This is a genomic window from Trichococcus alkaliphilus (assembly GCF_003008695.1).
Classification (GTDB): Bacteria; Bacillota; Bacilli; order Lactobacillales; family Aerococcaceae; genus Trichococcus; species Trichococcus alkaliphilus.
The window spans coordinates 57,672-115,342 of the sequence record NZ_PXZT01000007.1 but is presented as its reverse complement, the minus strand read 5'-3'; the positions used below and the strand labels follow the sequence as shown (position 1 = coordinate 115,342).

At 46.9% G+C, this 57,671-nt stretch carries 54 protein-coding genes and 1 riboswitch (2 of these 55 cut by a window edge); of the genes, 45 read left to right on the top strand and 9 right to left on the bottom strand.

What is annotated here, in order from left to right:
• Both C7R73_RS07780 and C7R73_RS07775 read left to right on the top strand, forming a co-directional pair.
• Nucleotides 1-592 carry the 3' portion of an aminotransferase class I/II-fold pyridoxal phosphate-dependent enzyme gene (locus C7R73_RS07780; protein WP_161525901.1) on the top strand. 566 nt of this gene lie to the left of the window's left edge, so 592 of the gene's 1,158 nt are visible here — the last part of the coding sequence; its start codon lies off the left edge, out of view; the stop codon is at nucleotides 590-592.
• A 72-nt stretch (nucleotides 593-664) separates the two neighbouring features.
• Nucleotides 665-853 (top strand): 2-hydroxymuconate tautomerase, encoded by a 189-nt coding sequence (locus C7R73_RS07775; RefSeq protein WP_106449956.1) that lies wholly within the window; start codon nucleotides 665-667, stop codon nucleotides 851-853.
• 181 nt (nucleotides 854-1,034) lie between these two features.
• Here the strand turns inward: C7R73_RS07775 and C7R73_RS07770 are convergent, their stop codons facing one another.
• The 5 genes from C7R73_RS07770 to C7R73_RS07750 form a co-directional block, all read right to left on the bottom strand.
• Nucleotides 1,035-1,349 (bottom strand): hypothetical protein, encoded by a 315-nt coding sequence (locus tag C7R73_RS07770; RefSeq protein WP_106449955.1) that lies wholly within the window; start codon nucleotides 1,347-1,349, stop codon nucleotides 1,035-1,037.
• Nucleotides 1,350-1,525: 176 nt separating this feature from the next.
• On the bottom strand, nucleotides 1,526-2,404 hold the full coding sequence (locus tag C7R73_RS07765; protein ID WP_106449954.1) for a helix-turn-helix domain-containing protein: 879 nt from the start codon (nucleotides 2,402-2,404) through the stop codon (nucleotides 1,526-1,528).
• 93 nt (nucleotides 2,405-2,497) lie between these two features.
• Entirely contained in the window at nucleotides 2,498-3,310 is an 813-nt protein-coding gene (yidA, locus tag C7R73_RS07760; RefSeq protein ID WP_106449953.1) for a sugar-phosphatase, read from the bottom strand.
• A complete protein-coding gene (locus C7R73_RS07755) occupies nucleotides 3,307-4,692 on the bottom strand; it encodes an HD domain-containing protein (RefSeq protein ID WP_239992597.1) in 1,386 nt (461 codons plus the stop codon). The genes yidA and C7R73_RS07755 overlap by 4 nt, the downstream gene beginning before the upstream one ends.
• Before the next feature lie 28 nt (nucleotides 4,693-4,720).
• Nucleotides 4,721-5,563 (bottom strand): lipoate--protein ligase family protein, encoded by an 843-nt coding sequence (locus tag C7R73_RS07750; RefSeq protein WP_106449951.1) that lies wholly within the window; start codon nucleotides 5,561-5,563, stop codon nucleotides 4,721-4,723.
• Nucleotides 5,564-5,778: 215 nt separating this feature from the next.
• On the opposite strand from C7R73_RS07750, the gene C7R73_RS07745 reads away from it, so the two are divergent.
• From C7R73_RS07745 to C7R73_RS07700, 9 genes are all read left to right on the top strand, one after another.
• Nucleotides 5,779-6,204, top strand: coding sequence for a YwiB family protein (locus tag C7R73_RS07745; RefSeq protein WP_106449950.1), 426 nt, complete (start codon nucleotides 5,779-5,781; stop codon nucleotides 6,202-6,204).
• Between the two features lie 44 nt (nucleotides 6,205-6,248).
• Entirely contained in the window at nucleotides 6,249-6,857 is a 609-nt protein-coding gene (gene rpoE / locus C7R73_RS07740; protein ID WP_106449949.1) for a DNA-directed RNA polymerase subunit delta, read from the top strand.
• A 214-nt stretch (nucleotides 6,858-7,071) separates the two neighbouring features.
• Nucleotides 7,072-8,682 carry a CTP synthase gene (locus tag C7R73_RS07735; RefSeq protein ID WP_106449948.1) on the top strand — a complete coding sequence of 537 codons (1,611 nt, stop codon included), beginning with the start codon at nucleotides 7,072-7,074 and terminating at the stop codon, nucleotides 8,680-8,682.
• Between the two features lie 143 nt (nucleotides 8,683-8,825).
• Nucleotides 8,826-9,683, top strand: coding sequence for a class II fructose-1,6-bisphosphate aldolase (fba, locus tag C7R73_RS07730; protein WP_106449947.1), 858 nt, complete (start codon nucleotides 8,826-8,828; stop codon nucleotides 9,681-9,683).
• Nucleotides 9,684-10,113: 430 nt separating this feature from the next.
• A complete protein-coding gene (locus tag C7R73_RS07725; RefSeq protein WP_106449946.1) occupies nucleotides 10,114-11,385 on the top strand; it encodes a UDP-N-acetylglucosamine 1-carboxyvinyltransferase in 1,272 nt (423 codons plus the stop codon).
• A 135-nt stretch (nucleotides 11,386-11,520) separates the two neighbouring features.
• Nucleotides 11,521-12,780, top strand: a complete 1,260-nt coding sequence (gene rho / locus C7R73_RS07720) for a transcription termination factor Rho (RefSeq protein ID WP_106449945.1) — start codon at nucleotides 11,521-11,523, stop codon at nucleotides 12,778-12,780.
• 95 nt (nucleotides 12,781-12,875) lie between these two features.
• Complete coding sequence (locus C7R73_RS07715) at nucleotides 12,876-13,241, top strand: DUF6568 family protein (protein ID WP_106449944.1); 366 nt, start codon at nucleotides 12,876-12,878, stop codon at nucleotides 13,239-13,241.
• Between the two features lie 187 nt (nucleotides 13,242-13,428).
• The gene (locus tag C7R73_RS07710) at nucleotides 13,429-13,692 is read left to right on the top strand and encodes a type B 50S ribosomal protein L31 (RefSeq protein WP_086987004.1); all 264 of its coding nucleotides are present in this window, start codon (nucleotides 13,429-13,431) and stop codon (nucleotides 13,690-13,692) included.
• A gap of 310 nt (nucleotides 13,693-14,002) precedes the next feature.
• A complete protein-coding gene (locus C7R73_RS07700) occupies nucleotides 14,003-15,136 on the top strand; it encodes a YdeI/OmpD-associated family protein (protein WP_106449942.1) in 1,134 nt (377 codons plus the stop codon).
• 306 nt (nucleotides 15,137-15,442) lie between these two features.
• Here C7R73_RS07700 and C7R73_RS07695 read toward each other — a convergent pair whose 3' ends face one another.
• Nucleotides 15,443-16,222, bottom strand: a complete 780-nt coding sequence (locus C7R73_RS07695; protein ID WP_106449941.1) for an SMI1/KNR4 family protein — start codon at nucleotides 16,220-16,222, stop codon at nucleotides 15,443-15,445.
• A gap of 182 nt (nucleotides 16,223-16,404) precedes the next feature.
• Here C7R73_RS07695 and C7R73_RS07690 point away from each other — a divergent pair, with 182 nt between their 5' ends.
• From C7R73_RS07690 to C7R73_RS07645, 10 genes are all read left to right on the top strand, one after another.
• Nucleotides 16,405-16,962, top strand: coding sequence for a LemA family protein (locus C7R73_RS07690; protein ID WP_106449940.1), 558 nt, complete (start codon nucleotides 16,405-16,407; stop codon nucleotides 16,960-16,962).
• A gap of 36 nt (nucleotides 16,963-16,998) precedes the next feature.
• The gene (gene htpX / locus C7R73_RS07685; RefSeq protein ID WP_106449939.1) at nucleotides 16,999-17,907 is read left to right on the top strand and encodes a zinc metalloprotease HtpX; all 909 of its coding nucleotides are present in this window, start codon (nucleotides 16,999-17,001) and stop codon (nucleotides 17,905-17,907) included.
• A 228-nt stretch (nucleotides 17,908-18,135) separates the two neighbouring features.
• Nucleotides 18,136-18,885 carry a hypothetical protein gene (locus tag C7R73_RS07680; protein ID WP_106449938.1) on the top strand — a complete coding sequence of 250 codons (750 nt, stop codon included), beginning with the start codon at nucleotides 18,136-18,138 and terminating at the stop codon, nucleotides 18,883-18,885.
• A gap of 174 nt (nucleotides 18,886-19,059) precedes the next feature.
• Nucleotides 19,060-20,145, top strand: coding sequence for a D-alanine--D-alanine ligase (locus C7R73_RS07675; protein ID WP_106449937.1), 1,086 nt, complete (start codon nucleotides 19,060-19,062; stop codon nucleotides 20,143-20,145).
• Between the two features lie 139 nt (nucleotides 20,146-20,284).
• Complete coding sequence (locus C7R73_RS07670) at nucleotides 20,285-21,661, top strand: UDP-N-acetylmuramoyl-tripeptide--D-alanyl-D-alanine ligase (protein ID WP_106449978.1); 1,377 nt, start codon at nucleotides 20,285-20,287, stop codon at nucleotides 21,659-21,661.
• A 405-nt stretch (nucleotides 21,662-22,066) separates the two neighbouring features.
• A complete protein-coding gene (gene cshA, locus C7R73_RS07665; RefSeq protein WP_106449936.1) occupies nucleotides 22,067-23,641 on the top strand; it encodes a degradosome RNA helicase CshA in 1,575 nt (524 codons plus the stop codon).
• A 123-nt stretch (nucleotides 23,642-23,764) separates the two neighbouring features.
• The gene (acpS, locus tag C7R73_RS07660) at nucleotides 23,765-24,115 is read left to right on the top strand and encodes a holo-ACP synthase (protein ID WP_106449935.1); all 351 of its coding nucleotides are present in this window, start codon (nucleotides 23,765-23,767) and stop codon (nucleotides 24,113-24,115) included.
• Nucleotides 24,116-24,128: 13 nt separating this feature from the next.
• A complete protein-coding gene (gene alr / locus C7R73_RS07655) occupies nucleotides 24,129-25,250 on the top strand; it encodes an alanine racemase (RefSeq protein ID WP_106449934.1) in 1,122 nt (373 codons plus the stop codon).
• 137 nt (nucleotides 25,251-25,387) lie between these two features.
• Nucleotides 25,388-25,433: riboswitch (PreQ1 riboswitch) on the top strand.
• Nucleotides 25,434-25,439: 6 nt separating this feature from the next.
• Nucleotides 25,440-25,928: a QueT transporter family protein gene (locus C7R73_RS07650; RefSeq protein ID WP_239992596.1), complete on the top strand. Its 489-nt coding sequence runs from the start codon at nucleotides 25,440-25,442 to the stop codon at nucleotides 25,926-25,928.
• Between the two features lie 141 nt (nucleotides 25,929-26,069).
• Entirely contained in the window at nucleotides 26,070-26,717 is a 648-nt protein-coding gene (locus C7R73_RS07645) for an MBL fold metallo-hydrolase (protein WP_086628965.1), read from the top strand.
• A 155-nt stretch (nucleotides 26,718-26,872) separates the two neighbouring features.
• Here the strand turns inward: C7R73_RS07645 and cbpA are convergent, their stop codons facing one another.
• Entirely contained in the window at nucleotides 26,873-27,514 is a 642-nt protein-coding gene (gene cbpA / locus C7R73_RS07640; protein ID WP_086628963.1) for a cyclic di-AMP binding protein CbpA, read from the bottom strand.
• A 385-nt stretch (nucleotides 27,515-27,899) separates the two neighbouring features.
• On the opposite strand from cbpA, the gene C7R73_RS07635 reads away from it, so the two are divergent.
• The 11 genes from C7R73_RS07635 (at nucleotide 27,900) to C7R73_RS07585 (ending at nucleotide 42,934) form a co-directional block, all read left to right on the top strand.
• Nucleotides 27,900-29,234, top strand: coding sequence for a hemolysin family protein (locus C7R73_RS07635; RefSeq protein ID WP_106449933.1), 1,335 nt, complete (start codon nucleotides 27,900-27,902; stop codon nucleotides 29,232-29,234).
• 70 nt (nucleotides 29,235-29,304) lie between these two features.
• A complete protein-coding gene (locus C7R73_RS07630) occupies nucleotides 29,305-30,033 on the top strand; it encodes an O-methyltransferase (protein WP_106449932.1) in 729 nt (242 codons plus the stop codon).
• Between the two features lie 254 nt (nucleotides 30,034-30,287).
• Nucleotides 30,288-31,664, top strand: coding sequence for a L,D-transpeptidase family protein (locus C7R73_RS07625; RefSeq protein WP_106449931.1), 1,377 nt, complete (start codon nucleotides 30,288-30,290; stop codon nucleotides 31,662-31,664).
• Between the two features lie 210 nt (nucleotides 31,665-31,874).
• Nucleotides 31,875-32,582, top strand: a complete 708-nt coding sequence (gene yycF / locus C7R73_RS07620; RefSeq protein ID WP_106449930.1) for a response regulator YycF — start codon at nucleotides 31,875-31,877, stop codon at nucleotides 32,580-32,582.
• 6 nt (nucleotides 32,583-32,588) lie between these two features.
• On the top strand, nucleotides 32,589-34,436 hold the full coding sequence (gene walK / locus C7R73_RS07615) for a cell wall metabolism sensor histidine kinase WalK (protein WP_106449929.1): 1,848 nt from the start codon (nucleotides 32,589-32,591) through the stop codon (nucleotides 34,434-34,436).
• Nucleotides 34,433-35,749: a YycH family regulatory protein gene (locus tag C7R73_RS07610; RefSeq protein ID WP_106449928.1), complete on the top strand. Its 1,317-nt coding sequence runs from the start codon at nucleotides 34,433-34,435 to the stop codon at nucleotides 35,747-35,749. The genes walK and C7R73_RS07610 overlap by 4 nt, the downstream gene beginning before the upstream one ends.
• Nucleotides 35,739-36,650: a two-component system regulatory protein YycI gene (locus C7R73_RS07605; protein ID WP_161525900.1), complete on the top strand. Its 912-nt coding sequence runs from the start codon at nucleotides 35,739-35,741 to the stop codon at nucleotides 36,648-36,650. The genes C7R73_RS07610 and C7R73_RS07605 overlap by 11 nt, the downstream gene beginning before the upstream one ends.
• 145 nt (nucleotides 36,651-36,795) lie before the next feature.
• The gene (locus tag C7R73_RS07600; RefSeq protein ID WP_106449926.1) at nucleotides 36,796-38,661 is read left to right on the top strand and encodes a DUF2207 domain-containing protein; all 1,866 of its coding nucleotides are present in this window, start codon (nucleotides 36,796-36,798) and stop codon (nucleotides 38,659-38,661) included.
• A gap of 132 nt (nucleotides 38,662-38,793) precedes the next feature.
• Nucleotides 38,794-40,314 carry a pyruvate kinase gene (locus C7R73_RS07595; protein ID WP_161525899.1) on the top strand — a complete coding sequence of 507 codons (1,521 nt, stop codon included), beginning with the start codon at nucleotides 38,794-38,796 and terminating at the stop codon, nucleotides 40,312-40,314.
• A gap of 148 nt (nucleotides 40,315-40,462) precedes the next feature.
• Nucleotides 40,463-41,251 carry an MBL fold metallo-hydrolase gene (locus C7R73_RS07590; RefSeq protein ID WP_192875250.1) on the top strand — a complete coding sequence of 263 codons (789 nt, stop codon included), beginning with the start codon at nucleotides 40,463-40,465 and terminating at the stop codon, nucleotides 41,249-41,251.
• Nucleotides 41,252-41,656: 405 nt separating this feature from the next.
• The gene (locus tag C7R73_RS07585; protein ID WP_192875249.1) at nucleotides 41,657-42,934 is read left to right on the top strand and encodes a S1C family serine protease; all 1,278 of its coding nucleotides are present in this window, start codon (nucleotides 41,657-41,659) and stop codon (nucleotides 42,932-42,934) included.
• A 526-nt stretch (nucleotides 42,935-43,460) separates the two neighbouring features.
• On the opposite strand, the gene C7R73_RS07580 is transcribed toward C7R73_RS07585, so the two are convergent.
• Entirely contained in the window at nucleotides 43,461-44,129 is a 669-nt protein-coding gene (locus C7R73_RS07580) for a potassium channel family protein (protein WP_106449922.1), read from the bottom strand.
• A gap of 24 nt (nucleotides 44,130-44,153) precedes the next feature.
• Nucleotides 44,154-45,533 (bottom strand): TrkH family potassium uptake protein, encoded by a 1,380-nt coding sequence (locus C7R73_RS07575; RefSeq protein ID WP_106449921.1) that lies wholly within the window; start codon nucleotides 45,531-45,533, stop codon nucleotides 44,154-44,156.
• Nucleotides 45,534-45,858: 325 nt separating this feature from the next.
• Between C7R73_RS07575 and rlmH the strand changes: the two genes are divergently transcribed.
• The 13 genes from rlmH to C7R73_RS07515 all read left to right on the top strand — a co-directional run.
• A complete protein-coding gene (gene rlmH, locus C7R73_RS07570; protein WP_106449920.1) occupies nucleotides 45,859-46,338 on the top strand; it encodes a 23S rRNA (pseudouridine(1915)-N(3))-methyltransferase RlmH in 480 nt (159 codons plus the stop codon).
• Between the two features lie 418 nt (nucleotides 46,339-46,756).
• Complete coding sequence (locus C7R73_RS07565) at nucleotides 46,757-47,077, top strand: hypothetical protein (RefSeq protein ID WP_106449919.1); 321 nt, start codon at nucleotides 46,757-46,759, stop codon at nucleotides 47,075-47,077.
• On the top strand, nucleotides 47,074-47,244 hold the full coding sequence (locus C7R73_RS13725) for a hypothetical protein (protein WP_161525898.1): 171 nt from the start codon (nucleotides 47,074-47,076) through the stop codon (nucleotides 47,242-47,244). The genes C7R73_RS07565 and C7R73_RS13725 overlap by 4 nt, the downstream gene beginning before the upstream one ends.
• 147 nt (nucleotides 47,245-47,391) lie before the next feature.
• The gene (locus tag C7R73_RS07560) at nucleotides 47,392-47,697 is read left to right on the top strand and encodes a DUF960 family protein (protein WP_106449918.1); all 306 of its coding nucleotides are present in this window, start codon (nucleotides 47,392-47,394) and stop codon (nucleotides 47,695-47,697) included.
• A gap of 16 nt (nucleotides 47,698-47,713) precedes the next feature.
• A complete protein-coding gene (locus C7R73_RS07555; RefSeq protein ID WP_106449917.1) occupies nucleotides 47,714-48,214 on the top strand; it encodes a JAB domain-containing protein in 501 nt (166 codons plus the stop codon).
• Between the two features lie 111 nt (nucleotides 48,215-48,325).
• Nucleotides 48,326-48,613 (top strand): hypothetical protein, encoded by a 288-nt coding sequence (locus C7R73_RS07550; RefSeq protein WP_106449916.1) that lies wholly within the window; start codon nucleotides 48,326-48,328, stop codon nucleotides 48,611-48,613.
• Nucleotides 48,614-48,796: 183 nt separating this feature from the next.
• On the top strand, nucleotides 48,797-49,315 hold the full coding sequence (locus C7R73_RS07545; RefSeq protein WP_106449915.1) for a DUF1643 domain-containing protein: 519 nt from the start codon (nucleotides 48,797-48,799) through the stop codon (nucleotides 49,313-49,315).
• A 120-nt stretch (nucleotides 49,316-49,435) separates the two neighbouring features.
• A complete protein-coding gene (locus tag C7R73_RS07540) occupies nucleotides 49,436-50,479 on the top strand; it encodes a hypothetical protein (protein ID WP_106449914.1) in 1,044 nt (347 codons plus the stop codon).
• A 444-nt stretch (nucleotides 50,480-50,923) separates the two neighbouring features.
• Nucleotides 50,924-51,451: a hypothetical protein gene (locus tag C7R73_RS07535; protein ID WP_106449913.1), complete on the top strand. Its 528-nt coding sequence runs from the start codon at nucleotides 50,924-50,926 to the stop codon at nucleotides 51,449-51,451.
• Nucleotides 51,444-53,249, top strand: coding sequence for a DUF927 domain-containing protein (locus C7R73_RS07530; RefSeq protein ID WP_161525897.1), 1,806 nt, complete (start codon nucleotides 51,444-51,446; stop codon nucleotides 53,247-53,249). Before C7R73_RS07535 ends, C7R73_RS07530 begins: the two co-directional genes overlap by 8 nt.
• 195 nt (nucleotides 53,250-53,444) lie before the next feature.
• Nucleotides 53,445-54,857, top strand: coding sequence for a recombinase family protein (locus tag C7R73_RS07525; RefSeq protein ID WP_106449911.1), 1,413 nt, complete (start codon nucleotides 53,445-53,447; stop codon nucleotides 54,855-54,857).
• Nucleotides 54,858-54,874: 17 nt separating this feature from the next.
• Nucleotides 54,875-56,536, top strand: coding sequence for a recombinase family protein (locus tag C7R73_RS07520; RefSeq protein ID WP_161525896.1), 1,662 nt, complete (start codon nucleotides 54,875-54,877; stop codon nucleotides 56,534-56,536).
• Between the two features lie 602 nt (nucleotides 56,537-57,138).
• Nucleotides 57,139-57,671: the beginning of a type I restriction endonuclease subunit R gene (locus C7R73_RS07515; protein WP_106449909.1), read on the top strand. The gene runs 2,242 nt beyond the window's last position; the window shows 533 of its 2,775 coding nt (coding positions 1-533); its start codon is at nucleotides 57,139-57,141; the stop codon falls past the right edge of the window.

Here is a 57,671-nt window from a genome sequence, read left to right as displayed (position 1 = left end):
CGACGCAATCAAGCAGTACGACATCTTTGTGCTGAGCGATGAAATCTACAGCGAAATCACCTACGGAGAAAAGCATACGTCGATCGCGACCCTGCTGCGCGACCGCACGATTTTGTTCCAAGGGGCTTCGAAAGCCTTTGCGATGACAGGCTGGCGCGTCGGAGTGCTTGCAGCGGATGCGAAATGGATGAAGACCTTGTTCTTGGCCCATCAGCAGTTGGTGACGACAGGCGTAACGGTTTCCAACCGGGCTGCCGAGGAGGCGTTCCGCAACAGCGCGCCGGATGTCGAAAAGATGCGTTCAGAATATGAGAAAAGAAGAAACATCCTCGTTCCCGCTTTGCAGGAAGCCGGCTTTGAGGTTCCCGCACTGAAAGGTGCTTTCTATGCTTTTGCGAAGATTCCGTCGAAATTCGGTACGGACGATAAGGCTTTCTGTCGTGAAATCGGCATGAACGCCAAAGTGGGCATGCTGCCTGGATCGATCTTCGGACCCGGCGGAGAAGGCTATGTCCGCATGAGCTATGCGCTGAGCACGGACATGGTCGCTGAGGCGGCTGAACGTCTGAAGACTTATATCGCCTCCAAATAGAGATGCAATCCAATCCAAACATTGATAAAATGGACCTGAGTCGAAACCATAAAGCGAAAAGAGGGAATTGAAATGCCATATGTTCACATTGAATTGCTGGAAGGCAGAACCGACGAGCAGAAGCAAGGCTTGATGCGCGATGTCGTGGATGCTGTCGTAAAAAATGCCAACGTATCGAAGGAAAGCGTGCACGTGATCCTGAATGAAATTTCGAAACAACATTTGACCAAAAATGGCGAATTCATAGGCGAAGAAGCTTAAGGATTCCATCATGAAATAAGCCAAGGCCGGGATGAAAACCCCAGCCTTGGCTTATTTTTTTCGTAATCGATTTGCTATAGAAACCATATATCGCCGATGATCAGACGGATCCAATTCATAGGTGAGCCCCCTTTCTCGGAACAGGCAAGCTTGCGACCGGAAACAATGAATACAAGATCAGCTATTTTTCGTGAAAGGTGCTTTTGACATAGATGAGCAGCAGGATGGCCAAGAGCACAACGACATTCAAAGCCACCCCCAAACTTGGCGGAAGGACCTGGATAAGCAAGGCCAGCACGATCAGATTCAAGGCATCGATGCCAAGGAAGGTCCAATGCTGCGCGGATTCCATGCAGTTGCTGGAGATAAACAACAAACCGCTGCATATGCCGATTGTGAGCCACCAGGATTTTGAAACTTCCGGATACTGTACCATTCCGATCAGGCAGGCACAGCTCAGTATATAGGCGCAAAGGTTACATCGTTTTGGATTCATGGACTTTCCCTGCCTTCCTTTCATGAAATGGTCATTTCGGGAATTGTCAGGACAGTTTTCCCATGGTTGCTTTCATTTTATTACAGATTTTTCGCGTCACTACAAAATATTCCTATAAGCATAACAATTGCCACGCAAATCAAGGGTTGCCTGCAATCGGACGCAAAAAGACGGCGTCATTTAGAGGCCGCCACTTCCAGAAGATTGTATTCATTTTCAAGAGCTACTTTGAAAGCCGGGTCATCCGCCGCGTCGATCAATCGGAAAGCTTGGTCGATCATCTGCTTGCCAGCGGGCTTTCCCGACTTTGCCAAGGCGAAACCTTTTCTGAGGTAGCAGACGGACAAGTGTCTGTAGGAGCCGGCCTGCTTAGCAGCCGGGATAAGCTCATCGATGCAGGCAATCGTCTCTTCATAGCGTTTATTTTTCAACAGCAATAAGCACAAATTATAGCGCAGCGAGATTGCGATTTTGGTGGCCGAAGGATGGCCTGCATATTTTTTCGTTTGTGTGGAGGCGGTCTCCGAGATGAGGATGGCTTCGTCGATAGGAAACAGAAACAGCATGGCGTTGATCATCCCCAATTCCACCAAATACCAACCGTCAAGCTTTTCGAGCCTTTCCCATACCGGGATCGCTTCTTTCCGGGCGCTCAGAATATCTCCCGTTTCGGACAAAATGATCAGAGCATCCGTCAAATGGACGATGTCGGCGATGATGTAATCGGTGTGGACCCCCAAATAATTCAAGGCTTTCTCCCGGATTTCCTTCAAGAGGCGGACATCGTTGAAGGACAGGTTCAGGAAGGCGGCCACCAATTGCTCCTTTTCGGAATAATTGTATTCATGCATGATGTAATGGAACTCTTCATCGGTCATGTCCAGCCTGCTCAAAAGATGCCGATAGTTGCCTAGCGTCGGCTCGATCAGATCCCTTTCCATCTTGGAATAGGTGGATTGATGGATTTTGTTTTCCGCCATGTATTGTTGGGAATAGCGTTTGTTTTTCCTTATCCGTAAGAGGGTTTTTCCGAACCCCGCAGAATGATTGTCCATATCAGGCACCTGCTTCACACTTAATTAAAATAATGCCACATTTTGTCGAAGGACCCCCTTCAACAAAATGTAGCATCTCAGAAAAAATTCGGTTTATTTGTTAAGGTAGGTCCGGATTGCGTGCGCTACGCCGCTTTCAGCGTTGGATGTGGTGATGAAATCCGCAGCTTCCTTGACTTTGTCTACAGCATTGCCCATCGCGACGCCTACGCCTGCATATTCGATCATGCTTAGGTCGTTCTCGTTGTCGCCGATGGCCATGATGTTTTCCGCATCAATATTCAACAATGCGGCCAATTCGACCAAAGCGCTGGCTTTACCGGCATCTTTGTTCAGCACTTCCAGGAAATGCGGTTCGCTGCGGACAATCACATAGTCTTCATGGAACTGCGCTGGAATAGCTGGAATCAGGATATCCAACAGCTCAGGCTGGTCGATGAACATGATTTTCGTGAACAGTTTATCTTCCGGCAATTCAGCCAATGAGCGATAGCGGATCGGCATCGTCGTAATGAAAGACTCGCGTGTCGTGAAGATGCTGATGTCTTTGTTTGCAGTGTAGATGGCTTCGTTGTCGATCCCGTGCGTATGCACGTTGAACTTGTCAGCTAATTCGTTGATTCTGACGAAGTCGCTGTAATCCAACGTATGCGAAACGAGCACTTCATTTGTTGCGGTGGACAGCACCAAAGAGCCGTTGTAGGTGATGACGTAATCTTCGTCTTGATCCAATTCCAATTCTTTGATATAGCGTTTCACGCCTGGGAACGGTCTGCCGGTGCAGAGTACGATTTTGACGCCTTGTTCACGTGCTTCCGTAATGGCTGCTTTTACATCCGGGGTGATTTTGAACTCCGGGTCTACCAATGTGCCGTCGATGTCGATGGCGATTAATTTGATGTTCATAGTGTGCCTCCTGTTTGTTGGGTTGGTAAAATTTCATCGTTCTCGAAAAAGGTTGAAAATTCCTGCGACAGGGACTCGAACAGATTGATGCCCGCCTCCTCGTCGCTATGGGTGATTTCGCGCGGGAAGTAGAAACGTTCATCCCCGCGGACCTTGCCCGTCAAAGCCGATACGATCGAACTTGCTTGCGATAGCTCCAGGAAACTGCCGTTTTTCTGGACAAGCTCAATCTGGGTCCTGGTGGTGGCCTGGTACGGCCGGTACAGATCATAAGGCAGGTCATAACTGTTGTTGACAGCGGTGTAGTAGTCCTTGTTGAAGCCCATGCGCTCAATGAGTGCACTCATGCGTTCCAGTGTAGCATCATCGCGTCCTTTTGTGTAGCGGACTGATTTGAAAGGATGACGGTTGACGAAGCGATGGGCCAGATCGTTCAGAATCGGATCTTTTTCGTCTAGCCAATGGTTGAAGTAGGTCGTCAGGACCCCGTCATCCAAACGCAGGTAATCTTTCAGCGTCCAAGTCTGCTTGAAGAACGGCGTCAGGAATGTGGCGGTATGCCGGAATTCGGTTTTTTCATCCAAATAGACATCCTTCGCGCGCTTCAACAGATGGCTCAGAACGACCTCCATGCCGCGGGAAACCGGATGGAAATAGATCTGCATATACATTTGATAACGGCTGACGATATAATCCTCCACCGCATGCATGCCGGAAATGTCAAAGGCGATCCCGTTCTCGTAAGGCCTGATTACACGCAAAATCCTCGTCAGGTCGAAATTGCCGTAAGTGACGCCGGAATAATAGGCATCGCGCAGCAGGTAATCCATCCGATCCGCATCGATCTGGCTGGAGATCAGCTGCACCACTTGCGGATTATCGTAGGTTTTGGCGATGACAGCGGCCACTTGATTCGGAAAATCAGGACCGATCTGCTGCAGGATCCGATTGATTTCGGTATCCGGTGAGGTGATGATCTCGATTGTGATGGCTTCATGGTCCGTATCGAATATTTTTTCGAAGGTATGCGAGAACGGACCGTGGCCGATGTCGTGCAATAAAGCGGCGCAAAGCGTAACGAGCCGCTCCCCATCGTCCCAAAGGCCGTCCCCAGGCTCTTTGCTGGGGTAATTCCGGACAAATTTATCGCAGATCCGGCGGGCGATTTCGTAGACTCCCAAAGAATGATTGAAGCGGGAGTGTTCGGCGCCGTGGAAAGTATAGGAAGAAGTCCCTAATTGCTTGATCCGGCGCAAACGCTGGAATTCAGGTGCATTGATCAAGTCCATGATGATCCGGTACTGGATATGGATGTAGTCATGGACAGGGTCACGGAATACTTTTTCTTTCGGCAATAATTCCGCGGTATAGTGTGTACTCAAATCGCATCGCCTCTTTCTGTCATTCCGTTTAGGTCTGCTGTTCCTGATTGACTTGTTCATTGCGTTTCTTCATTTTCGCATAGGCTGTTTCATATTCCGACATCAGACGCTCCGTGTATTCCCCAGGCAGGAGCGTATTGCCGTTGTTGGTGAAAACGGACAGGATCCGTTCCTTAACAGCGGCTACTGTCAACGGTTTGTCCAACAATTCCGCCAAGTTCGCCATGGAAGCGGGGTCGACGGCCGGGAAATGCCAGCGGGTCTCCTCGCCTTGCAGGCTTTCTTCGTAGAAGCGGCGGATCATTTCCCCGCGTTGTTGCTGATTGCCGGTTACGCTCATATAGATCATGATGGCAACGCCGTTTTTGAAACGGCGTTGCGCGATGCCGGCGAATTTTTTGCCGTTGATGCTCAGGTCGAAGTCGCCCGGGCAATAAGAATCGCTGATTTCGAAAGCTTCGATCGTTTGTTCGGAATCGGAAAAAGTCTGCTCAACCAGTTCCTTCATGAGGACATAACCGTCATGGATCGTGAGTTTGGCATTCTCGGTTTCGGGAAGCACCAAGGAGAAATTCAGGATCCCTTCATCGGCAACGACGGCCAATCCGCCGGCGTTGCGGACGACGATACCGGTCGGGACGCTCCGTAAGTAACGCAGGCCGTCCTCCAGATGGGGCAGGCGCGTGTCCATCATGCCGAGGATGACCAGGTTTTCCATCGGCCAAAAATGCAGAGCTGCTGGAGCTTCAGCGTTCCCGACCAATCTGATCAAAGCATCGCCCATCGCGAAGTGCGAAAGGGCATCGGTGCCGAATGCTCCATGTGAAGTATCGTAGATATGATAAATGTTGTTTTTTAAATGGCTTGTCATATGCGTTTCCTTATCTTTGTGGCTGTTTCTGCTCCCATTATAGCAAAGTTCAGGAAAGATTTGAGGGTGAATTGCAGCGAAAGGCAGGATTTCTTCGCATTTTGGAAAATCAGCCCGCAAATGATTGACCAGCGCTCATTTTTACCGCTATACTGTATTTGAAAAACACGTGCGGCCGCTAGGCTTCAGCACGATGGTCAAAGAGGTGGAAAAGCTTGTCTTTAAAAGAAGGAATGCCCATCGAGTTCCAATTGGAAACGCTGGTGAAGCAAGAAGGGGAGCAGGAAAGCTTCCTATATGAAGGAATGGGTCAAATCGTGGAAATGGGCAATTGGCTCTATCTGCGCTATATCGAAGCCGAAACAGCTGTACCGGTCACTTTCAAACTGTCCCGTGAAGGGAAAGTGACGATCATCCGCAGAATGGAACAGACGAGCCGCATGACCTTCGATGCAGAAGGAAAAGGCATGGCCATGCTCCCGACGCCGGCCGGACTGATGGAAATCGAAACGATCACCCATGAAATGTTGCTGGAGTTCAAGGAAAAGCCGTTTGCCGGAAAAGTCACCTTGCATTACGAACTCCAAATGAACGAACAAAAATTTGGAGATTATCGAATTGAATTGCAATTTACCACCTGAGTATTGTATGATTAAGAGTAAACTTTTGAAAGGACGTGACACCATTGAAATTGAAGCAATTAGATGGTACTAGCAAAAACGAATTGTCAATGATAGAAGTTGCACACGCAATTTTCGAAGAAAACGGTGACGTACTGGACTTTAACCAATTATTGGTTCAGATACAGGACTATCTTGAAATGTCGGAAGAAGAATTGGAAGGCAAGATGACACGTTTCTACACTGACTTGAACATTGATGGCAGCTTTATTTCTTTAGGAGAAAATCGTTGGGGATTGCGTTCATGGTATCCAATTGATTCAATCGATGAAGAGATTCTTTCCAGTATCGATGAGGATGAAGTGAAAGTCCGCCGCAAGAAACGCAAAAAGCTGAATGCATTCGCTACATCAGAAGATGATGATGATGTAATCGATTATAATGATGACGATCCGGAAGATATCGACGTTGCTGATGAAGACGAAGAAATCGATGTGGATGAGGATGAAGTCGATGATGTCGACGCTGTGGATATCACGGATGACGATGATGACATCACGAGTGGCATCGAAGAAGATTTGACTTTGATCATCGAAGAGGAAGATCTTGAAGAGGAAGAAGAGTTCGAAGAGGAAGAAGAGTTCGTTGCGGAAGAAAAGGACGAAGAGGAGTAATCATTCCCCCGGTCTCCAATTCTTTCTTGACACCTTATGTAATTGGAGGTATCATCTTCATTGGGCTCCCAAAAAGTATTTCTTTTTGGAAAGTATACGTTGAATTTTTACGGCTCCCTGTTCTTAAGAACAGGGAGCTTTATTTTGTTTATTGCAGCGTTGGAGAATCCTTCGGACATAATTTTGCACATTTAAAAACAGGGGGAAGAAAAAAATGACTAAGTATATTTTTGTAACAGGCGGGGTAGTATCTTCAATCGGTAAAGGTATCGTTGCGGCGTCTTTGGGACGTTTGCTGAAAAACCGTGGATTAAAGATCACAATCCAAAAATTCGACCCTTACATCAATGTGGATCCAGGAACGATGAGTCCTTACCAACATGGGGAAGTGTTCGTCACTGATGACGGCACCGAAACCGATTTGGACTTAGGCCACTATGAACGTTTCATAGACATAAACCTGAATCAATATTCAAATGTGACGACCGGAAAGGTTTATTCCGAAGTCATCCGTAAAGAACGCAAAGGGGACTATCTAGGGGCTACTGTCCAAGTCATCCCGCACATCACGAATGAAATCAAAGAAAAAATTATGCGTGCCGGCGAAACGACAGATTCGGACATCGTCATCACTGAAGTAGGCGGAACCGTCGGGGATATCGAATCTTTGCCATTCCTGGAAGCTTTGCGTCAAATGCGTATGGAAGTAGGCGCTGAAAATGTGCTGTATATCCATACAACCTTGATCCCTTATTTGCGCGCAGCCGGCGAACTGAAGACAAAACCGACACAGCACAGCGTCAAGGAATTACGCAGCCTTGGTATCCAACCGAACATCTTGGTTGTGCGTACAGAAATGCCATTGCCGCAACACATCAAAAACAAATTGGCATCCTTCTGTGATGTGAAACCTGAAGCGGTCATCGAATCCCGTGACGTAGAGACGTTGTACGAAATTCCTTTGATGCTGCAGGAACAGAACATGGACCAGATCGTCTGCGATTATCTTGGCCTGTCCGATCTGCCGCCAGCCGACATGACGGATTGGAAAGCCTTGGTCGAAAAAGTCCAAAGCCTTGAAAAAACGACTAAAATCGCTCTTGTCGGAAAATATGTGGAACTGCAGGATGCTTACTTGTCTGTGGCTGAAGCATTGAAACATGCCGGTTATGCGCACAATACTGAAATCGACATCCAATGGATCAACGCGGAAGAAGTGACTACTGCGAATGCGCAGGAGCACTTGGCTACTGCAGACGGAATCCTTGTCCCTGGTGGCTTCGGAGACCGCGGCATCGAAGGCAAGATCGCTGCCATCCAATACGCACGCGAAAACAATGTGCCGTTCTTCGGTATCTGTCTGGGCATGCAATTGGCTTGTGTGGAGTTTGCCCGTAACGTTGTCGGTTTGGAAGACGCGGATTCAGCGGAAACCAATCCGGAATGCAAAAATAACATCATCGATCTGATGCCAGACCAAGAGAACATCGATGAAATGGGTGGCACATTGCGTTTGGGCCTGTATCCTTGCGAGTTGAAGGAAGGCACGTTGGCTAAGAAACTTTACCACAACGCCGATATGGTCCAAGAGCGTCATCGCCATCGTTATGAGTTCAACAATGCTTACCGTGAAATCCTGGCTGAAAAAGGAATGGTCTTCTCAGGCGTATCCCCTGATCAACGCTTGGTGGAAATTGTTGAATTGAAAAACCATCCGTTCTATATTGCTGCCCAGTTCCATCCTGAGTTCATCTCACGCCCGAACAGACCACAGCCGATCTTTGACGGCTTCATTGCGGCATCTTTGGAAAACGCAGGCAAATAAGCGGGACATTCCTCTCCCGATTTGACTGATATTGTATTTTAATGAGCAGGTTTGACTGAAAAGGTAGTAAATATTTTCATTTTCTGCTAAAATAGGTGTGTTGTAAGAAATATAGACCAATGGATTCCAAGGAGGCAACAAGAATGAGTCGTTTAGTAAGTATGACAGATATGTTAAACAAAGCGTTAGAAGGAAAGTATGCCGTAGGACAATTCAACATCAACAACCTTGAGTGGACGCAAGCTGTATTGCAAGCCGCACAAGAAGAAAAATCTCCAGTTATTTTGGGTGTTTCTGAAGGCGCAGCAAAATACATGGGCGGACATTTAGTTGTTGCAGCTATGACTAATGCTTTACTAGAAACTATGGACATCACTGTTCCTGTAGCATTGCATCTTGACCACGGTACAAGCTTTGAAAGCTGCAAATCCGCTATCGATGCTGGTTACTCGTCTGTAATGATCGACAAATCACATTACCCTATCGATGAAAACATTGCTCAAACTAAATTAGTAGTTGAGTACGCACATTCTAAAGGCGCTTCTGTAGAAGCTGAAATCGGAACTGTCGGCGGAACTGAAGATGGAATCACTGGCGGAATCCAATACGCTGATCCAGCTGAATGCTTACGTTTGACTACTGAAACAGACATCGATGCATTGGCTGCTGCATTAGGTTCTGTACACGGACCTTACTCTGGCGAACCTGTACTTGGTTTCGACGAAATGAAAGAAATTTCTGAATTGACTCACAAACCATTAGTATTGCACGGTGGTTCAGGAATTCCAGAACACCAAGTCAAAAAAGCTATCGAGTTCGGACATTCAAAAATCAACGTGAACACTGAATGCCAACAAGTCTTTACAGCTGCTGTAAGAGAAAAATTAGCTACAGACGCTAACGTTTACGATCCTCGTAAAGTTATCGGACCTGGTAAAGAAGCAATCGTTGCTGTCGTTAAAGAAAGAATGCAAGTTTTCGGTTCAAGCAACAAAGCTTAATTTAATCAAACGATCTTCGAGGAGGTCTGGGGCCTATGTTCCGGATCTCCTTTTTTGTTCTTATTTTTTCCCGAACGTTCTTGCATCGGCGCCTCATTTTCCATATATTTCTGAGTTTGTGTTAACATTACATCATAAGGTAGGGCAGTTGTCTTCAGTTGAAGCGTGATAGACACCTTTTTTACGCTGTTCGACCGTATCAAATTGAGAAATATAGCGGAAAGCAGACGATTGCATAAAAAAACTAGTAATGGACCCTGTATTTTTGTTAGAATTGTAAATGATCAACCAACAATCGAATAAAACTAAAAATAATGGTATTTCGGTATCGTTGCGCCGTTTTTCCCGTTACGGGCAATTCGTGCGAGCGATTCCATTTATTTCCGGACGATTTGTCGTTCGGCAACTACACATGAAGTGAGGCTTTTTTATGAAAAAATTAGTTATAGAGGGGAATAAACCGTTGAATGGTGAAATCACCATCAGCGGAGCGAAAAACAGTACGGTTGCGCTGATCCCGGCTGCCATTTTGGCGGACTCCCCAGTCATCTTGGAAGGCATCCCCAACATTCAGGATGTGCACTCCCTTATTGATATCCTTGAGGACTTCAACGTCGAAGTGTCTTTTGATGAGGATGAGGGCATCATCACGATCGATCCGACCAACATGATTTCCATTCCGATGCCTACCGGAAAAATCAAAAGCTTGCGTGCTTCGTATTATTTCATGGGAGCCATCCTTTCAAAATTTGGTGAAGGCGTCATCGGTATGCCTGGAGGCTGTTTCTTGGGCCCAAGACCGATCGATCAGCATATCAAAGGTTTCGAGGCGTTGGGCGCGACGGTGCGCAATGAAATGGGCGCCATCTATCTGACTACGCCGGAAGAAGGTTTGAAAGGCGATCGCATCTATCTTGATGTGGTTTCGATCGGAGCGACGATCAACATCATCTTGGCTGCGGTCAAAGCTAAAGGCAAAACAATCATCGAGAATGTGGCCAAAGAGCCGGAAATCATTGATGTCTGTATCTTATTGAACAACATGGGCGCGAAAATCCGCGGAGCCGGGACGGACATCATCCGGATCGAAGGCGTGGAAAGCTTACATGGCTGCAGACACACCGTAATACCTGACCGCATCGAAGCAGGGACATATCTGGCCGCTGCCGCAGCGATGGGGGAGCGTGTGTTGGTGAAAAATGTGATCGTCGAGCATATCGAAAGCCTAATCGCAAAAATGGAAGAAATGGGCGTAGAGATGGAAATCGGTGAGGACAGCATCCTGGTCAAAAAATCCGATAACCTGAAGATGGTCCACATCAAGACGTTGCCTTACCCTGGTTTTGCGACAGACTTGCAGCAACCACTGACTCCGCTCTTGTTGAAAGCGAGCGGTGAGGGCACCATCGTCGACACAATCTATCCGAAGCGCGTCAACCATATCCCGGAGCTCCGCAGGATGGGTGCGAAGGCCAAGGTTGAAAGTGACATGATCTTCATGCAAGGTCCCAACAAATTGACAGGTGCGGAAGTTACAGCCAGCGATCTGCGTGCTGGAGCGTGTCTGGTCATCGCCGGATTGATGGCGGAAGGCACAACCACAATTTCTGGAATCGAGAACATCCTGCGCGGGTATGATCATATCGTCGAAAAACTGACCGCTTTGGGCGCAGACATCAAAATGATTGAAGACGAAGAATAAACTTCTTCGCGCAACATGATAATAAGGAGCACCTTCAAAGCAGCAAACGACTTTGGAGGTGTTTTGAATATTTTGTATATTGCCTTTGCCAGAAACAAGCATCATAAGAATGATAAGAGAGGAAGGTGGAGCTGTTTGGAAGATATGCTTACCTTGCACGAGTTGGAAAGTAAGACGCTGAAAGAAATATACACTTATGCCAGAGAACTGAAGATCCCCTACTACAGCCAAATGAACAAAAAAGAGTTGTCCTTGGCGGTCATCCGTGCCCAAGAGGAGAAACAGGGATTCTTCATGACCGAGGGCATTTTAGATATCGTTGCTCAGGAAGGATTCGGTTTTTTAAGGCCAATCAACTATTCGCCGAGCCAAGAAGACATTTACATATCGACGTCGCAAATCAGACGCTTCGATCTCCGCAATGGGGACAAAGTAGCCGGAAAGGCCAGACCTCCGAAAGCGTCCGAACGTTATTACGGCCTGATGCAAGTCAGCACGGTGAACGGAAAACGGCCTGATCAAGCCAAAGAGCGCTCGCACTTCCCAGGATTGACGCCCATTTACCCAAACCATCAGATGAAGTTGGAAAACACACGGACAAACGTAACCGCTAGGATGGTCGATTTGTTCTCGCCCATCGGCTTCGGTCAACGTGGGATGATCGTTGCGCCTCCTAAAGCAGGGAAAACGACTTTGCTGAAAGAAATCGCGAACGGCATCACCACCAATCATCCCGATGTCGAATTGATCATGCTGCTCATCGATGAGCGTCCGGAAGAAGTGACGGATATCGAGCGCAGTGTCAAGGGCGATGTCGTCTCCTCGACTTTCGACCAGCAACCGGCAAATCATGTCCGGGTGGCGGAACTCGTCCTGGAAAGAGCCATGCGCCTTGTCGAAGACAAACGTGATGTGGTCATCTTGATGGATAGCCTGACGCGTTTGGCGCGTGCCTATAACTTGGTTATTCCGCCAAGCGGCCGTACGTTAAGCGGAGGGATCGATCCGGCAGCCTTTTATCGCCCGAAACGTTTCTTTGGTGCAGCCCGGAATATCGAGGATGGCGGCAGTCTGACGATCATCGCAACCGCGCTTGTCGACACCGGCAGCCGGATGGATGAAGTCATCTATGAAGAATTCAAAGGAACAGGGAACATGGAGCTTGTGCTTTCCCGTGAATTGGCGGAACGACGCATTTTCCCAGCCATCGATATCAAAAAATCGGGCACCCGCAGAGAAGACCTCCTGCTGGATGCGAAAACGATGGAGAGTATCTACAAAGTCCGCCGTGGTATGCGCGGAGATGCTTTGGAATACACCGAGAGCTTCCTGAAACAGATGAACACGACCGAAAACAATGAAGCTTTGCTGACCCGGATTGCATTGATGAAATAGAAAACGTGCCGGAAGGCGTGTGAGCAAATCATGAGCATTTTTTGCAGCTTACCGGTATAGTGGGACTATCAAAACGCAAAACTGGAGGTTTTCAAATGCTTTTCAATAAAGGAAATTACGAAGAAGACACAAAAGAATTCATAAAAATCACGGCTGAAGAGTTTGAAGAAAAATTGGCTGCCGGCGAAAAAGCGGTCGTTTATCTCGGGAAAGCCGTTTGCCCGTATTGCCGGAAATTTGTCCCTAAATTAGACAAAGTCCGCAAAGAAAAGAACCTGACGATCCATTATCTGGACAGCCTGAACACGCCGACAGACCCGGCGATCCAAAGTCTGCGCGACAGAATGGGCGTCCGTACGGTGCCTGCTCTTGTGAGGATCGATGGTCCGGGCCAATTCACGAACCTGAATGCCGACAGCAGCCTTTCCGAAGAAGAGATTGCAGCCATTCTCGACAAATAAAGCAAACACGTTTTCCTCACTGCTGCTTGGATGGGGAAAACGTGTTTTTTAAATTTGTCGTTGCATTCTTGCTGTTTGCGTGGTATCCTTTTAACGTTAAAAAGGATTACCCTGCGGTAGGCCTTTTATTACAAAAAGACAACTCTGGCTTAGTAAATAATCCAGGGCAAAAAGGAGCGAAAGAGACATGAAACAAGAAATCCATCCAAATTACCAAACAGTTGTGTTCATGGATACAACTACAGGATTCAAATTTTTATCAGGTTCAACAAAAGGTTCAAGCGAAAAAGTTGAATGGGAAGATGGCAACACTTACCCAATGATCCGTGTAGAAATTTCTTCAGATTCACACCCATTCTATACAGGACGTCAAAAATTCACGCAAGCCGATGGCCGTGTGGACCGCTTCAACAAAAAATATGGTTTCAAAAACAACGAAGAAGAAGCATAATCTTCGTGAGGGCTTTCCCGGTTTCGGGAGGGCTCTTTTTTTGTTTCTACCGGTATTTTCTGGGTACGTGCGTCAGCTCCGGGGAGGGCCCGCTCCCCGGAGTACGCCGGTAATTTGATGGGCGCAGCTCCGATGAGCACGGCCCCGTCGGAGGTAAAGGAGAAAATGTGGGACGAACTCCTGCGAAGCCTGTGTTCGCCGGAGAAGCGGTATATTTCCGGTGAACCGGCTGTCGTCGAGGCTTGGATTTTGCGGGTGGTCTATTGGTTTGCTATGATAGCTTTAAGAAGGAACGAGAGGAGAAGCGAAGATGGCATACGAACCTAAAACCAAGCCTACTGAAGTGTCTGTGCAGGAGTTCATCGAGGAAATCCAGCAGCCGCAAAAGAAAGAGGATGCTTACGCGCTGTTGTCGTTGTTTGCGGAAGTGACCGGAGAGGAAGCCAAAATGTGGGGGCCGAGCATCATCGGATTCGGGAAATATCATTACCGGTACGCGAGCGGCCATGAAGGCGATGCTCCGTTGGCTGCTTTTTCGCCCCGCAAAACGGCGCTGACGTTTTATTTTATGCTGCCGGATGGAAAACGGGAAGAACTGCTTGCGAAGCTCGGCAAACACAAAATCGGAAAGGGTTGCGTGTACGTCAATAAGCTTTCCGATATCGATACAGCTGTGCTGGAGGAGATGATCCGGGAAGACATCGCTCATGCGCACCAACTTTATGGGGAACAAGTCGCTGGAAAACCGCTCCCGTCTTCGACTTCCCTCACTAAGCGGCTGGGATTCGAAAAATTCCAAAAGCGTGCCGTTCTGAGGAAAGAGCGTGCCATGTCTGACGATTTTGCGGACTTGGATTCCTATGATACGGATTTGGATTCCGGGAAATACGATCTGATTTTTTCCTATGTCTTGACGCTGGAGGAACTGAATGAACGCGTCTGGGATACGATCAAAGCGGAGCGCCTGAATCCGGAAGGTTATCTTTACATCGCTTATCCAAAAATCGGGAACAAGACCTATGAAACATCGGTGCATCGCGATGCCATCTTTCCGAGTCTGGGCGTGGAAGACGGCAACGGCTATGTCGGCGACAGCACTCTGAAATTTGCGCGGATGGTCAAGTTGGATGACACATTCACGCTCGTCGGTCTGAAAAATGATGTCAAAGGAAAAGGAAAACCAACGAAAGCGAACAGCAGCAATGTGGCCGACTATGAAAAATTCATCCCGGATGTGAAGGGATATCTGGAGGCAGAGCATCCGGATGCCGCGAAGCTGTATGCGGAACTGACGCCGGGCTACCAGCGGGATTGGGCCCGCTACATCTACAGCGCCAAACAAGCCGCTACGCAAGCAAAACGCAGAACGGAGATGCTCGACATCCTCGGCAAAGGCCACAAGACGAAGAACCTGTACCAACAGTGGCTGAAGGAACAAGGGTAACGACAAAAGCAGAGGAGTGCCGCGTTGCGGCACTCCTCTGCTTTTAGCTGTTGTTATGAGGTTCCTGTCTCCGATGAATGACCGCTTCACCGGAGGTACACCGCTCCTCCGGTGAACAGAGGCTTCGCCGGAGTTCCGACTGATTTTTCGGGTCCTGCTCCGACGAGCCCTTCCCTGTCGGAAGTGACGGCATTTTCGCGGCACCTCCTCCGGCGAGCGATTCCTCATCGGAGCTGGCGCCGATTCTGCGAGCCCTTCTTCGGCGAGCGAAACGAGTGCGCACTGTCCGCGTACACTCGCACGCATTCACTCATCCACGAGTTCTTTTTCCAGCGTTCTGGCCAGCACTTGGATCGCAGGATCCGGATCAGCCAGAAAGTTCTCCAGCACATCCGTTACTGTATCCGGCAGTTCATTCCTGAAGTAGAGGATCTGCGTTTCCAGCGCTTCGCAGGCGATTTTTCGGCATTCCGCATCGGGATGGACGGAAAAATGAGCGATCCATTGGAGGTACCATTGTTTGTCAGGGTCATCCTCGAAGTGTAAAAACAGCCCCGGCAAACCCATGGAGTCGGCCAATAAAAAAGCGTGCGCACCTTCCGTGTGCGTGAGCCGGATTTCCTCTGGAACGGTCAGCGGTCCCGGTGTCAGGATGCGCAGGAATTGAGCGAAGTCCGCAGCGACAGTCTGCCAATTGTCCGTTTCAATATCGATGTGCCTGATACTCGGTTCGCCGGAGGGGGACAGTTTTGAATAATCGAAGGCGAAGAGCTGGTTGCCGTTGCTGCTGAAAATCACAAAATAATCCGGCAGCCCCGCCGTATAGGCAATGTCTTGTTGGGCATACAGGCTGTTCTTGGGATCGTCGTGAAGCCCGAGGATTGAATGGACAGCTGCATAATCGATGCCGTCGGAGGTCGGTTCTGTGGTCGGGATGCGGGAGCACAGCAGATAGCCGCCGTTCTGTTCCGCCAGCAGGTCAAGATAGGCCCTAGGCAGTTCGGCTGCGGTGATGTCTTTGTACAGTGGGTCGGTTTTGAATAGGATAGGCAGATTTATTTTGGTTTGTTGCGGGATGAAATACATACGGACACCTCATCTGATTTTCTTTCCTTCATGATATCACATACGCCAGCACTTTTCGGTGAGGAGATGGTTAGTCTATTTTTTTACAAAACGAAAATACTCTTCTATAATGAAAGGTGTAGACGGAAATTTGTCTAGGTCAGCCGTTAAGTCGGCAAGAGAGAAAAGGAGCTGTGAGCAAAATGGATTGGTTAATAGGAATCATTGTAGTGGCAGCGATCATCGGGGCAGTATGGATCTCGTTGTATAACAGTCTTGTGAAAAATAAATTGTGGGTAACCGAAGCATGGAGCCAGATCGATGTCCAGTTGAAACGCAGGAACGATCTGATCCCGAACATCGTTGAGACAGTCAAAGGCTATGCGAAACATGAGCAGGAAACTTTGACGAAGGTCATCAATTTGCGGAACATGATTTCGGATATGGGAACCGAGGATCCGGCCAAAAAGATGGAACTGTCCAATCAACTGTCGAGCCAATTGCGGACCGTTTTTGCTTTGGCTGAGGCGTATCCCGATCTGAAGGCGAACCAAAACTTCTTGGCATTACAGGAAGAATTGTCCGCAACGGAAAATAAGATTGCTTATGCGCGCCAATTGTACAATTCGAGCGTTACGCAATACAACATCAAATTAGGGACATTCCCGAGCAATATTGTGGCAAATGTCCATGGTTTCCGTCCGGAAGTCGTTTTGGCAACTCCGGAAGAAGAAAAAAATGTACCGAAAGTATCGTTCTGAGAAAATATGATTTTGATGGAAAGTTGGTGAGTACCTTTGCTCCATCAACAAATTGAGCAGAATAAACGGCGCACCGTGCTGATCGTATTCCTGTTTTTTCTCCTGTTTGCGGCATTGGGGGCTGCCATCGGCTATTTGAATTGGGATAACGCCTTGTCCGGTGTTGCGCTTGCTTTGATCATCGGATTGGCTTACGTCGTCATTATGGTGGCACAATCCACACAAGTGGTCATGAGCCTGAACAATGCCAAGGAAATAACGGATAAGGCGCAATACCCGATGCTCTGGAATATCGTCGAGGAAATGACGATCGTGACACGGTTGCCTTTTCCGAGAATCTTCATCATCGAGGATGAAAGCCCAAATGCGTTTGCGGCAGGAAATTCGCCGGAAAAGGCATCCGTCGCCGTGACGACGGGATTGCTTAAGAAACTGAACCGGGAAGAACTGACGGGTGTCTTGGCGCATGAATTTGCGCATATCCGAAACTATGACATCCGCTTATCCACTGTCGCTTTGGCGATCGCGGGGTTGATTGCGTTTTTGGCCCAGTTCAGCACCCGGATGATGTTTTGGGGTGGCGGCGGCCGCCGACGCAGAAGCGATAACAGCGGAGGGGCGGGTATCATATTGCTGATCCTTTCCTTGCTGATCCTGGTTCTTTCACCCTTTGTGGCCACCATCATCCGCTTGGCACTCTCCCGCAACCGGGAGTATCTGGCTGATGCGAGTGCAATTGAGTTCACACGCAACCCGGAAGGACTGAAATCCGCTTTAAGCAAAATAGCGACAAGCGATCCGATGGAAGCAGCAAATGCTGCCAGCGCATCGCTCTATATTGTGAATCCTTTCAAACGGATGAAGGAGGGCGAAACAGAAAGCGATGGCTTGTTTTCGACCCACCCTTCAACGGCAAACCGAATCAAACGATTAGAAGCTATGTAAATAGCTTCTTTTTTTCGGACGTTTTATCTAAATTACACAAATAAAGTTCGGTTTTTGGAGTGTAAACCCTTTCAATTTGTTGCTGTGAAAAAAAATAGGAGAAAAAGGCAAATTATCTTTGTAAAAGATACGGATTTGTAATAATATTAACATGGTACTGATACCTTAATCGGTTTTGCACGTAGTAGAATGATAATAAGGGATATTTCGGAAAGGGGGGGATCATTCATGAGCGAAGATATGTTATATGTTCACTATGAAACAGTCAGCAATTATGTTTTGAGCAAAGGGATAGCGGTGAAGGATTACACAAAGTTAGCCCGGAAGCTTCCGGAAAACTTATTGCTGGTGGACGGAAGAAAAAGCATCGGAACATATGATAATCATACCGGTTTTCAGGTTATCAAAGGCCAAGAAAACGTAAAAGCGTTCTTCCAAAAAGGGACGGACAATCAAACCGCTATGGGAAAATGGATTGATTTTGTGAATGTGGATATGTTGCATCTCCTCACCCCAATCGAAATATCCGAGATCCTGTATATCGCCCATGCGCATACGCACTTGCACTCACCGTTCTATTACAAATTACAAAACAACTACATATACCTCACGTTGCCGAATGGCTTCATAAAAATGTATTACCGCTACCTGGAGCAATTCCATGAGTTGTTCGCCGAAGCCATCACCGTCAAGTTGAGGGAAAAAGTGAATGAGAAGAAGCGTTTTTATCAGAAAGACAAAGAAATTGCGCCATTCCCTATCGAACGCGTGAAAGAATTCATTCCGATCTTCAAAGAAGGAGCCGTTATCTCCTTCAGGCAGATGAGCATCGAAGAAAATTCATACTGCATCCCATTGTTCATCGCGGAAGACCGTTACGCCAGCATTGGCGGCCGTTTCAACGAAAAGGATTCGGTGGGCACCATCTGTTATGACATGGAACGCAATGAATGGAAAATAGACATAGACTTCGAATGAAAGCCTAAGCCGGAACTTAGGCTTTTTCTGTATCCATTGAGCCGGAATCAGCCGTTTGGTCCGAGAAACAGGGATGCAAAGCCACTTTTCACAAAAATCATTTTAGGCAAAAAATAAATGTGGTACAATATGTCTTGATTAAAGTAGTTATCAAAAAATTCGGAGGATTTCTCGATGAAAATTTATTTGATTTACGGCGGAAAGAGCGCTGAGCACGATATTTCGATCCTGACAGCACATTCGATCATAAAGGCGATCTATTTCAACTATTATGAAGTTGTGCCCGTCTATATCACCAAGGCAGGCGCATGGATTCAAGGGCAATCCCTTTCTGAACCCGTTGCATTCTCTGAAAACCTATATTTAGAGCCGGGTTCCGAGAAACGCTTCGCCGATTCGCAGGATGGCAAATCCTATGGCGAACTTATTTCACCAGCAGACATCCAGTCTGAGGATGCTGTCATTTTCCCCGTATTGCATGGCCCCAACGGAGAAGATGGAACGGTGCAAGGGCTGTTTGAAGTCCTGAATATGCCGTATGTCGGCTGCGGTGTCCTTGCCAGCGCCAGCGGAATGGACAAAATCGTCAGCAAGCATCTTTTCCAACAAGCAGGTTTGCCGCAAGTGCCTTACGTTGCCGTTACCCGTAACGACTGGAAAAATGATCGCGAGAAAATCTTCATCCAATGCGAAGGCAGCTTGATTTATCCGATGTACATAAAGCCAGCCAATATGGGCTCAAGCGTCGGCATCTCCAAAGCTACGAATCTTGAAGAGTTGACCGCAGCTATCGAAACGGCTTTCCGCTATGACCGTCGTGTGGTCGTTGAACAAGGCATCGAAGCTCGTGAAATCGAAATCGCGGTATTGGGAAATGACGATGTCCATACCTCCGTACCCGGTGAAATCGTTAAAACCAAAGATTTCTATGACTACGAAGAGAAGTACGGCAATGAAGAAGTGCTGCTGCAGATTCCTGCTGAATTACCGGAAGAAATCACCGCCAAATTGCAGAATTATGCAACAATCGCTTTCCAAGCGCTTGACGGCAGCGGTTTGAGCCGTTGCGACTTCTTTGTGACCAAAAACAATGAAATCTACATCAATGAAGTCAATACTTTGCCTGGCTTCACTTCCCGCAGCATGTATCCGTTGCTTTGGGAACACACGGGATTGAAGTACAGTGATCTTGTGGAAGAGTTGATCCAGTTGGCTTTGAAACGCCATGAAGAAAAACTATCCTATCAATTTGTAGAATAAACAAAGAAAGGCCGTGATTTTCCTGATCGTCAGCAGCACCAAAAGCATGGAATGCTTGCTGCGAACCCAGGGGAAGAACGGCCTTTTTAATACAGTGCAGAAGAATTTCTGAGAAATGACCGGAAATGAGGAACCGAATATGAAACCATTACGCATCATCGATGTTGTGAAAGCTGTAGGAGCAATCGACTATACGTCGGCCAACCGCTTCGCTGAAATAAATGCTGTCGTCTTCGACTCCCGTAAAGCAACGCCCGACAGTTTGTTTGTGCCTTTGCAAGGGGAAACGGACGGCCATGATTATGTCCAATCGGCAATCAAAAACGGAGCAGCAGCAACTTTATGGAGCCGTGCAGCGGGAGAAGCGCCTGAAGATATTGCCGTCATTCTGGTGGACGACACGCTGGAAGCTTTGCAAAAACTGGCGGAAGCCTACCTGAATATGATCCAACCAAAAGTGGTCGCGATCACCGGCAGTAACGGGAAAACGACCACCAAGGACATGACGGCTGCCGTCCTGTCCGCGCGTTTCCGTGTCCATAAAACGGAAGGCAATTACAATAATGAAATCGGCATGCCGATGACCATTCTGGAGATGCCGGAAGATACGGAAGTGCTGGTGCTTGAAATGGGCATGAGTAACTTCGGCGAAATCAGCTTGTTGAGCCGATTGGCAAAACCGGATGTCGCCATCATCACGTTGATAGGGGACAGCCATCTGGAATTCCTCGGGAGCCGCCGAGGCATCGCCAAAGCCAAGTTGGAAATTTTGGAGGGGCTGAAGCCGGAAGGGACGTTCATTTATCCTGGTGATGAGCCCTTGATTACGGAAGAGCTGCCTCAGGAAAGCAACTTCCGTCAGCTGACTTTCGGGACGGACGAAACGGATGCGGTCTATGCCTATTCCATCGTTCCTGGCAAAACCAGAACAACTTTCCATGTGAACTTGGATCCGAATGTCGATCTAGAAATTCCTGTATTGGGTGTGTACAATGTCCGGAATGCTTTGGCCGCATTAGCCGCTGCCCAGGTGTTGGGCATGACGATCGCTGAAGTGAAAGAAGCATTGGCGACCTTTCAGCTGACCGCCAACCGCACGCAGTGGTTGGATGGGGTAAATGGCTCACAACTGTTGAATGATGCGTACAATGCCAGTCCGACTTCGATGACGGCCGTGCTGCGGTCATTCGCGCATCTGCCGCGTGAGGGCAAGAAAATTGCGGTGCTCGGGGATATCCGGGAATTGGGCGAACGTTCTGCTGAAATGCACGCTGCCTTGGCGGCTGAAATTTCTCCTGCGGAGTTTGATCAAGTCTATCTGTACGGCACGGAAATGGCCGCTCTTTATGAAAACTTAAAGACTGCCTTTCCGGAAGGGAAACTTTATCATTATGTTGGGGAGAAGGCGCCATTGATCGATAAGCTGAAGGCAGAGCTTCAACAAGCCGATCAAGTGCTGATCAAATCCAGTTTCGGCACTGATTTATTGGCGGTTGTGGCAGCTTTGCGTGTATAATAGGAAATGTAAGGGAATTTGGATGGGTCGTGTCGTCGCAGAAGCAAGGAGATCCCTTTTTCAGCCAATTTGGAGCGCATGTGTCAATTGTCGGTAAATTGTAGAATCACTTGTCATTTTCATTGGAAATATCCTTACAACAAGGTTTTTTTGTAAGAAATTTCATTATTTTAAGAGAAAATGATTTGTAAAACTCTGCGGAACGTGTTATTATTGCTGATGGTAAGAATAGAGAAATAAGAGGGTTTTTTCTGCGAAGTGCAGAATGTTTGATTTATCAAGCTTTCTATTCAAGGGATTAAGTAAAAAAGGTTTATCTTTTATTTATAAGATTATGAACCGTATTTAGATACGGGTAAAAGAAAAGACTCTCTAAATTTTAGTTTCTCAAAATTAGGAGGAAACATGAAATTTTCAGAATTAGGTTTAGATGCAGTATTATTACAGTCAATTGAGACAATGGGCTTCGAGGAAGCAACACCCATCCAAACGGAAACTATTCCTTTGGCACTCAAAGGATTAGACGTTATCGGCCAAGCACAAACAGGTACTGGTAAAACAGCTGCTTTTGGATTGCCGATGTTGCAAAAAATCAACACAGAAAACAAAGCCATCCAAGGGATTGTTATCGCGCCAACGCGTGAATTAGCGATTCAAACACAAGAAGAACTTTATCGCTTAGGCAAAGACAAACATGTATCAGTACAAGTTGTTTATGGTGGAGCAGATATCAGCCGTCAAATTCGCGCTTTAAAAAACAAACCGCAAATTATTGTTGGGACACCAGGCCGTTTATTGGATCATATCAAACGCAAAACAATTCGTTTGGATCATATTGAAACGCTAGTTTTGGATGAAGCAGATGAAATGTTGAACATGGGCTTCTTGGAAGACATCGAAAGCATCCTTAGTGAAACACCGTCTGAGCGTCAAACATTGTTGTTCTCAGCAACGATGCCTGACCAGATCAAAAAAATCGGTGTTAAATTCATGCATGCTCCAGAACACGTAAAAATTAAAGCATCTCACGCTTCAGCTAACTTAATTGATCAATATTTCGTCAAATGTAAAGATTTTGAAAAATTCGATACAATGACTCGTTTGTTCGATGTTCAAAATCCGGAATTGGCTATTGTATTCGGCCGTACAAAACGTCGTGTTGATGAATTGTCTAAAGGATTGGAACTACGCGGTTACCGTGCAGAAGGAATCCATGGCGATTTGACACAACAAAAACGTATGAGTGTTTTGAATGCATTCAAAACAGGCGATTTGGATTTCTTAGTAGCGACTGACGTTGCTGCGCGTGGATTGGATGTTACAGGTGTTACACACGTGTATAACTACGATATCCCGCAAGATCCAGAAAGCTATGTTCACCGTATCGGCCGTACTGGTCGTGCCGGTAAAGAAGGTATGTCAGTGACTTTCGTTACACCAAACGAAATGGATTACTTGCGTACAATCGAAAACTTAACCAAAAAACCGATCACTCCATTACAACCACCAAGTGATGAAGAAGCTTTCCGTGGCCAAGTAAAATCAGCTATGGATGAAGTGGAATCATTGGTGAAAGAAACAGAAACAGACAAATATCAACGTGCAGCTGTTCGTTTGCTTGAAGAGCACACTGCTGAAGATTTGGTAGCAGCATTCTTGAAGAGTCTTTCTAAAGATGCTACTGATGTTCCTGTTAAGATCACACCAGAACGCCCATTGCCTTCAAGAAAAGGTAAAGGCGGCGGTGGTTACAAAGGTAAGAGCACAGGCGGCGGCTACAAAGGTAACCGTAGTTCATCAGAAAGACGCGGCAGCGGCAGTGGCGAACGCAGCGGGGAACGCAGTGGCAACAAAAATCGCTCAAGCGACAGCAAACCACGCTCCGGCGGCAAACGCTATGATGACAAACGTGGCGGCGGCAGCGCCGGCGCACCTAAAAAAAGCAGCCATAGCTTCACTATCCGCAGCAACAACGACTAATTCGTGATCAAAAACCTCTTCCCCTGGCGTAGGCCAATTGGGGAAGAGGTTTTTCTTATGCTGGAAATTTTTTTTGTTTTTGGTAAAATGAGAACAATGCATGCAGAATAGGCGGTGATTGGAATGATTTATGGAATAGGATTGGACGTAACTGAGCTGGACCGCATCACGAAAGCCTATGATCGGCGTTCGGGTTTTGCGGAACGGGTTCTGACCGAAGCGGAACTGAAGTTGTTCTTGGCTCTGAGCGGATCACGCCAAATGGAATTTCTGGCCGGACGCTATGCCGCGAAGGAAGCTTTCTCGAAGGCTTACGGCACAGGCATCGGCAAGCTGTCTTTCCAAGATATCGAAATTTTGCCCGGAGAGAACCGGAAGCCTGAAATAACCAAATCTCCGTTTGATGGGACAGGATTCGTTTCCATCACCCATTCGGGGAATATCATTGCCGCGCAAGTGGTATTAGAAAAGTAAAGGGGTTTTAACCATGGTAGTAGGAAAGCACCGTCCCACAATAGAAACTGTCGATTTGGAAGCTATTTCGTGGAACATCCAACAAATCAGGAAGGGCTTGTCGCCCGGAAAGAAATTTTTCGCGGTAGTCAAAGCGGATGCCTATGGACTGGGGGCCGTCCCGGTCGCGAAAAAGGCGAAGGAAGCGGGCGTGGACGGATTCTGTGTCGCGCTGTTGGATGAGGCGATGGAGCTGCGGGAAAATGGGCTGTCCGATGACTTCATCATGGTTGTGGGCCCAACGGAAGCAGAAGACGCTGCGCTCATAGCGGATAACGGAATCAGCGTGGCTGTCACTGCAGCGGAATGGCTGGAAGCGGCTTTGCCGTATTTGCAGAAACGTAAAACGGAGCTGCCGGTCCGCGTGCATTTGGCCATCGACACCGGGATGGGCCGCATCGGTCTGCGCACGGTCGAGGAGGTCAAAGCCTTCGAAGCGCGCCTTGCTGAACTGGATGGCTTTGTTTTCGAAGGCATCTTTACGCACTTCGCAACTGCCGACGGTGAAGATCCAACATTGGTGGAGCGCCAGCTGGCTTTGTTTGAAGAAATTTTGCAGGCAATGGCGCAACGCCCGCCGATTGTACATCTGGCGAATTCCGCGATTTCGCTTTGGCATGAAGCGTTCCGGACGGATGCGGTCCGCGTCGGAATCGCAATGTACGGCTACAACCCTTCCGACACCGTGTTGGAGCTTCCTTATGAATTGAAACCATCTGTACAGTTGGATACCCAGATCAGTTATGTCAAACAGATGCATGAAGGCGACACGATTGCATACGGCGCCCGCTACCGTTCTTTTGAGGGAGAATGGATCGCTACACTTCCGATCGGCTATGCCGACGGGTGGAGACGGGATCTTCGCCATCAGACGGTCATCGTTGATGGCCAACGCTGCCCAATCCGCGGAGTCATCTGCATGGATCAATGCATGATCAGTCTGCCGAAAGAATATCCGGTCGGGACGAAAGTGACGCTCTTGGGGGAAAACGGGGGACTCGTCAACAATCCCTCCGAAATGGCGGTAACGATCGATACAATCGGCTATGAACTCTTGACGGGAATCAACGCGCGCGTTCCGCGCGTCTACAAATAGAAAACAGAAAAATCAGTTAAGCTGTCGGTGCCTGTCAGGGGTAGGCAGCTTTTTTTGGTAATGAAAATCAGATGAAAATGCGCCGTTAGTCGTTTTCAAAAGCGAACATGTGTGGTAAACTGTTTTAGCTCTCGGATGATTGCGTGGTTCGTCTACCATCCCACGAAAAAAAACTAGGAGGTTTTTAGGTTGAGTACAAGAAAAATGGTTATCAATACAATTATCGCAGCGCTGTATGTTGCGTTGACAGGAATTTTTGCTTTTATGTCGTTCGGTGCCGTCCAATTCCGCGTTTCAGAAATGCTGAATCATTTGGTGGGTTACCACAAAGATTATAAATACGGTGTTTTGGCTGGTGTATTTATCGCCAACCTGATTTTTTCAACATTAGGAGCTTGGGACTTGGTGTTCGGATTTGGCCAGACATTGATCTCTTTCCTTATTCTGGAAAAATTGTTCAAACCCAACGATTCTGAAATGAAACGCATGATGATGACCGCGTTCGTCTTCACGGTGACGATGGTTCTTGTCGCAATCGAGCTCTATATCGTTCTTGATTTGCCTTTCTGGTTCAGCTTTGTGACAGCGGCATTCGGTGAAGCTGTCGTGCTAGTTGTGTCAGCACCGCTTATGAAATACATGAACAAGATCATCGGTTTTGCCGAAAAAATGGCCTGATCCATTAAAAAATCATATGAGAAAACTGGAGAACGGGGGCTTTTGCTGGATGAACAGCAAAAATCCCTGTTTTTTGCTAGGATATTTCTCATCGTTCTCTTATAATAGAGAGGTAATCGAAAAAGAGGGAGGCAACAACATATGGAAATGTACGCAATTACAGTCGGTCCTATCCAAGAAAACTGTTATTTTTTGATCGGCGACCATGAGAATGATACGATCATCTTTGATCCAGGTGAGCAAGCGGAGGACATCATCGCAGCCATCGAAGAGAATGAGTTGCATCCGATAGCGATCGTGTTGACACATGCGCACTATGATCACATCGGAGCCCTCGAAACGATCCGAGAAAAATACGATGTTCCCGTCTATCAAAATCCTATCGAACGGGAATGGCTGTTGGATCCGGAACTGAATGGATCAGCACGCAATCCGAACGTTCCCGATGTCCGACTGGCGAAGGAAGCGGATGTCTTCTTCGAGGAGATGGGACCTTACGAAATCGGTGAATTCCGTTTTGAGATGCAACATATTCCCGGGCATTCGCCAGGAAGTACCGTCTTCATTTTCCGCGAGAACGGGTTCGCGATCGTTGGGGATGTCATCTTCAAAGGAAGCGTCGGTCGCAGCGATTTGCCGGGCGGCAGCCATGAAACTTTGATCGAAGGAATCCAGAAATATATCGTACCTCTTCCGGGGGAAACGGTACTGTTCCCCGGACACGGCGATCCTACGACAGTAAGGGAAGAAATCTATTCAAACCCCTATCTGAATGGCGCTACCCGCTAATCCGGGTGCGCGCGAAAAAAGTCGGACAAGCACAAGGCTTCGTCCGACTTTTTTATTAGGTCTTAGATCGAGCAGGCGTCATGAGCAGAATTCCCGCTGAAGGCTTCCTCGCCGGGAAAGCGCCGCTTCGGACACTTAATGTGACGGGTTGGATTTCAGAAATCGACTTGCAGGTTTTCGATTTCCGTCACGCGGAAATCCTTGCGCTCCAGCGCCTTTACGATGGAGTCCAGCACCTGCTTGGGTGTTCCGGCGGGTAAAGTGACCAATACCCTGCGCAACGCGTCTTCCCGGTTTATGTCCAGGGAAATGCAGCTGGCGATGGAGGAGTAGCGGTTGATGATTTTGGTGATGTGGTACAGATCGCCTTTCTGACCGGGCGCGATGACCGTCAGCACATAGCTACCAACATCGATGCTCCATGATTGGGCCAACATGTTCAACAAGGCATTGTGAGTCAGGATGCCATAAAAGGTCATGTCCTTATTCAAAACGGAAATGTAAGGCAACTCTTTGATGGTAAAAAATACCTTAAAGAATGAACTGTCTATCGAAATGAATTTTGTGGCATTCTTCAGCAGATGCGTGACAGGCAGGTTCATGTCGCCGCCGTTCGCTTTGTGCCGATAGATATGCATTTTGTAGATATTCCCACGAAAAATGGTTTCTGTTTCGTCCAAAATTGGAACGCAACGGTAGCCGGAATCTTCAAGGATATCCAGTGCATCCCGAAGCGTGGCTGACTCCTTGACGATGGTCAACTCCCTTTTGGGGATGGCAAGTGATCGGATAAGCATATATTTAAAATCCTCCTAAAAACACGGTTGTCTAATGTGATAATAACATTAAAATAAAAAAAAGCAACGGTTATAAACGCATAGTTGGAAATTCTTAAACATTTGATAAATCAAGCAGTAAAGCCCTTCCAATGTGGTGGCAGCCTTTAGTAAACATTAGATTGGGATGAGAACACTTGTCGGTACCGGAAAGCTGAAGGATTAAGAGCCGGAAAGCTCCAGCAGGTGCCGTATGAAAAATTTCTTGATTTTTCGAGCGGAGTTCACTATATTAAGTAGTATATAATTGAACAGCATCTATATTTTTTTATGCAACTGCACAGCGCCTTGTTTCAGGGCATGCCCCAGTTGCGTGAGTCATCATGAAAAAGGAGAAAAAAATCATATGAACCCAGACCCCGAAGGCCAGTCGTTACTATCAAAAATAGCATTGATCCTAACCCTGACTTTACTGAATGCTTATTTCGCCTCAGCCGAATTGGCATTTGTTTCCATCAACCGTTCCAAAATCGAGAAGCTGGCCAAAGACGGCGACAAGAAATCACAAAAGGTTTTGCGTCTCTTGGAGAATCCGGATGATTTCTTGGCCACTATCCAAGTTGCCATCACATTTGCCGGATTCTTCAGCAGTGCGTCGGCTTCATCCAATTTCGTCGGCTATATCGAACCGTTGTTGGGAAGCGTCACCGGCGGCAAAACGATAGCGATGATCATCATCACCGTTGTCCTTTCCTACATCACACTCGTGTTTGGTGAACTGTACCCTAAACAGATCGCCTTGCAGATGCCAGAAACCATTGCGCGCCACACGGCTGGCCCTATCGTTGTCGTCAAGACGCTCTTCAAGCCGTTCGTTTGGCTTTTGTCATTTTCGACCGGTATCCTGAAGAAGCTGACGCCGATCGAATTCACGAATGAGGAAGAGAAGCTCACCCGTGATGAAATGAAGGCCATCCTGGCACAGAGCCGAGGCGAAGGGGTCATCGACCCATCAGAGTTCACGATGATGCAGGGGGTGCTTTCGTTGGATACGAAGCTTGCCCGCGAATTGATGGTGCCGCGTACCGATACCTTGATGATGGATTTGGATGATGATCTGGAATACAACATCGCGCTGGTTCTGAACAGCCAATATTCCCGGATTCCGGTCTATGAGGAAGACAAGGACAACATCATCGGCGTTCTGCATATGAAAAATGTTTTGAAGGCGTCAAAGGAAGTCGGTTTCGAGCGGATCGCTTTCCGTGAGTTGGTCAATACACCTTTGTTCGTCCCTTCCACTATTTATATCGATGATCTCTTGGTCGAGTTCCGCAAGACCCACACGCATATGGCCATCATCAAGGATGAATACGGTGGCGTGGAGGGGATCATCACCCTCGAGGACCTTTTGGAGGAAATCGTTGGGGACATTGAAGATGAATATGATGAAATTTACCGCCTGTCGAAAAAAATCGATGACAATCATTATGTCGTGAATGGACGCATGCCGCTGGACAAGTTCAATCAATTGTTCAAGACGGCTATCGCATCCGAAGAAGTGGATACGATAGCCGGATACATGATCGAGGAACTCGGTTATTTTCCGAAAGATGATGAGCATGCGACGATTCAGACTGGAGAGTACCTGCTGACGACTACTCAGGTCGAAAGCGGCCGGATCCGTGGCATCCGTGTCACGAGAGAGCCTGTCCAAACAGTGGTTGTAGACGATGAATAAGCGCAAGGCTGGGATCCATTCCCAGCCTTGTTGCCATTGATAAAAGAGTATCTGATAAGGAGAAAAAAGTATGGCATTGAACGAAATGATGGACAGACCCGTCGTAAAGAAAGAACTGGTCGCTTTTATGCGCGACAGACTGAAACGTTTCCCTGGAGAATTGGGGGAACTGGAAAAGACAGCGAATGAAAGAGGCGTGCCGATCATCCCGCATGAAACAGCTGTTTTCCTGAATATGCTGCTGGGGCAGATCAAACCTGAACAAATATTGGAAATCGGAGCGGCAATCGGCTTCTCAGGCAGCCTGATGGCGCAGCATGTCGGACCGGCAGGCCATGTCACGACCATCGATCGTTTTGAGGTCATGATCAACCACGCAAAAGCGAACTTTGAGAAATTGGGCATCGCAGACAAGGTGACGCTTTTGGAAGGCGATGCGGCCGAAGTTCTGCCTACCTTGGAAGGCCCGTATGATTTTATCTTTATGGACAGCGCGAAATCCAAATATTATGAATTTTTGCCCCATTGCATGAGGCTGCTGAAGAAAGACGGCATGCTGGTCATCGATGATGTCTTCCAAGGAGGAACGATCCTGGATGATGAGGCTGACGTTCCGAAAAGGGTCCGCAAGATTCACCGTCGCCTGAATAAGCTGATGGATACCGTGCTGGACCACCCGGCATTGGAAACGTCCCTCGTACCTCTTGGCGACGGCCTGTTGCTGATCGTCAAAAAAGAAGACTTCGATTTCGGCTATATCCTCGATGAAATCAAAGCAGAGAACCAGAAGCGCGCATAGGAATGCAGGCCTGCCTCATAATGAGACAGGCCGTTTTTGTCGCCCAAAACAAATGAAAACGGAGGCGTGTCTGTTTGCATTTCATCCGTATTGGTATTATGATTAATGTCTAAGAAGCTAGCCTATTATAAAAAAATTAAGATAAAATAGGTTGCTTTTTAAAGAAAACATGGTAAAGTAATAAAAAGTAAGTTACAATTTTTTGTAACACAAATGTAATCGAATCGTAACAAAACGAGAAGGTGGTCTGGACAGTGAAAAAGAAACCCATCATCATTGGCGCTACAGCGGTCTTATTGGTCGCAGCCGGATACTTTGGTGCAGGTAGCTATTATGAGGATAAATTCTTACCGAACACGATGCTGGATGGCATTGACATATCGAATGATACCGTAGCCCAAGCAAAAGAAGAGACAACTGCAGCAATCGCACAAGCGCAGATCCAAATCGTCGAAAGCGGAGAAACTATCTTTGCATTCACACCTGCTGACCTGGGTGTTTCCATCGACAACACCGAGAAATTGGAAACGATGAAGGCGGAACAAAACGCTTGGGATTGGCCGATTTTGTTGTTCCAAGATAAACAGGAAGAAACCGATCTGAGTGGCGTATCCGTGGACGAAACGGCTTTAGCCAATATTTTGGCGGCGATGCCGTTGGAGAACGAGAGTCGCACGGCCCCTGTGAACGCTACAGTCGTCAAAGGAACGGAAGGCTATGAAATTTCGCCTGAAACCGCAGGGAATATGGTCGATCTGGAATTGTTGAAGGCAACGATGCTGGAAGCGATCATTGCCGGAGAAACCGAAATCGATCTTGCACAGGCTTATCAACAACCGACATTAACCGCGGATGATCCGATTCTGGCGGAAACGTTGCAGAAGCTGGATGATTTGACGGATACGGTTATCCAATATACCATTTCCGGGCAGACAGAGACTGTGCCGCAAACAGCCATCGTCGAATGGTTGGGCATAGACGAGAACGGTGAAGTGTCCGTGAATCGCGAAGGTGTTTCAGCCTATCTGCAGGGACTGAGCGACAAATACAGCACCTATTCCCGTACGCGGGATTTCTTGGCGACGGACGGTGAAACGGTCCAGGTCCCATCCGGCACATATGGATGGACGCTGGCTGTCGCAGCTGAAACGGACAACCTGATCAGCTATGTTTTGGCAGGGGAAGACGTGACGGTAACGCCGAACTACAACGGCACCGGCTATCATGCGGATGGCGCGGACATCGGCACCACCTATGTCGAAGTGGATCTTTCAAGCCAGCACATGTGGTATTACCAAGATGGCGTCGTTGTGCTTGAGACGGATATCGTTTCCGGTCATCCGATGTCACCGACTCCGACAGGTGTCTTCTATATCTGGAACAAAGAAGAGGATGCCGTTTTGAAAGGCTACAATCCGAGAACCGAAAAGGATTACGAATCGCCTGTCGAATACTGGATGCCTGTCGAGTGGACAGGCATTGGTATCCACGATTCATCTTGGCAGCCTGCTTACGGCGGTGAATATTGGCTTACTGCCGGCTCGAATGGTTGTGTCAATACGCCACCGGGGGTAATGGCTGAGCTGTTTGGGATGATCGGTATCGGGGTTCCGGTCATCATCCACAGCTGATGAATCAATGAACGAATGCCATAACGTCAAATAGGGGGATGAGCCATCAGTCAGGAAAACGATTGATGGCTCGTCCTTTTTTGTACAGTCGTGCAGGTTCTGCGGGTTTATAATTCAGGAACGCTTTGCACATAAGCGGCTGCAATTGTATAATAAAGAGTAGACGTTCCGAAAGGGACAGAGAGTTGCAAGAAATAAGGAGGTTTGAAGATGAAAAAGGTATTAGTGGTAGACGATGAAAAACCAATCTCAGATATAATCAAGTTTAATCTGACCAAAGAAGGTTATGATGTCTTCACTGCATTTGATGGTGAAGAAGCCTTGGCGCAGTTTGCGGAAGTGGGACCGGATATCATCCTGCTGGATCTGATGCTGCCCAAGATGGACGGATTGGAAGTCTGCCGGGAAATCCGCAAGACGAGCGACGTGCCGATCATCATGCTGACAGCTAAAGACTCTGAAATCGACAAAGTGCTTGGGCTTGAATTGGGTGCGGATGACTATGTCACGAAACCATTTTCTAACCGGGAATTGGTCGCGCGCGTAAAAGCGAACTTGAGGAGACAAGCCTCTCCGGTTGCGGCACCGCCTGAAGAAGACGATACGAACGAAATCAAAATCGGAGCACTGATCATCCATGAAGATGCCTACATCGTGTCGAAGCGCGGGGTAGAGATCGAGTTGACCCACCGCGAATTCGAATTATTGCATTATTTGGCGAAACACATCGGCCAAGTGATGACGCGGGAGCATCTTCTGCAGACTGTATGGGGATATGATTATTTCGGCGATGTCCGCACTGTCGATGTGACAGTCCGCAGACTGCGCGAAAAAATCGAAGATACACCGAGCCATCCGACTTGGTTGATCACGCGAAGAGGAGTAGGCTACTTCTTGAAGAATCCGGATCAGGAGTAACAATATATGAACAAAAAGATACGTTTGGTTCATTCCATTCATTTCAAGATACCGATGCTGTTCATTCTCCTCCTGTTGGTATCCCTGCAACTGATCGGGGCTTATTTTATCCGTGAACTGGAAACAAAAATGATCAGCAACTTCGACAGCCAGATGACCCTGAATGCGGGCTTTCTGGAGAAAACGCTGCAGCCGATCCTGATGGCCGATGATACGGAAAAACTGGAGGAGTCGGTGCAGACCATCCTCAGCGATTTTACGGGCGCTAACATCCTGGAAACGCAGGTCATGGATGAGCAGGGGTATATTCTCGGAATCAATGACCAAACGCTGCAATCTTTGATCGGAACGAAGTCGACCGATCGGGATGTCCAACAAGTCATTCTTCTGGATGCACCCTCCTCATACCAATATGTGAAGGAAGACACGAACAGCCGCGTGCTGAAGAACATCAGTCCGATCTATTCGACTGACAATACGGGTACCCTTATCGGGGTATTGGTGATGGAATCGAATATCGAATCGGTCTATTCGCAGATGAGCCAGACGGTGAGCATCTTTCTGAATGCTTCAGTAGTGGCGATCATCATCACGATTGTGCTGGCTGTGATCATCTCCCGCGGTATCACGCGTCCCATCTCGGAGATGCGTAGGCAGACGGCCAATATTGCCGATGGGGATTATTCCGGCAAGGTGACCGTCTATGGAGCGGATGAATTGGGCGAATTGGCTGATACCATCAACGATCTGTCCTACAAAGTCAAGGATGCCCAGGAAACGACAGAATCGGAGCGCCAAAGGTTGGACAGCGTCCTGCGGCACATGACGGATGGCGTATTGGCCACCGACCGCCGCGGCAAGATCATCATCATCAACAGCCGGGCGATGGATCTGCTCTCGATTTCCCAGGACAAAGCGATCGGGCAATCGATTATGAAAGTGCTGAAACTGGGCGAGAAATTCACTTTCCGCCAGTTGTTGGAGACGCAGGATGAATTGATCCTGAACATCCCGACAGAAGATCAGGATACGATCCTGCGCGGGGAATTTTCCGTCATCCAGCGGGAATCCGGCTTCATCAGCGGATTGGTCTGTGTGCTTTCCGACATCACGGAGCAGGAAAAAGTCGAACAGGAACGCCGTAGTTTCGTTTCCAATGTATCCCATGAATTGCGTACACCGTTGACGAGCGTGAAAAGTTATACAGAATCGCTGATTGACGGTGCTTGGGAAGATAAGGATATCGCCCCGGAATTTCTGAAGGTCATTTCCACCGAGACCGATCGGATGATCCGGATGATCACCGATTTACTGAATCTCTCCCGGATGGACCAAGGCAAACAGGAACTGAACCTGGAGTTCGTCAGCATCAATGAGCTGGTCGCGCATATAATCGATCGCTTCGAAGTGGTGTTGAAATCGGAACAGTACCGCAACAAAAAATATAAGATCGAACGGGACTTCACGCAACGTACGCTGTGGGTCGAAATCGATCAGGATAAATTTATCCAAGTGATCGACAATATCATGAACAATGCCATCAAATATTCTCCGGACGGCGGGAAAATCACCTGCAGACTGATGGAGACGCACAACAGTGTCGTCATCAGCATCACCGATGAGGGTTTGGGCATTCCGCGCAAGGACATCGGCCATGTCTTTGACCGATTCTATCGGGTGGACAAGGCGCGCGCCCGTTCGATGGGCGGCACGGGACTGGGATTGGCCATTTCCAAAGAGGTCGTCCAGTTGCACGGCGGAAAAATCTGGGTAACCAGTGTGGAAAATAAAGGGTCCACTTTCTTTATTTCCTTGCCTTACATTCCGATGGACGAGGAGGATGAGTGGGAATGAGACAAAAAGAATCACCGATGCTGAGTGCTCTATTATACACGTTGGTCGCAATCAGCCTGTTCCTGACTGTCAGGATCCTTTCCACTCCGAGTACAATCGGGTTAAGCCAGAATTCGACGACATCTGTCTCTGCCAATTTGACCAACACGAAGAAGATAGAGGATGTCTTTGCGCCGATAAGGATGATCGTCCATACGGATAAGCGCATCTACTTGACGCAAACGCCGGAAATCATGAAGAGCGTGAATGAGCTGTTGGGTGAGAGTTTGTTTGAAGGGATCGAAGATGTCTCAACTTACACGCAGGAGGAGTTTGATGCGCTTATTCTGGCGCCTACCCAACTGGAGATCCGCTTTGCCGAGGAAGTTCCACTGGAGTTGCTTTCGCGTTATTTCACGAATCTCCAGGAGGACTATTATGCTGACACAATCAATCGGATCATCCTCAACTCAAAGGAAGAGGATCCCATCTATCTGTTGAATGATGAAACGAAGCAAGTGTTCACCGTATCGCGGCCGGATAATGTACTGCAGCCGTTGGTGGACCTTTACGAAGGACAAAAGGATGCGTACATGGAAGTGGAATCGTATGAATCCGAATCAGCCATCTCCTACCTTCCGAAAGAAGCAATCACGATCCAAAAGTTGGTCTATCTGGTTGAAAAGCCTTCAAACAGCTATTTTATCGATCTGCTTTTCAATGACACTACCGACCTGAAGGATAACGGAAACGATGAATTCGTGAGTTACAGTGATAACATCTCCGAATTGAGCATTCACAAGGAAACCGGGCAGTTGAGCTATTACCGCAACATCCTCGATGCTGAGGAGTTGCCTGATTATCGATTGATCCGCGACAGTTTCCATGAAATAAAAATGTTGGACAATTGGACGAATCCTTTTTACTTCTATGGGTTCGATGAGGGCACGGATAACGTTTATTACCGAAGATACGTGAACGGCTATCCGATTTTCGGGGAAGTCGATTACGGTTTGACGCGGATCCATATGTCCGGGTCATCCATGACGGAACTGCAATTCCTGACCCAAGTTATCCAGACGCCGCTGACGGATCGTAGAGAGGATGTCACGCTATTGAGCGGGACAGACCTTTTGGCCGCGCTGGATGCCGGTGGCTACAGCAGCCAAGAGATTCAGATGATCGCATTGGGGTATGATTGGACATTCAGTGAAGAATCCAACCGTCTCGTCAATCTGACGCCAAAATGGTTCATTCAGATCGACGGCTCATGGAAGTCGCTGGACCAATGGATCGGCGGAACGGAAACGGAGGCGGATGATAGTGGACTTTAGACGCATCAAAATCATTTTTATCCTCACCTTCGCAGCTTTGAACATCTATCTGCTCAGCGTGTTGTTGGAGAAAAATGCGACGACATTGAGCTTCGGCAGCGAAAGCACAACGCTGAACATCGAAGAGGCAATGAAGGCCGATGAGATCAGCTTTCCGACTTTGTCGACCGATCAGGAGAAGATTCCTTTGCTGAAGACGGACAAAGGCGCTACGCTGGAAGCCGATCAATCTAAACTGGTGAATCAGACGACTGTCTTTGAAGATGGGGTGTTGTTCAGCACCTTGTCCGAGCCGATCCCGCTTGAGATCGATGCGGCAGATTTGACGATTGTCGACCGAACGCCGATTACGGATTTCATCTTGCAAGGCAACGTTCTCTACGGAGCTGAATATACCTTCCTTACGTATTTGCCGCTCAAAAGACAACTTGTGTACGCGCAAGTCGCAAACAGTATTCCCATCGGCGACAGTACGGGCAGCATCACATTCAATTTGGATCCCGATTATGAGGTCATTTCCTATGAACAGACATTTGCGGGTGTGGCGGAAGTCCAAGGCAGCAGCAGGACCGTGATTTCGCAGAAGCGGGCGGTCGAAGCGCTGTACCTCAACAACCAGATTCCCTCAAATTCCACCGTTCGGATGGTGCAGTTGACGTATTACCGCACGTTGAGTTTGTCGGATATGGATATCTACAGCCCGATGTGGTACATCGAGATAAAAATAGAAAACGCTCCTGTGGAAATCAGACGGGTTGACGCCTTGACCGGCAGCATCATCACGACGTCCAGTGTTTCGCTTCCATCAGCCGAAGCGCAAATCAAGGCGAAGACAGCCAACAGCAGTGCCTTGTTGCTGGAGGAAGAGGACGCTTCGCAAACAGACAATGCACTGGATTGAAACGGCTATTACTTTTTTAACGAACACAAACAAAAGGAAGGATCTCGAAATGAGGTTCTTCCTTTTTTAACTTGGTTAAGTTTGTTAAAATGGGGGTATCAGAAGCGACAAGCTTGATGGAGGGTATCGGAAGGGGAAGGTAACAATGAAACGGATAGGCTCGATTGTGCTGTTCATGTTCTTTTTTTTGATTGGATTTGGACAGAAGGAAGTACAGGCCCGTTCCTATGAGATTACGAATTATGATGTATTGGTCGAAATACAGCGGGATGGCAGCGCCTTTTTCACTGAGAGCATCACTTACGATTTTGAAGGGGAATTCAATGGGGTGCTGTATGATTTGGATATTTCGGAGGTAGCGGATCCGACAGATGTCAAAGTGTCGATGCAAGGCTATCTTTCGGAAAATCCTTTCCCTTTTGCTTTGAGCGATACGGAGGAATCGGGGACGTTCAAACTGGAAAATACCGGTGATTTCCTGAATTTCACTGTGTACAACAAAATGACGGATGAGATCCAGACGGTCATCTATCAATACCGCATTCCTGAAATCATCACGAACTACAACGACATCGCTGAGTTCAACCGCAAAGTCATCGGTTCCGCTTGGGAGGATCCATTGAACGATGTGGACGTCACCGTTCTTTTGCCGGAAGCGACCGGTGAAGAGGAATTGCGTGCTTGGGGCCACGGCGGCGGTGAGAACAGTACAGTGACGCTGGAAGACAATCAAAAAGTCCTGCTGTATGTCCCGCAGAATCCGGCCAATCAATTCGTCGAAGCCCATGTGATTTTCCCGACCAGCATCACCGCAGACAATCCGAATGTGGTGAATGAGGACAAATTCGATGAAATATTGGCGCAGGAAGCCGCATTGGCCGAGGAAGAGCAACGCAATGCGTGGCTCTTCGGAATCCTCAGCGCGGTCTTGGCTGTAGTCGCGCCGGTTCTGCCGGTCCTGGTGTTCTTATGGGTAAGGAGAGCAAGGCAAAAAGAAATCCCGCAGGAAATCCATCTGCCGGACCATATCTATGAACTGCCTGAGGACATGACGCCTGCCGTCATGAACGGTGCCGTCTTCAGCGGAAATGTGCAAGCTGCTGACATTTCGGCCACTATTCTGGATCTGGTGCGGAAAGGTTATCTGACGATTTCGCCTGTGCAGATTCCCCAAAAAGGGATTTTTGGGCGGGAAAAAGCGCCTGAAGACTCCTTCCGTCTGATGAAGATCAAGGACACGAAAAATGCCCCGCTCCTGAGCCATGAAAAGCTGCTTTTGGATTGGTTCATCAGCGATGTTGGGGATGGGGAGAGCGTCACGCTCGATGATATCGAGAACATCGCCGATAATTCGACGGAAGCCAAACGCTTCAATGAAAATCGGGTCAAATGGCAAGAGCGCGTAATGGATGTCGCCACGCCGAAACGGCAGAACTATCGTTCGAAGGACAACAAGAAAGCTGTCGCCTTCGCGGTCTTGGCTTTTGTCGCAAATATCTTCCTATTGGGTGCTATTGTGTTCTTCGGCATCATGAGCGGCACATTCACCGCGTGGGCAATCATCCTTGCAGCTCTGGGTGCGGCGCTCAGCTTCATCCAACTCATGACAGTGGCTGTCAAGCCAATCATGACGGCCGACGGTGAACGCGCGAAGCAGGAATGGGCAGGTTTCCGCAACATGCTGAAGGACGTGGGTGACTTTCCGATGCGCGAGGTCGGGTCCATCGCTCTGTGGGATCATTTCTTGGTCTATGCCGTCTCTTTGGGTGTGGCCGACAAAGTCATGAAGCAGATGCAGGTCGAGTTCCCCGTCAATGAGATCCAGGCTTCCGCTTTCGGCAGCTATTACTACATGAACAACGCTATCTTCCTGTCCACGCTGAACAACAGCATCAACACAGGCGTAACCAAATCGATGCCGACTTCCTCGAACAGCAGCGGCTTCGGCGGCGGTTTCGGTGGTGGCTCATCCGGTGGGTCGGGTGGCGGTTCCGGCGGCGGGGCTTTCTGACGAACGCCGTCCATACTTTCGAAAACATCCTATTCTGAAGCAGAGCAGGGTGTTTTTGTTTCAGATACCGGGCTACATTCCAGCAGACAATCCTTTATTTGATAAAAGATGAAAGGTCGAGGTGCGAACAGAATGAAAGAGAAAGAACAGAATGAATTGCAGTCGCTTTATCAGGAGATGCTGGCGCTGCGTCAGGCGGTCTATGAGGAAGGCAATGCCCTTTATGCGGAATGGAAGCCGGACATTTCCAGAACTTCCTTCCAGCTCAGCGGCAAAAACCTGGCTTACTATCTGGCGTTGCGCAGCAGGGATATCCGTCCCTTGCAGAGCCGCCTGTCCAAATGGGGCTTATCCTCACTGGGCCGGACGGAATCGAAAGTGCTCCAACAGCTGGATGCGATCGTCCGCAACTTAGCGTTGATGTCAGGGGAAATCAAGCAGTTGGATGACTATCCTAAGACAACCGAGAAATTCCCGGGCCGAAAAAAATTGGCAAACGAGGCGAATGCCTTATTAGGTGAACCGCCGAAGCACCGGTCGACCCGGATCATGGTCACTCTTCCGGAACAGGCCGCACAAGATAAAAACTTTCTCGTCCGCCTGCTGGAGCGCGGTATGGACATCGCCCGCATCAACTGCGCCCATGACGATAGCGTCGTCTGGCTTAAGATGGTCGAAAAACTGCAGGAAGCAAAAAAAACTGCCGGTAAAAGTTGTCGCATCTATTTTGACATCGCGGGTCCAAAGATCCGGGTTGATGCCGTCATCAGCGAAAAGGAGAAACCGCGCCTCAAGGTTAGCGACTTTTTCTTTCTGACTGCGGATGCTTCCTTCAAAGATCTGAAACACTATCCGATCATTTTGTTCAGCGAAAGCCTGAATCTCTTTGATGAGCTGAAGGTCGACAGTCCGGTCATTTTGGATGACGGCGTACTGGAAGGGCGTGTTGTGGAACAGAAACCGCAAGGCGTCGTCGTGCAGGTCGGAAAAGTGGCCAAGCCAAAGGGTATCAGAGTGAAGGCGCAGAAAGGGCTCAATTTCCCGGAATCAACTTTTAGGATGCCGATCTTGACGGATAAGGATCGCGAAGACTTACTGGTGGCCGAAAAGGATGCCGACATCCTGGGCTTCTCTTTTGTCCGCGGCAGCAAGGACATTGCCGCTATCCAGAAGACTTTAGTGGAGCAGGTCGGAAATGAAGCAGCCGCAGCTATCCCGATTGTAATCAAAATTGAAACGGTGGAAGCCGTGAACCATCTGCCGGAGCTGATCGTGGCCGCAGCCAGCAAAAATCCTTTGGCAATCATGATCGCCCGCGGGGACTTGGCTGCTGAGGCCGGGTTTTTGAGGCTGTCGGAACTTCAGGAAGAAATACTCTGGATCTGCGAGGCTGCGCATATTCCCGTCATCTGGAGCACACAGGTACTCGAGAACATGGTTAAGAACGGTGTACCCACGCGGGCGGAAATGTCGGATGCGACGATGGCCGGACAAGCGGAGTGCGTCATGCTGAACAAGGGCGATTTCGTGGAAGAGGGGATCACCTTGTTGGATGCAATCCTGGTGCAGAGCCAACAGAACCGATCGAAGAAGACAGCCCAGCTGCGCGCGCTCAAAATCGCCAAGAAGGCTTGGCGCAAACCAAAAAAATAAACGGCTTTCGGCTTGGGCCCCCCATGCGGTGCCAAAGATTAACTTTTCCTAACATGGAGAAAAATTACTGGCATTTTCCAAGAAATAAGTTACACTTATGGATGTATTGGAGGGGCTAAGTTTGATTGAGACAATAGAAAAAGAGGGCATGCGCGTCAGCTATCTGGCGAGCGGCAGTTCCGGCAACTGCACCTATATCGAGACGCCCAAACGGAAAATATTGGTGGACTGCGGGTTGAGCGGCAAGAAAATCGCCGGTCTGATGGCGAAAATCGATCGCAACCTTGCGGATGTGGACACGATCCTCGTTACGCATGAACACCGCGATCACGTACACGGCTTGGGCGTCCTGGCGCGCAAGTACCACATGGATCTTTATGCGAACGAAGCGACGTGGAAGGCGATGGATCACATCATCGGCAACGTCAAAACCGAGCAGAAGCACATCTTCGAGATGGGCCAGGTGCTGACCTTGGGCGATGTCGATATCCAAAGCTATGGCGTTTCCCATGATGCTGCCGAACCGCAATTCTACTCCTTCCATCATGAAGGCAAGCAGATGGTCATGTTGACCGATACCGGCTATGTCAGCGATCGCTTGCGCGGCCTTTTGAGGGATGCGGATGCGTATCTCATCGAAAGCAATCACGATCTGGAATTGCTGCGCATGGGCGGGTACCCTTGGTCACTGAAACAGCGCATTTTGGGGGATGAAGGTCATCTGTCCAATGAGGATGGGGCTGCCGCCGTCGCCGAAATGCTGGGCGACAGGACGAAGCGCATCTATCTCGGGCATTTGAGCCGGGACAACAACATCAAGACCTTGGCGCACCATACCGCCGAAAGCATTCTGATGCAAAAAGGCATGGGCGTCAATGAAGATTTTTTTGTATATGATACCGATCCGGATGAGCCGACTGAACTTTTCAGAGTCTAGTCGATAGGCGGGATTGCAAGCGCAAGAGGGCGGATCGAGGGATTCCGCTCCTTTTTGCATACGTGGATATGATACAATAATCTCATCGAGAATCCATTTTCCGAAATATTCTCTTACTATCTTCATAATTTATTCAAAATAAGGAACTATACTGATCTTGTAGAACGATAAGGAGGAACCATCATGGACAGGGACGAAGAAAATAAAAAAAATCCGCTTAATCAAGAAGAAGCATACAATGAAACGGAAACCGAAATAGAATCGACTGCCACCGACGCTCCATCTGCTGATCATAATCAGGAAGACTTATCCGAAGAAACCGAAATAGAGGCAGAATACACTGCGGTCGAAGAAACGGCCAATGAAGAGCCGGAAGTTGAGGCAGCCGCAATCGCTAGGCCGACCATGAACAAAGAGGAACGCGCGCGCGTATACAACACGGTCAACGAAACCGAAGACACATCCAGACGTCCGAAAGACCGCAAAAATTCACCGATCAGGAACGGCATCGTCGGCGGATTGATCGGAGGCGGGATGGTCGCCCTGATTGGAGCAGGCTTGCTGTTCGGATCGGGCATCCTCGGCAACGGATCAGGAACAGGCGACAACGGGAACACATCCGTCAATGAAACCGTGACGGATGTCGCCGTCAATGTGACGACCGACACGACTGCCGCTGTGGAGAAAGTGCAGGATGCGGTCGTATCCATCATCAATATGCAGGCAGGCAACACGAATATGTTCGGCTTCGACCTGCCGCAGAACTCTTCTGACACCACAAACGGAGCTTTGGAGACATCGAGTGAGGGCAGCGGCGTCATCTATAAGATTGAGGACGATCTCGCCTATATCGTTACGAACAACCACGTCATAGACGGGGCGGATGAGCTGGAGATCCTGATGAAGGACGGCACGAAAGAAGTCGCGACTGTCGTCGGCAGTGATGTCTGGACCGATTTGGCCGTCTTGACAATCCCGGCGACAAGTGTCACCGCGGTGGCTTCCTTCGGTGATTCGGACGCCGTGAATGTCGGCGAACCGGCCATCGCAATCGGCTCTCCGCTTGGAACCGAGTTTGCGACTTCGGTCACTCAAGGAATCATTTCAGCCAAAAACCGTTCCGTGTCCACAGATGTGGACGGGGACAGCATCGTTGACTGGGATGTGACGGCGCTCCAAACGGATGCAGCGATCAACCCGGGTAATTCCGGTGGCGCTCTGATCAACATCGCCGGACAGGTCATCGGCATCAACTCGATGAAGATATCCGATTCGGACGTCGAAGGGATGGGCTTCGCAATCCCGAGCAATGACGTCCTGACCATCATCAACGAATTGGAACAAAACGGCGAAATCATCCGTCCGATCCTGGGCGTGTCCATGCTGGATCTCTCCCAGATTTCGGCAGCTCAACAAAGCTCCGTTCTGACTCTGCCTGAGGATGTGACGGCAGGCGTCGTCATCGCCGAAGTCCAGGCTTTATCCGCAGCCGAATTGGGCGGATTGGAACAATACGACGTCATTACGGAAATGAACGGCGAAGCGGTAACGAGCATCGTCGACCTACGTAAAATCCTTTATGCACTGGAAGTAGGAACCGATGTGGAAATAGCCTACTATCGCGCAGGCACGTTGCAGTCAACGACCGTGACCCTGACTGAAGGACAGACCTCGGCCGAATAAGCTGAAAAGATAAATGGATGTAATGTCGAACACCCCGCATGGCTTCTCTTGAGAGAAACCATGCGGGGTGTTCTTCGTTTGTGGATAATTTCTGTGGAAAAAAAGTTTTTGTGTGCAAAACGCGTAAATGATGATGGGAGCGGTGCTTTCTGAAAATGGAAGTTATGCACAGAAATCGGCGAAGTCTGTGCATAAGAGTATGCGGCCATGTGAAAAAATCTGAATAATCGTTGGTAAATAAGGGGAATAAATCGATTTGATTGCTCAATAGGCCATGTGTATAACTGTGTTCGTAGGAGGATAATTCATTTTAAGGATAATCAATATGATGTGGCCAAAAATAATGCTACCACTAGATAACGGGGGAACGTGTGTACATGTGCATAACTTTTGTGGATAAGGTGTGAGTTGGGTGTGTGAAGTGGGTATAACCGAAGCCGTAATCCAAAATATGGGAACCAATAATCTGATTTCCTATCAGCAAACCTAAAAAAACAGCATCCCGAAAATGGGATGCTGCAGAAAATCAAGTCAGTTGGTTCAAGTAGTCATAACGTTCGAAGACGTCGGATTCAGTGATACCCACAAGTACGATGTCTTTATCCACAATGTAATCGCCCGTGAAGGACACGTTCAGGTGCTCTCCGCGGTGTTGGCGGAGTCCGATGATATTGATGTCGTATTTGTTGCGCAGATCCAAATCACCTAGTGTTCTGCCCACCCATTTAGCTGGAGGATAGAATTCGATGATTGAAGTTTGGTCATCCAAGTTCACCACATCTTCAATGTTTGTACGGAGGATGTTTTTGGCGACGCGCATCCCAGTTTCCTTTTCTGGCAGGATGACCGTGTCGGCGCCGATCGCCTCCAAAACCTCACGGTAATTTTTATTTTTGGCTTTTGCGATGATATGCTTGATGCCAAGTTTTTTGCAGTTCATGACGGCCAGCACGCTTGCTTCCAATACGGTACCGGTAGCGATCACGACCACATCGCAGTCGGAGAGTCCGATCGATTCCAGTAAGGCCAAATCCGTTACATCTCCGATGATTCCTTTTGTAATGAAGGGTTCCAGACGGTTTACGTTCTCAGGATCCTTGTCGACAGCGATAACATCCGCATCGAATTCGCTCAATGTTTTTGCGATTGTCGATCCGAAAATACCAAGACCCAAAATTCCAACCAATTTACTCATATTTAGATACGCTCCTCTTTGCTATTATCCGATCAGGATATTTCCTTTAGAAAATTCAACATCATGAACTTTTTGCGTGCTTCTGGCTAAACTATCCACCAAAGTAATCGGGCCTATGCGGCCTGCGAACATCAAAAACATAATGACTGCTTGACTCAGACGCCCCAAAGTAGGCGTCAGGTTTGCGCTGACTCCAACTGTCGCAAGCGCGGAAATGGATTCAAACAGAATATAGATGAAGTCGACTTCAGGGTTCAGGATACTTAATAGGCTGGTGCCGAGAATCAAAGTTCCCAGAAGAGCCATGAAGATTACAAAGGCTTGGCGAACCTGCTGAACGCTGATGGTATGGTTCGCAATGTTCACATTGCTTTGGCCGCGCAGCTCGTTATAGAGCAACAGCACAATGATGGCGAATGTAGTCGTCTTCAAACCACCGGCAGTACCGCCGGGAGAGCCTCCGATGAACATCGTGATGATGAACCAGAACAAAGTGAACGGATAGACCAGTGTGTAGTCGATAGTCGCAAAGCCTGCGGTACGCATCGTTACTGTCTGGAAATAGCCAGTCATCAGTTTTTGGGGGAATGTGAAAGTGCCAATCGAATCCGGATTATTGTATTCGATGGCGACAAAGAACAGCATACCCACCAATATGACGATCCCTGTCACACCTAACGCCAAACGGCTATGCAGGGACAAGCCGCGGAAGAAAATCCTAAGGCTAGGCCTGCATTTTTTGCCTAGATAACATTTGACACTCTTTGATACGTCGAACCAGACCGAGAAACCGATACCGCCCAGGATGATAAGGGAAGTGATGGTGAAGTTCACCAAAGGGTCATGGACATACTCGATCAAGCTGATGTTCCCCATCGGATCGAATCCGGCATTACAGAATGCGGAAATCGAAAGGAAGAGGGAGGTGAACAGGCCGGATGCCCAGCCCAACTCAGGAACGAAGCGGAAAGACAGCAAGAGGAATCCAGTCCCTTCGATGACGGCCGTATATTTCAGGATGTCCGAAAGGTAATCCCTGAACCCGCGGGCATCGCCACGGTTGATTCCTTCCTGGACGGCCAGCCGGTTGCGGAGCCCCATGCGGCCCCTTAACCGGGTGATGACGGAAGCAATCAGCGTCATCAATCCAAGTCCACCGATCTGCATCAACACCATGCCGACGATCTGCCCAAAAACGGTGTAGGAATCATGGACGGACTCCGTAAACAATCCGGTCACGCACACCATGGACACAGACGTGAACAGGTTATCCAGATATGTCGCATTTGATGTGGGTAATTGGCTGATAGGCAATGTCAATAAAAGAGAGCCCGTAAAGATGACAAAGGCGAAGCTCGTTGCGATCTTTTGCGAAACAGACCAAGTCGAAAATTTCTTTAACACAATGGTTCAAATTCTCCTCTCAAATAGCATGCGAATAGGATTTGTAACTTCATTATAATGCTACTGCATGATTAAGCAACTCAAAAGCATAAGAGTATCTTAAATCATTTACAGAAAAAAGCAAATGGTTTTCACGCCTTTTTCAGACGAAAATTGCACTTTCCTTCATATTATAATAAGACTGTACAACCATGTTGGTTAATAAAAAGATAAAACTGAGACTGTGGATATATTTTAGTCATAAAACTGTTAAACAAAAAGACGGTTGCGAAATCGCACTTGTTCCCATAGGATAGTAGTTGAGAAGAAAAAGGAGCGAAATGGAATGAACATAAAAATCATCACGGTCGGAAAACTGAAGGAGAAATATCTGAAGGAGGGCATCGCCGAATACACGAAGCGTCTGGGCAGTTACTGCAAGCTGCAGATTATCGAGGTCGGGGACGAAAAAGCGCCCGAAAACCTGAGCGATAAAGAGATGGAAATCATCAAGGACAGAGAGGGCGAAAAGATCCTCGCCAAAATCCCGGAACAGAGCTACGTCTTCGCGATGGCAATCCAAGGCAAACAGTACGACTCCGTCGAATTCGCCAACGAAATCGACAAACTCGGCACCTCCGGCAAAAGCGACATCGTCTTCATCATCGGCGGCTCGCTAGGCCTCAGCCAAGCCGTCCTGTCCCGCGCCAACCAGCACATCTCCTTCGGCAAACTGACCTACCCGCACCAACTCATGCGCCTCGTGCTCGTCGAACAGATCTACCGCGCTTTCCGGATTATCCATGGGCATGCGTACCACAAATGAGGTCATTTTTTTGAAGGGAATGGCGGTTTGACGGTATTCCTGAGCTATCTGCCGAAATGACTTAAAAAAGAGAATAGAATCGAAAAAGCGGAAAGCCTATGATGACGGGCTTTCCGCTTTGTTTTTGCCTTCCGGATCATCTAAGGCTGTAATCTAAAACAGGTTGAAAATACAGAACTTCGAGCCATACTCCAGAGAGCATTCTAGATTCTTTTGTGCGTCATTCTTCACAAGGCAAATAATCAACCAAACATTAAAGTGTCCCAAGCTATCATAACCTAAAATTTTATGGTCCTAGGTATAAAGCAGTTGTAAAGTGTTGAAAGCTATTTTAGCATGTGGAAATATATTTAAGTTTATTTTTGATATTTATAGTAATATTAAGGTATAGAAGGAACTTGGGAAGGGGATGTATTAAGTGGGAGAAAAGCAATATGAATTAAATACTGTAACCAAGAATAGTTTGGAAGCTGCACAAGCACGATATGAAACAGTTGTTAGAGAGATACTGCCTGAAGAATTAGAAGATTCTAAAGACATGATTATGTCTCAGTTGAATTTAAAACCAAAAAAATTATATATGAGAGCCAGAATGGAGTTAGAAGAAAATCCAGAGTTGACTAGTGTTGAACTCAGAGATCTTTTGATAAGAGACCTATTAGAGAACACCAAAAATAAACTGTTAAGAATGGTTCTAAAGCATGCCATTAAGAAAAGTTTAAAGGAGAAAAATATATGAGTTCAGTACAAGTAGCGGCCATAAAAAAAGCTTTGCTTATACTTTGGAAGTATAAAGGTCAAATAGCAGAAGCAATTCTATTTTTGACAGATTTAATCGCCAGGACTGCCAAAAAAGATAATGAGGACGAACGTGAAAAGAATTCGCAAAATAGTTTTGCAGATTAATTAAACCAACAGGTAACGAGTCAATAAAGATTTGAAATATATATTATATCCGTGAACCATCAGACAAATAAGAAGGCCAAGATTCCATACGCGGATCTTGGCCTTTTTCTTTTTGCCTAAAAATAACGAGTGGAAGAGGGATGAAATATGTTTCAATCAAAAAATAACCGCTATGTCACCAGAAGTGTAGATAATACCGTTCCAATCGAAACCCAGTTCTTTCTGTGGTCCCTGATCGACGATCAAGTCCAGAACGGGAATGAGATGGATTACTTTCAGAAATTTGAGTTAAAGGCCACTGAATATGGTCAGCTTGTTGTGCATGGCCAAGAAGAGCCTAAATGGAGCCAGGAGACACTTCTGAAGGTGCCCAATGATTGCTGCATCACTAAAACCATCTGGGTGATCGACAACGAAGACTACCAAACGATGCTTTTTCCAGAAGACTATTAAAAAGGGGAGTTTTGAAATGAAAAACCAATACAGCAATCAATCAAAACAACATACAGATGATGAATTAGCTAATACAGCAGCCAAACGTGTGGACATTGTGAAAATTCAGATGGTGAAAGACAAATCCTTACTGTACAAGTACCGTGCCATCAGCTGCCCGAACGATGCCTACCAATTGATGGGCCAGTTTTTGGGGGATGTCGATCGTGAATACCTGATTGTGCTGTGTTTGAATACTAAAAACGAGCCTACAAACATCAATTGCTGTCATATCGGTAGTATCAACTCATCAATTGCGCATCCGCGTGAAATATTTAAGACGGCGATACTCTCCAATTCAGCACGCATCATGGTAGGTCACACGCACCCAAGCGGGAACCCTGAACCATCTGAAGCTGATCTTGTGATGACAGCAAGATTGACTGAAGCAGGGGAGCTCTTGGGCATCGATGTGCTAGACCACATCATATTGGGCGATGATGATTTTGTTTCGCTAAAAACGGGTGGGTACATGTAGGCATGGCCGATGATGAAAAATTCCGAGAGAATCAATCTTATTTTTTCAAAGACATTGTGAGCCTTGCTTTAAGACTGAGTGTTTGACGGCAAGTAAAGGGGAGGATAAACCATGGGAAAACTGCAGTATGTAATGGATTTGATGCACAAGGATTTCGGTTGTTCCACAAACAGCGCTGACTACGCTACTGAGAGCGTTCTGCTGTTAAGAGATGAACTTGATTCGAATCTTTTGCCGGATTTTTTCGATGAGATTAATACTGAAACGGAAGTTCTTGTACATTACTACGCCATCGACGAATATATTGTGTACATCATCACAGATGTAGCAAACAGAGAATGGAAGCTTCTGGGGGTGCTCAAAGATAATAAACTTACTTCTTATAAAGCGTTTGTTTAAAGGGGGAGAAGTACTGTGGATAGCGATTTGCTGCTCGTAGTATTGGAAGGGTTAAAAGTCATCGCCAATCTACTCAAGGCTGATAGCGGAAAGGACTGAAAAGATGGGGTTACTTTTAAGAATTGTAGTTTCAGTTTCAATAATTGTCATAGAAGAAGTGATAAAGGGAAAGAAGGTGGTTTGATGGTTAAGCAGATTTCGGCTGCAATAAAAGTAGAGGTGACTGAATCAGATGATGCTAAACATCGCTATGTCCTATACAAGGAATGGGACAAGGATAAACCAACGTGTACCATAATAACGCTATATCCCGGTTCAGCTGAACTTGTGATTACGGATACAACACAAATGTTAATCACGAATCATTTGTATAAAATGGGATACGGATCTTTTTACTCTGTCAACCTATTTTCGAAGGTGGGTATCTCAGCTAGAGGGATGAAAGCATTTGCGAATGCAACCAATAAAACGAACGATGACACTATTTTGGATTGTGTAGGGAAAAGCAAAACGGTAATCTTCGGATGGGGAAGCTTGCCGGATAAAAATAAGGTTGTGAAGCAACGTGTGGAGAGACTGATTTCTAAATTAGATCAGTCTCCCGCGATGTGCGTTTACATAGGGGATGAAGACGTTGGGAAAATGTGCCATCCGTTGTCTCCGAATGTCAGGAAATCGTGGAACATATTCCCAATAAATTAAGGATACCCAATACAAGTAAGTAAATCGAGTGTAAATCATTAATGAAGGAAGAATCGATGTACTAACTGCAAAATCCTTGTATAATAAGTTTATATTATTGTGCAAGGATGTGGGTTTAAAATGAAGATAATTGATTTGTATGATTTTTCACTGTATTTAAGACCTAAGAATGAACCTGGAGAAAATAAGCGAATGTTACGTTTGGGTTCTGAAATGAGAGAAAATAATGTAAAATATATGCACAGATTACTACTGGATGCTGTAACGCTCGTCTCTTGTACTGCTACAGGGAAAAGTATGATAGATGAGGAAGACGATTATATATGGCGATCATTAGGACCTATATGGATTAGGCAGATGGAAGATGGAAATTCATACCGAAGTGCAGGTTTTGACGATAAGGTGTTTTCTGATTATCGGCATAGGGCAATTCATTCCAGACCACTAGCTATTGCTATACTGATTCTTATGTCATATCATCCGATGTATGCCTATCAAAAAAACAATGCTAATAAGGAGAAACTTACATATACAAGTTTGTTGAGTGATTTACTGAAAATACTTGGACGAGATAAGCAAGTTAATGTGGCAAATCATGATAAAGTAGCTGTCATCAACCAAACTCCACTGCAAGTATTATCAGACTTTCTATTTTTTTGTGTGTTACAAAACACTTTGAAGTGTTTAAGAGAAAGTGCTGGAAAAGAAAATTTCGGTGCATTAATCAATAATTTGGTGGGCAATATCAAAGTGTATCATTTAAATTTTGTGGGCCATTTTGAAATTGAAAGCTCTCTATTACTATCTAATTTTCTAGATGATATAGAGAGCCACAACTTCGAAGGGACAGATTGGAAGAAGACTAGGAAAAAAAGGTATGAAATGCTCAGCCAATTACTTAGAGATCTAACTTTAGAAGATCTTGAAAAAATAGAGGGTGTTTTTAATGAACTTTTTCGATTCAATGCAAGTCCGACATTGGAAATGGAACTGAAGAATGAAATGATTAATTTATCTAGTTTTATTCCAGATCTAGATAAAGATAGACTTGATAAGGAATTGAATCCTCTCAAGAATATTTCAAATTATATGCATATAGTAGCTGGAGGCAATAAAAGTGATAAAAGTTTAGCTGAATTCATTGCTGAGACTTTTTGGAGATAAAATATAATCACCTTTACGATCCTTACATAAAATGGTTGTATTCGTAAAAAAATAAAATTATTAAAAGAGCAAAAATAATTCAGTTCTTTTTCGTAATATTTATCGTTTGTAAAGTGAACGAATTCAATATGAAACCAAAACCGTTTGTCGATTTTTCTATATAATGAAGAAAAAAAAGAATTTTTATTTTTTTGTTTGTAACTATATTTAGTTCTTTTGTGGATATTACCTTCTACAGATCGCAAAGAAGCTTGCTACAGGTAGCACGCTTCTTTGCGCTTTTTTGTTTTGTCTATTTTTTCCTTGTAACTTATAACATTTAAAGTTGTTACGGTGAATACTAAATCCTAGAAATCAAATATTATTAAGGCAAGCTAAACCGCTGGCCAGTGTGAGCTTAGTAGAAACCGTCACTTTAGGCACATAAGCAGGAGGAAAACAACTATGACAACAATTAATATTAAACAACTTACAGGCGGCAACGCTCGGATGCACGCTATCGCTAAAGTATTGGAAGTAAAAGAGTCGGACAACGCTAACCAAAATCTGATCATCACCTTCCAAATTGAAGAACGATTGTCATCATACGTGATTTCAGGTCTGGATTCACTATACCAAGCATACTTCCCTGGTATAACATCTGTAGCGAGAACGCCATACAACTATGATCGATTAATTGAATCGCTGGGTGATGGAATTCGCATTGCGAATGATGGCTCTATCGATCTCCGTCAAATAATCGGCAGAACGTTTATCATTACGATAGTGGAGCAAACATCTCCCAATGGTGATTACACATTCAAAAATTTGTGGAATCTAATTGAATATCCGGTGCAAGATGATCCATATTCTTGGCCATCTTCTGATGGTGGCGTTAATTTTGATGAGTCCTTATACCACTTAGAGCCACACACTGAACGCGAAGAATTTGAGCTGCCGGATATGGGGTATGGGGAATCTTTTAATGGATAGAGATGAGTTGACGCCTACACCTACGCATAATTCTTCAAGGCTGTTGTTCGGACGATTTTGCATCGACAGAGAAGAAGGAATCTTGGTTCGCGGTAAAGAAACCGATAAATACATGAAAATAGCCGATTTTGCACGGGTAAAAAGCATTCGGGTTGACCGAACTACTGGGGTTGAATCCCTCGAGCTGGAATACCGAAGAGTTAGTACGCAGAAAACTGAAACGCAGTGGATTTCTAGTGATCAGCTAACAAGCCAGAGAAGCGAACAACTTATACAGTATGGTCTCGATATAACAATGGCCAATAAGCGTCAAGTTACGGAAGCTCTGTTGGCAAGTAGAGCGCATGCTCAGGTGGAAAACGTTTTTAATCAGTTTGGGTGGGGGGAAACTGGCGACGAGCCGGTTTTCTTCCATGCAAAAGCAATCCCAGAAAGAGGTTACTCTTTGTCAGAAAGTGCAAAGTTAAATGTATTTCCAAAAGGGTCTCTGAAAGCGTGGCTGAACATGTACCGCACACATATTCAAGGACACATTCCGTTGGAATTGGCAGTTGTGCTTGGGTGTACAGCACCCATTGTCGCATATCTTGAGTCGAAGCACACTGACTTAAAGACCCTCTTCGTTGCCTTGAATGGACAATCATCAAGCGGCAAAACGACGGCGGCCATGTTGGCATTAAGTGTGGCGGGTGCACCGACCTCCACGAATAAGGGGTTGCTCAAATCTTGGAATGCGACTATCAACTCCATGATGAGCGCTTTGGATGGCGTAAACGGCATCCCGATCTGCTTCGACGAGCTTTCTCAGTCGCGGACTGTTGACTTAACGGCGTTGTTGTATTCTTTAGCAGAAGGCAAGCAGAAGGATCGATCCACAAAAGATGGTGGTTTACGCGAAAGTGCACATTGGTCAACGGTCATTCTATCAACAGGCGAGTTGTCGATCTTCAATAGGCTGGCAAATAACCTCGGACTCCGAGTAAGGATCTTAGAGTTCTCCCATGTTCAATGGACCAGAGATGCAGCACAATCGGAGAACATCAAAAGCGCTATTTCAAACCATTACGGGAATCTACTGCCCCATTTTGTTACTCGCCTGTTCGAAGTAGGGCTTCATTCAATTGATGAAGAGTTTGAACGTCAACGGAAGTTGTTGCTCGAACAAATGCCTGCTTCAGATACGACGCGTCGGGTTTCGATAAAACTTGCAGCTATAATGGCCACTGCAGCTTTGTTGGCGGCTCATACCGGAATTGAGATAAACGTCGATGCTCTCCGAGCGATGTTACTTGAAAACGATAAGGACAATTTCGATGATCGCGATCATGGTACAAAAGCGTTCGATGATGTGTTGCAATATCTCGTTGAGCATCAGGCGAAACTTGTCCGGGATAATCAGGGACGTATACCTTACGAAGTGATAGGGCTAATTTCGACGAAGCGATCAGCTAATTTTGAAACTGAAATCGTTGTTTCCATACTGAAATTACACTTCGAGCCCATGATGACAGAGCTTAAATACCAGGATGCTAAAGTAATTCTGAAAGATTGGGCAAAAAAGGGTCTGCTCGTTACCGAGTCAGGAAGGCAAACGGTGAGAAAAAATTTGGATGTTGAAGGGATCGGTAGGAAGAAAACCCCGCTGTACAGCATAGTCGTTCCTCGAGAGTACCATCATCTTTTCGTAGAACCCCCATCTCTGATGCTTCCATCGACGGGAACATCTTACTCCTTTAGGCCAGATGATTTTTCCGAGGAAGAACACTGTGTAGGCAATCCCGCCGATGAGATCGAATAAATACGTAATGAAGGAGAAGAGAACAATGACTGAAGACGTGGATGTGTTTGTTGATGTCGTAGCGGAGCAATTGCTTGCTCTTTGGCATCATTTGGACCATGTAGAAGAAATTAAGATGTAGCAGCTAATGGTTTGATTTCAGTTGAAGGAGAGTGATGGATGCCCCGCTAGTAAGTAGCGAGGGCATCTTATACTATGAAAAGTAAAGCAATCGGATATGTAAGGCAATCAACCACGAAACAAGCTAGTCTTGCTTGGCAGGAAGACATCATCCGCAGTGAAGCCGACAAACGAAGCCACCGATTGGAACGTATTTTTTACGATAAGGCGAGTGGGGGGAATAGTGAGCGTATGGGCTTTTCTTTAATGAAAGAAAGCATCGCAACCAAAGCGGTTGATTTTTTGTACGTGTGGCGTCTAGACCGAATCAGTCGAAACGTTTCTGATTTGCTGGACCTGTACGATTTCTGCATCCAGTACGATGTAACCATCATCAGCATTTCCGATCCGATTACTGCAACAGGTGATTCCATGGCCAGATTTCAGATTTCTGTGGTGGGCAGTGTCGCGCAACTTCAAAGGGAATTGATTTCGGAGAATCAGCGAATTGGGCTCCGAAAAAAACATGAAATGGGTTTCCATTTGTCAGCGCGTGTTCCTTTTGGCTACCGATACTATACGAAGGATAAGATAATAATCCTAGATGATGAAGCTGAAACGGTTAGAACGGTCTACAATCTGTACATAAATGGCAGCGGCTATAAAAAAATTTGCTCCCGTCTCTCTTCAAAAGGAGTATTGTTTCGTGGTAACCCATTCAAGGTGCACAACGTAAGGAATATCCTCACGAATCCGTTCTACTCTGGTTACATCGAAAATGAATTTGGTCGAGTGCAGGGAAGCCATTCACCGATTGTAACGCCGGAGATGCAGGCTGCTGTTCAACAAATTCAGAAATCTAGGCATGTGGTGAAGAAAGATTTTAGGCGGAATCTGCTACAAAAGAAAATTAAATGCCCCTATTGCGGTAACAACCTTTCCATCCACATCGTGAGCCCCAACCAAAAAAGTAGGGGATACAAAAAGTTGTACTACTACGGCTGCTCCTCAAATAGCTCAAACGGAAAAATTGGCTGTGAGGGAATCCATCTGAGAGCTGAGAAGACAGAAATACAGGTAGTGACTGCAGTAGCGGCCTTTTTAAACGATAAAGAACGATTAGAGCGGATTCAAAGTAAGCTACAACAAAAATTCACAGAAAAAAAAGAAAAACACGCCAAAAAAATAGGAAGTATCGAGAGCCGAAAACAGACAGCATTGGAGGCTTTTGAAAGAGGCACGTTTTCAGCTAAACAACTAGCGGATGAGTTGAAGCGGTTAAATCAGTACAAATCAGAGGATGAAGCTGTCCAGCCGAAAGATGAGGTTCCTGATACGGTCCATTTGAAAGAATTGACTGAACGAATAGTAAACATTGGAATTGTACAACAGATGCCGACTGTGCAACAATACCAGTTTTTTCAGGAAGTCATTGATCGGATTGAAATAGATAACCAAAAGAGAGTACTTGGCATTTACCTAAAAGGATGGAAGACAAACATTTTGTAAGAAAAAGGAGTGAGGGCATGGAACAACTACTGATGAACAGCACACCTTCACAAACGTTCCGTAAGAAGCGCTGTGTAGGGTACGTGCGTGTTAGTACGCAGGAGCAAGCGGAAGAAGGCTACTCCATTGATGCACAAATCCAAACGATCCAAGAGTACTGCCAGCGGGAGAACATGGAATGCGTTGGAGTGTACGTCGATCGAGGCAAGAGCGGGAAGAACATTAAAGGGCGTCCTGAGATGCAGCAACTACTTCAGGATGCGGAAAGCGGTCAGTTCGATGCCGTAGTCGTTTGGAAAATCAGTCGGGTTGCCAGAAACCTGATGAACCTGCTGGAAATCGTAAACGTCTTACAGAAACAAGACATTGCTTTTTACAGCATCAGCGAGAAGTTTCAGGTAGATACCACCACCGGACGCTTCATGTTGCAGATAATGGCATCGGTCAACGAATTGGAACGAAACCAAATCGCAGAAAACGTGAAACTCGGTATGACTAAAAGAGCCTTTGATGGCGGTTGGAATGGCGGCAGAATCCTTGGTTACGATAATGTAGAAAACGAAAACGGCAAAAAAGTTCTGCAAGTCAACAAAGAAGAAGCTAAACTGATTCACATGATTTTTCAAGAGGCGGCTACTGGAAAGGGATACCGGGCAATAGCAAACAGCTTCAATCGGTCCGGGTACAAGACCAAACAAGGGAACCCGTTTAGTACGATTGCGGTCAAAGACATTCTTTACAACCAGACATACATAGGCAAAATCCAATATAATAAATACGAAAAGTGGGCGGACAAACGTAGGAAGGGACTCAGTGAGAATGCTTTCGTTGTCGAGGGACAGCATGAAGCCATTGTGGATGAGGCGCTGTGGCAAAAGGTTCAGCTGAAGTTGAAGGCCAGCAGTAAGCATCCCTCTTGGAACAAAACTGGCACCAGCGTTCTGACAGGGCTGATTCGATGCCCTGAATGCGGATCTTCGATGGTGATAAACAATGTCTACAACAAATTGAAGGATGGAACAAAGAAAAAGATCCGGTACTACAGCTGCAGCCAATTCCGAAATAAGGGAGCCTCTGTGTGCCACGCTAATAGCATTCAGGCTGAGCTAGCCGAAAGCAAGGTCGCCGAAAATCTAAAGGAAGTTGTGGCACAACCCGAAGTATTGGAAAGAGTAGTGGAACGAATGAACCAACAACTGCAGGATCGAGAAAAACCTGTCAAAAGAGAGTTGGAACTGATCAAGGTGGAGATCGAACAAAAAGGAAGTAGTACCGAGAAGCTTTTGGATTTGATGCTTGAAGCGCCTGAAATAGCTACGGATCTGAATAAGCGGATCAAACAACTGGAACAAGAGAAGCAGAAACTTGTGCAAAAGGAACGGCAACTGCACAGGGAGCTAAGTAGGGATGCCCAAAGTGTCTCCTTTGAAGAAGCGAAAAGAACACTTGAGCATCTCGGTAGAAGCATTGACGGCAAACAAAACAAAGATTTGAAAGAAATCTACAAAGTGTTCATCGAAAAGATTACGTTCGATAAGAAGAGTAAAGAAGTGACGCTCCATCTGGTGTTTAGCCAGGACTTCGTCAGAAAACTGAATCACGCCACTGAAAAAGAGTCATCACCTACCGAGGGTGATGGCTCTTTTGTTTTGACTCAGGAGTTTTGTCTGATACTGTGAAGGAATGGAGAACCTACAACAATCGGGAGTTGCTGAATGTCTAGTCTTTCCGATCTGGCTAGCCGTAGGACTTTGCTTTCCCACTTGTCTTAGTTGCAGGTGGTACCCAGATGGTGGTGAGGAAACCCTAGCTCTTCACCCTCTCCCGAATGAGGAAATCCCTTAGCTTCCCAGCCGCCCCCAAGCGTGCGGGAAGCAAACGGGGATGACAAGATTCAATATAGATAAGTAACTAACACATATAAACTATAATAATCCCGTTTTCCCATAAAAATAATGTTAGTTTTACAAAAGAGCATACCGCCAAGGTAAATGAAAAAAGCAGCTCTAACCGCTAAAATTAACGGGAAAACGGGGAAATTCAATAAAGATAAGAAAAACGTGCGGGCTAGGAGGCCGGGCACAGGGGACGGAAAAGGGCAGTTGATCTGAGACAAAAAGTAATCAATCAATCTGAAGAACCCTATTTTTTTTTTCGTTCCAGTAGATTCGGCATCAGGACACGCCTAATAGCCAGAATAACATTGAATAACTGACGGAATATTGAGATAATGAAAAAAAGGCAATCAAGCGACATTGCGTACCGGAGGAGAAGGGATAGAATGGGCTATCAGAGTGAATCAGCATTAGAGAACAAACTAATCGAACAACTAGTCTCAAAGGGCTACCAATGGGTTCCGGAAGTGAAAAGCGAAGCAACGATGATTGCGAACTTCCGTACCATTCTGGAAACACGAAACAGCGCCAACATAGGGGATGAGCCCTTAACAGATAAAGAATTTGACCGTCTGATGACACAGATCAACGGCAAGAGCATCTTCGACAGTGCCAAGATCCTGCGGGACAAGGTGCTGCTAAAACGCGACAACGGCAAGAACCTCTACTTAGAGCTATTCAACACCAAAGAATGGTGCAAAAACACTTTCCAGGTAACCAATCAGATCAGCATGGAGGGCAAGTACGCCAATCGGTACGACGTGACCATCCTGATCAATGGTCTGCCGCTCGTGCAAGTGGAACTGAAACGAAGTGGCGTAGACATGACGGAAGCATTCAACCAAATCATGCGCTATCGGAAACATACCTACACAGGACTGTTCCGCTACATCCAAGTCTTCATCATCAGCAACAGCCA

What these genes read in the sequence shown, in the direction of transcription:
- yidA (WP_106449953.1), bottom strand. Translation starts at nt 3,310, where the DNA reads ATGAACATCAAATTAATCGCCATCGACATCGACGGCACATTGGTAGAC.
- C7R73_RS07690 (WP_106449940.1), top strand. Translation starts at nt 16,405, where the DNA reads ATGGATTGGTTAATAGGAATCATTGTAGTGGCAGCGATCATCGGGGCA.
- C7R73_RS07600 (WP_106449926.1), top strand. Translation starts at nt 36,796, where the DNA reads ATGAAACGGATAGGCTCGATTGTGCTGTTCATGTTCTTTTTTTTGATT.
- C7R73_RS07540 (WP_106449914.1), top strand. Translation starts at nt 49,436, where the DNA reads ATGAAGATAATTGATTTGTATGATTTTTCACTGTATTTAAGACCTAAG.
- C7R73_RS07715 (WP_106449944.1), top strand. Translation starts at nt 12,876, where the DNA reads ATGCTTTTCAATAAAGGAAATTACGAAGAAGACACAAAAGAATTCATA.
- C7R73_RS07735 (WP_106449948.1), top strand. Translation starts at nt 7,072, where the DNA reads ATGACTAAGTATATTTTTGTAACAGGCGGGGTAGTATCTTCAATCGGT.
- acpS (WP_106449935.1), top strand. Translation starts at nt 23,765, where the DNA reads ATGATTTATGGAATAGGATTGGACGTAACTGAGCTGGACCGCATCACG.
- rlmH (WP_106449920.1), top strand. Translation starts at nt 45,859, where the DNA reads ATGAACATAAAAATCATCACGGTCGGAAAACTGAAGGAGAAATATCTG.
- fba (WP_106449947.1), top strand. Translation starts at nt 8,826, where the DNA reads ATGAGTCGTTTAGTAAGTATGACAGATATGTTAAACAAAGCGTTAGAA.
- cshA (WP_106449936.1), top strand. Translation starts at nt 22,067, where the DNA reads ATGAAATTTTCAGAATTAGGTTTAGATGCAGTATTATTACAGTCAATT.
- C7R73_RS07725 (WP_106449946.1), top strand. Translation starts at nt 10,114, where the DNA reads ATGAAAAAATTAGTTATAGAGGGGAATAAACCGTTGAATGGTGAAATC.
- walK (WP_106449929.1), top strand. Translation starts at nt 32,589, where the DNA reads ATGAACAAAAAGATACGTTTGGTTCATTCCATTCATTTCAAGATACCG.
- C7R73_RS07530 (WP_161525897.1), top strand. Translation starts at nt 51,444, where the DNA reads ATGGATAGAGATGAGTTGACGCCTACACCTACGCATAATTCTTCAAGG.
- yycF (WP_106449930.1), top strand. Translation starts at nt 31,875, where the DNA reads ATGAAAAAGGTATTAGTGGTAGACGATGAAAAACCAATCTCAGATATA.
- C7R73_RS07670 (WP_106449978.1), top strand. Translation starts at nt 20,285, where the DNA reads ATGAAACCATTACGCATCATCGATGTTGTGAAAGCTGTAGGAGCAATC.
- C7R73_RS07695 (WP_106449941.1), bottom strand. Translation starts at nt 16,222, where the DNA reads ATGTATTTCATCCCGCAACAAACCAAAATAAATCTGCCTATCCTATTC.
- C7R73_RS07775 (WP_106449956.1), top strand. Translation starts at nt 665, where the DNA reads ATGCCATATGTTCACATTGAATTGCTGGAAGGCAGAACCGACGAGCAG.
- C7R73_RS13725 (WP_161525898.1), top strand. Translation starts at nt 47,074, where the DNA reads ATGAGTTCAGTACAAGTAGCGGCCATAAAAAAAGCTTTGCTTATACTT.
- C7R73_RS07560 (WP_106449918.1), top strand. Translation starts at nt 47,392, where the DNA reads ATGTTTCAATCAAAAAATAACCGCTATGTCACCAGAAGTGTAGATAAT.
- C7R73_RS07550 (WP_106449916.1), top strand. Translation starts at nt 48,326, where the DNA reads ATGGGAAAACTGCAGTATGTAATGGATTTGATGCACAAGGATTTCGGT.
- C7R73_RS07710 (WP_086987004.1), top strand. Translation starts at nt 13,429, where the DNA reads ATGAAACAAGAAATCCATCCAAATTACCAAACAGTTGTGTTCATGGAT.
- C7R73_RS07545 (WP_106449915.1), top strand. Translation starts at nt 48,797, where the DNA reads ATGGTTAAGCAGATTTCGGCTGCAATAAAAGTAGAGGTGACTGAATCA.
- C7R73_RS07525 (WP_106449911.1), top strand. Translation starts at nt 53,445, where the DNA reads ATGAAAAGTAAAGCAATCGGATATGTAAGGCAATCAACCACGAAACAA.
- C7R73_RS07535 (WP_106449913.1), top strand. Translation starts at nt 50,924, where the DNA reads ATGACAACAATTAATATTAAACAACTTACAGGCGGCAACGCTCGGATG.
- C7R73_RS07680 (WP_106449938.1), top strand. Translation starts at nt 18,136, where the DNA reads ATGAGCGAAGATATGTTATATGTTCACTATGAAACAGTCAGCAATTAT.
- C7R73_RS07580 (WP_106449922.1), bottom strand. Translation starts at nt 44,129, where the DNA reads ATGAGTAAATTGGTTGGAATTTTGGGTCTTGGTATTTTCGGATCGACA.
- C7R73_RS07770 (WP_106449955.1), bottom strand. Translation starts at nt 1,349, where the DNA reads ATGAATCCAAAACGATGTAACCTTTGCGCCTATATACTGAGCTGTGCC.
- C7R73_RS07675 (WP_106449937.1), top strand. Translation starts at nt 19,060, where the DNA reads ATGAAAATTTATTTGATTTACGGCGGAAAGAGCGCTGAGCACGATATT.
- C7R73_RS07590 (WP_192875250.1), top strand. Translation starts at nt 40,463, where the DNA reads ATGCGCGTCAGCTATCTGGCGAGCGGCAGTTCCGGCAACTGCACCTAT.
- C7R73_RS07630 (WP_106449932.1), top strand. Translation starts at nt 29,305, where the DNA reads ATGGCATTGAACGAAATGATGGACAGACCCGTCGTAAAGAAAGAACTG.
- C7R73_RS07645 (WP_086628965.1), top strand. Translation starts at nt 26,070, where the DNA reads ATGGAAATGTACGCAATTACAGTCGGTCCTATCCAAGAAAACTGTTAT.
- C7R73_RS07520 (WP_161525896.1), top strand. Translation starts at nt 54,875, where the DNA reads ATGGAACAACTACTGATGAACAGCACACCTTCACAAACGTTCCGTAAG.
- C7R73_RS07555 (WP_106449917.1), top strand. Translation starts at nt 47,714, where the DNA reads ATGAAAAACCAATACAGCAATCAATCAAAACAACATACAGATGATGAA.
- C7R73_RS07585 (WP_192875249.1), top strand. Translation starts at nt 41,657, where the DNA reads ATGAACAAAGAGGAACGCGCGCGCGTATACAACACGGTCAACGAAACC.
- C7R73_RS07610 (WP_106449928.1), top strand. Translation starts at nt 34,433, where the DNA reads ATGAGACAAAAAGAATCACCGATGCTGAGTGCTCTATTATACACGTTG.
- C7R73_RS07750 (WP_106449951.1), bottom strand. Translation starts at nt 5,563, where the DNA reads ATGACAAGCCATTTAAAAAACAACATTTATCATATCTACGATACTTCA.
- cbpA (WP_086628963.1), bottom strand. Translation starts at nt 27,514, where the DNA reads ATGCTTATCCGATCACTTGCCATCCCCAAAAGGGAGTTGACCATCGTC.
- C7R73_RS07765 (WP_106449954.1), bottom strand. Translation starts at nt 2,404, where the DNA reads ATGGACAATCATTCTGCGGGGTTCGGAAAAACCCTCTTACGGATAAGG.
- C7R73_RS07595 (WP_161525899.1), top strand. Translation starts at nt 38,794, where the DNA reads ATGAAAGAGAAAGAACAGAATGAATTGCAGTCGCTTTATCAGGAGATG.
- C7R73_RS07635 (WP_106449933.1), top strand. Translation starts at nt 27,900, where the DNA reads ATGAACCCAGACCCCGAAGGCCAGTCGTTACTATCAAAAATAGCATTG.
- C7R73_RS07700 (WP_106449942.1), top strand. Translation starts at nt 14,003, where the DNA reads ATGGCATACGAACCTAAAACCAAGCCTACTGAAGTGTCTGTGCAGGAG.
- alr (WP_106449934.1), top strand. Translation starts at nt 24,129, where the DNA reads ATGGTAGTAGGAAAGCACCGTCCCACAATAGAAACTGTCGATTTGGAA.